Here is a 41,050-nt window from a genome sequence, read left to right as displayed (position 1 = left end):
TCACTTATATAATCAGAGTTGTTCATATTTATTTTGCTATTAAAAATTAAATTATTTATGGTACCTTTTATCTTTTCCACGATCATTTGCTTTCTGCTAACAATAAGCTGCATTTTATTATTTCTTAAAACAACCCTTATCCTCATCAACCGAAACTGACCAGGCTTATTGGTAAGAATGATCTTTCCCGGCACTATATTATTTACATGAACATGAATTTTTTCTAACTGTTCCTTTAGCTTCTGTATACAGTTATAGCTCTTGCATGTGAGATTTTTTACCTGTAAAGAATAATTTTTCATAGTAATGCTCATATTTTTTCACAATATAGGTGATTTTTGTACTAAAGTCAAGACTTTTTGCAACTTTTTTGATAAAACCAAAGAATTACCGGAAAGAACATTTAGATTTGGCGTTGAGATAAACTAAATTTCTTACTAAAAATACATGACTATCCGTAATCATACCTAATTTTTTTCACCCCCGAGTACTCGGGGCCAAGACGCAAAGTCTTTTTAAAAATTATCCTTTGCGTCTTTGCGGTTAGGTATAAAAGTGGATACTCATTAAAAAATAAATGATAAAATCAATTGATCATCTCAAAAACGGTCAAAAAGTTTACTTCGCCTCCGATTTCCATCTCGGTATGCCTAACCCGGCTGAAAGTCTTGAAAGGGAAAAAAAAATAGTAAGATGGCTTAACAGTATAGAAAATGATGCAAAAGCTGTATTTATATTAGGAGATATATTTGATTTTTGGTTTGAGTATAAGCACGCCATCCCTAAGGGTTTTATAAGGATCCAGGGCAAGTTTGCAGAGCTCACAGACAAAGGCATCACAGTTGTTTTTTTTACGGGCAACCACGATATGTGGATGTTTGATTATTTTACCAAAGAATTAAACATTGCTGTTTATAGAAAAGCCCAGGAAATTATCATTTCCGGCAAAAAATTTTTGACAGGCCACGGTGACGGACTTGGCCCACACGACAAACTGTACAAGCTTATAAAAAAGATCTTTGAAAGTAAAATTTGTCAATGGCTTTTTGCATGGATACATCCCAATGCAGGTATAGCAATTGGTCATTATGCCTCAAAAAGAAGCCGGCTTGCTAAAGATCAGAAAGAAAAATTCATGGGAGAAAAGGAGTGGCTGTTTAACTTTTGCAAACAAATAGAATCAAACTCCCATCACGATTATTATATTTTCGGTCACCGGCATTTGCCTATGGATATGGATGTTTCTGAAAACAGCCGGTATATAAACCTGGGAGAATGGGTTCATCACTGCGCTTATGCTGTTTTTGATGGTGAAAAGCTGGAGCTTAAATATTTTGAAACCTAAAACTAACCATATTATTTACGCCATCCGCTATGTGTTGCGCGCTCTACGTGCTGCGCTTTGTCTACTGCTGATTGTCAACTGTTCCCGATATTTATCGGGATCAACTCTCAACTGTTACAGCCAATCACTACAACTAATTAAAACCATACCGGTAAAGTCACCTGATAAAGTTTCCGTTGACAGGTATAACAATATCTTTGTTTGTGACGGAGACGGAAATGTAAATAAATATGATACAGCAGGAAATACTAAATTAACCTATTCTCCACAGAAAATAGGCAGCATTTCATTGATTGAAGCCTGGAACAGCGTAAAGATATTTTTATTCTATAAAGACTTTCAGGAGTACGTAATGCTTGACAGGTTTCTTGCACCGATATCCATTTATAATTTTGACCTTTCATCCATTGGATTTGCAAGAACAGCTACCCTTGCCGCGGATAATAACCTGTGGATCATTGATGATAGCGATTTTAGCTTAAAAAAGCATGACATTCAGCTTCAAACCATTACGATTGAAACGCCACTTGACCTGCTGCTTGATGCCCGGGACTACGATATCAACTTCATGCGGGAATACCAGAATATGCTCTTTATCAACGACTATAATTCCGGGATCTTAGTGTTTGATAACCTAGGTAACTATAAAAAGAAACTCCCTTTCACCCGGCTCGAAAGTTTCGGCTTTCTCAATGAAGAACTATATTACCTGGAAGACAATAAAATACACCTGTTTCATCTTTACAATTTTAATACCAGGACTATTCAATTACCTGAAGACAAAATTTTTATTAATACCATAGTTTTTAAAAACCAGGTCTGTTTGTTTTCGGAGGATTATTTTTTTATTTATAAACAAAGATAGATTTTCAGACTGCCCTGTTTCAAACCCACAAAAAAACCCTCCTTTTCTCATTAACCCCTGACTTAAGTCAGGGGTTAATGAGAAAAGGAGGGTTTGTATTAAATTGTTGGGATTACTTATGCTTCTTCTTTAGCAAAAATACCTGCATAAGTAAGCGCTCCGCCCATGAGTGCCATATCTTTTAGCAATGACATCATAGACATCTGCATAGTCATCTCATTCATTAAGCCCGGTATATGCATAGTAAGAATAAATAAAAGCAGCATAAGAGCCAATAACAGGCATGACAACTTTGCCATTTTTTGAATAATGATGCTAATACAGGCTGCTACCAAAGCAGCACCGGTTAGATAAATCCAAAAAACACCTCCTGGAATAAAAGAAGGAACCATGCCTCCCATATCCTTCGCCCCCATAAAATGCATAACGCCAAAGATACCAAATGGCAATGCGAAAATAATTCGTGCAACGGTAGTTGTTAGAATTTCCATAGTTTTTGAAGTGGCGCCAGGTGTTTCCACCTGGCACACATTTAGTTAGTGTAAAACCAGGGCGCGAAGGTAGATATATTTTTTAACTTGCAAACAATAATTTAACTTTTTTTAATGCGTAATAATAAAATAACACCAGCTCTATTCATTTTACTTGTTACCTTTCCTACTATACTAGCCGTATGTCAGGATCATGAAAATGACAAGAAATTAAAAGTAAAAATTGCAAAGATAAATCTATACTATTCCTTTCAAGATAAAGAAAAAGTAAATCTATACTATTCCTATTATATTAAAGAAGCAAACTTTGGAAATATTGCTCCCGAAATTGAGGTAGGCCGTACCTTTAAGTTTACACATGGATTTGAATTGAGTAAATTAAGTATCAATAAAAGAGACACAAAATCAACTGATAATCAAGGGAATATTATTAGTGGTGCAAAAATTAGACGTATTGATATCGGATTAAAATATCAATTTAATTATTATTTTTTAAAAAATGAGGAAACTGATTTCAAGCCTTACATAGGGAGTTCGATGAAATATTCTTTTTATGACCAAATTACAGTTCCATATTTATCATTTTCGTATAAATATCACTATTTGTATACAGGATTTTTATTGGGATTTATTCCAGGTGTAAAATATTTCATTACAGACAAACTTAATCTTGAATTATCATTTCCGGTTGATATTTTGTTTTTAGGCAGCAGATGGCAAAGAGTACACAATCCTGGTTTATCAATAAAACAACAAAGAACCGCAGGATTTGACTATGAAATGAAAGAATTTTATAAATTTAATGATCTAAGCATCAGTATAGGCGCTGGGTTAAAGTTTTAGTTTTTTCAAGACCAAAACTTTTCTTTACATAAAATATACTTTAAAATTTTGCAATTTCAATGATCTTTACTATTTTTGATTCAATTAATTATTAGAAAAAAATGAGCGAAGAATTAAAATGGTTTGCTAATGCCACCGATGAACTTGAGAGCTATAGAGGTAAGCATATCGCAATCATTAAAAACAAGGTGGTTGCCAGTGGAAATAATGCGATAAAAGTTTACCAAAAAGCTAAAAAAGAACATCCAGACAAAAACCCAGTATTGGCATTTGTTCGGAAAGAGGGCCTATTTATTTGATATGGAATTCAGATATAAAAAAGAAAGTACGCCTATATTTGGAGAAATTCTAATGCCGCTTATTGAATTCGGAATAAAAACAAATACAGGTTGGGTTTCTGCATTGGGTTGTGTGGATTCAGGAGCAGATATAACACTTTTACCTTTATCATTTATTAGATTTTTAGGAATTAGGATCGAAGATGAAGAAATTAAAGGATTAAGTGGAGTTGGGCGTGGTGGTATATCAGTAATAATAAAGGAAGTTGAACTTAAAATCGCAAATGTTGAAATAAAATCAAATGTAGCTATTGCTTTAACGGAACAAGTTCCATATTTATTAGGAAGAAAAGATATATTTAACAAGTTCAAAATTATATTTGAAGAATACAATCAAAAGATAATTTTTGAAAAAATACAGACACTCAATACAATGCAATAGAACAATAGAACAATAGAACAATGTATCACGACTCCATCATAGAAACCGTTGGAAACACGCCCCTGATAAAGCTCAGCCAGCTAACTAAAGGCATCAAGGGCGCCATCCTGGTCAAGGTTGAATATTTTAATCCCGGCCACTCCGTAAAAGACAGGATCGCTTTAAAAATGATTGAAGATGCTGAAAAAGAAGGAACACTCAAACCTGGCGGCACCATCATAGAAGGGACGTCAGGCAATACCGGTATGGGATTAGCTTTAACTGCTATTTCCAAAGGCTATAAATGTATTTTTACGGTCTCAGACAAGCAATCACAGGAAAAAATAAATATTCTCAGGGCTTTTGGAGCAGAGGTGGTCGTTTGCCCTACCAATGTGTCATCGGATGATCCGAGGTCTTATTATTCTGTTGCCAGGAAATTTCACAAAGAAATACCCAATTCCGTGTATGTGAATCAATACGATAATCTGTCCAATACAGCCGCTCATTATGAATCCACCGGGCCGGAGATCTGGAAGCAGACAGAGGGTAAGATCACCTGTTTTGCAGCAGGAGTAGGTACCGGAGGAACGATATGCGGGGTGGCTAAGTATTTGAGAGAACAAAACAAAGATATCAAAACTGTGGGAATAGATACTTATGGCTCGGTTTTCAAAAAGTATAAAGAAACAGGCATTTTTGATAAAAATGAGATATATCCTTACCTCACCGAGGGAATTGGCGAAGATATACTTCCTAAAAACGTAGATTTTGACCTGATTGACGAATTTGTAAAGGTTACTGATAAAGATGCAGCCCTGATGACGAGAAGGCTTGTAAGAGAAGAAGGCATATTTGCCGGCTGGTCTTCAGGTTCAGCGGTTCATGGAGCATTGGAATGGGCAAAGCAGCATTTGAATAAAGACGATCTTATGGTAATAATCCTGCCCGACCATGGAACACGCTATCTCAATAAAGTCTATAATGATGACTGGATGAATGATCATGGCTTCCTGGAAAAGAAAGGATTTGCTACGGCCCGGGAAATTATACTAAGTAAGAGAGAAAATGGAAAGCTTATAACCATTGAAAAAAATGAAACAGTAGGTGAAGCGATCAAAAAGATGAACAAAACGGCAATATCACAAATTGTCGTCTTTGAAAATGGTAATATAGTTGGAAGCCTGATGGATACTCACGTGGTGAGCGCCCTGATCGAAAATCCTAATATCATGGGTAAACCTGTTGGGGAGATAATGGATGAACCGTTTCCTTTTGTGGCGATGGATAACACGCTTGATGTACTTTCATCGCTGATCAACGAAGAAAACAAAGCCTTATTAGTTAGGGATAAAGACAACAAAGTTCATATAATTACCGAGCATGATATTTTGGTGGCGTTTATGAAATAAACTAATTTTGATTATTATTCGTTTAATATTATAAAACATACTAAACTATGGCAATTATTACAATACCAAAACCTTTAAGAGAGAAATTAGGAGATGAAGCTTCCGATTCTCTTGTTGACCTAATAAATGATGCTAATGGTAACAATAAGGGAGATATTATTGAACATGCAGAACAAAAATTTGAAAAAAGATTAGCAGAAGAAATAGGTGGGCTAAGAACAGAAATGCACTCATTACATACCCAAAATATTCGCTGGATGTTTGCCTTTTGGATAGGGCAGATAGCATTTATTTTAGGTTTCCTTTTTACATTTTTTAAATAATGAAAAAGATTTTAATCTTACTTATTATGGTAATAGTGGCTTCCTGCACAGAACGATCTGAACAGGAAGATACCACCGCCAAAGAGCTATCAGCGGTTTGTATCTGGGAGGGCAGCACATTGCGTGATGCACCTTCAAAACAGGCTAAATGGTTAGCCTCAATTTCGCTTGGTGAAACCCTCACCATGCTCGGAGATACCGCCATAGATTCTACTGATAAAAACAGGGAATTTTACAATATTAGGTTATCTGATGGAAAACAAGGGTGGGTTCATGCATATCTGCTTGCCATAGATGCAGTACCGGCAGCTTTTATCCAAAAGGCAGTTATTCATAAAAGGCCCGACCTGTTAACCGGTACAGATGATGCTTTTGAAACTATGGAGATGGTTGCTGTGGTAAATGAGCAGGACGATTGGCTTGAAGTGATTGGGAATAAGAGAAAAAAGAGTGGCTGGATAAAAAATGAAAATGTAACTTTTAATGATAAAGACGTAGCTGTTGCTATACTGGCAACAAAAGCCTTTTCTGAAAAAGACCAGGAACGGAAAGATGAAAAGATCAAAGAAATTTTAGATAACTCTGCTCTTTCCGGTTCTGTTTTCATAGAAGAGTTACAAAGGCTTTTATACCCTGAAGAAGCCGATATTGCTAAAGCTGTCAATGTTAATGAAATTTTGGGGTTAATTTACTCCAGGAATTATACGGAGATCAATCAATATATTCATCCTGAAAATGGCATTTATGTCCTTGGTAATCCGGGTGCATTTGCCATAGCAACAAAATATACATCTTTTGAAGAGATCATCGAATCTTACTCATGGATTGCCGGTCAAAAGATTGATTGTGCTATAAAATATGAAGCGCTGCCTACAGTAGATTGTGATAAATTGAATGGTTGGAGCAAGCAAGGTTGTTTTTCGGATGATGTAAAGAACTTTAATAAAATAAACGCTACCGCTAATTATTCGGCTATGGCAAAGGAATATAGAATTTCCGGACAGGACATTAAAGAAGCAAAAAATATTGAATCTACTGTAAGCCTGGGGGTTATCCTCACAGCGGATGGAATGAGCTTTTATTTCTCTTTGATTGGAGGGAAATGGTATATTACAGTATTAGACATGGTAACTCCTTGTGAAGCTTAGGGAAAGTGTTCGTGTGTTCATGTGTTCATGTAAAGATCGCCTGCTTATCATTTAAATTCAGTTCACCTGACACGTGACTAGAGGAAGCTACAAAAATACAGGAAAGAGCAGAGAGTGGTTAAAGGTAGAAAAATATAACCGCTGATTACATTGATTACGCTGATTATACAGATTTTTATTCGTATATTAGCATCAAATTAAAAAAACAACCATGAATAAAGAAAAGCAAGAACAATTAAAAATAGCTTTGTTGGGCATTATTGCCGTTGTCCTGATTATCCAGACCGGCGTGATAATGACTTCAAAGAAGAGTGCGGATATTGGTAGAGGCACAGGCATCAGCACACAGATGCAGGGAGGGCAAAAGCCCGTTACTCCTGGTGAGCAATCCGTTACTGTTCCCATTGATCTGGGTCAGCAGTCCGCTACTGTTCCTCTCAATGTCGGGCAGCAGCAAGCTTCAACCACTACTATGATATTTGAGCAAACTGATGTTGATCTTGGGACGTTGAATGCGGGTACAAAAAAAAGCCATACTTTTAAATTCACAAACACGGGAAATCTTCCTCTGATGTTGAGCAATGTAACCGCAGATGCAGGCGCATCCGTTGTTTCCTGGCCCACTGAACCAATACCACAGGGAGGAACGGGAGAAATAACGGTTGAGCTTGGCGGTGATAATCCTGCGGGATTCCAGCAAAAGATCATTCATGTGAGCGCAAATACAGAGCCGGCTCACAGGCATCTGACCATTAAGGCAAATGTTAAGTAATTCTTTTTTAAATAAATTTAAGTTCTTAAAAATGGCAGTAGAATTAACAGACACAAACTATGAATAAGTGACCACACAAATATAGCAACATATGAAAAAAAGAATTATTTTGTTTTTCCTCGTATTTTCTCTTTTAGCATGCGGTTTAAATGGCTGCAAGAGTAACAAAAAAATACCAAAAAAAGGCGGCCCCATACCCTGCCCGATGAAGGATTGTTGAATCCACTTAGATTTTTTATGGTAGTGTAGCAACAATTTAGTTTTGCAACATTAATTTGTAATAAATAGATTCTTTCGTTATTAATCAACAAATGGTTATATGGCTATATGGTTAAATGGTTTGTGATTAGCTGAAAGAGTTACTAATCTCATAGGTTTAAACTCGCTGCTTAATTGCTGGCAATTTAGTTGCCATAAAGCCATATAACCATATAACCATCTTAACAATTGAACAATGAAATAATGTATTTTATGATTACAATATTGCGTAATTAAATTGTTGCTACAATAGTTATTTATTATCGGTTAATTGTTAGTCATACAATCGTATGACAACTGAATGACAACCGTATGACAGCGAAGCGAATTATCATCGCCATTGACGGATACTCTTCCTGCGGCAAAAGCACTACCGCCAAAGCAGTAGCCGGCAATCTTGCCTACACTTATATTGACTCCGGAGCCATGTACAGGGCAGTTACCTTATATTTTCATCAAAATAACATTAGCGCCTCTGATCATAAAGCCATAACAAAAGCATTAGATGCTATTAATATTTCATTTCGGTATCAGGTGTTTGTAGAGACGTTGCATGCAACGTCTCTACAAACACCTGATACCACTAAAAAAGCAGCCAGCAAAGCTGATACTTATCTTAATGGGTTGAATGTAGAAGAGGAGATCAGGAAAATGTATATCTCTGAAAAGGTCAGTGAGGTAAGTGCAATAACCCAGGTTAGAAAAGCTATGGTTGCGCAGCAGCAGCAGTTGGGTAAAAAAAAGGGCGTGGTGATAGACGGCAGGGACATAGGAACAAAAGTCTTTCCCAACGCAGAATTAAAGATATTTATGCAAGCCGATCTGTATGTAAGGGCAGAAAGGATGCAAAAAGATTATTTAGCAAGAAACCAGAAAGAAGATTTTGACCAGATCGTTGAAAACATCAAAAACCGCGATTTCCTGGATACAACCCGCATTGACAGCCCGCTCGTAAAAGCTAATGACGCCTATCTCTTAGACGTTACTTCTATTACAGTAGAGGAGCAGGTGGGTTTTGTGATGAAGCTGGCGAAAGAAAAAATCAATGAATAAACAAATAACAGCCATAATCCCCTCCCGGTATCATTCAACCAGGTTCCCGGGAAAGCCGCTGGCAAATATCAAGGGTAAATCTATGATACAGCGCGTTTATGAACAAGCTGCAAAAGCCGGTTCAATCAACCAGGTATTGGTAGCCACAGACCACAAAAAGATATATGACCATGTGTTAGCTTTTGGCGGCCATGTTGTGATGACAAGCCATGACCATAAAAACGGTACGGAAAGATGCTTTGAAGCCTGGCGAATAAGTCGCAGCGGCAGTAGCAGTAAAGGAAAACCTGATGACTTTATTGTAAATATCCAGGGTGATGAACCTTTTATTAAACCCAAACAAATAGAAACCCTTATATCTACGCTGAATAAACCACCTATTGAAATTGCCACACTGATTAAAAAAATAGACAATACCCGGGAACTATTTGACCCACATATTGTAAAAGTAATATTTGACAAAGATTTTAATGCCATCTATTTCAGCCGCCAAACCATCCCATACCTGAAGGGAATACCTGAGTCTAAATGGCTTCATGAGCATTCCTTTTATAAACATATAGGCATCTATGCCTACCGCAGCGACATATTGGAAAAAATAACAAAACTACCTCCCTCCCCGCTCGAACAAAGTGAATCTTTGGAGCAGCTAAGGTGGATTGAAAATGGATATAAAATTAAGGTTGCGATTACCGGGATTGATAGTATTGGTATTGATACGAAAGAAGATCTGGGAAAAATTGACAGTTAAAGGCGCATAGCCCCGCCAATTTGGCGGGGATGAACCCCAGGCGCCATGCATTGGCAACAATAAAATAAAAAATTGTACTCCGTTGAAACGCTCGTAATAATTTCAAAAAGAAAAGAGTAACGATTTGACACTTTAGTTTCAACAGAAAATTTCGTAGTTCTTTGACACAAAAGGATTGAAAAGAAAAGGAAAGAGAACGTTTATTCAATAACTATCTTTTCATTAACTTCACCATAACCTGTTTTTATCTGCACCTGATAAACCCCCGGAGAAAACTCTTTTACATCAATTCGTTTGAGATAAGCACCCTTGAATTGTTGCAAATATTCATCATAAATCACCTGACCAGTTATATTTAGCAATTTAATTTCCAAATCCTGCACTTTTAAAACATCCATTTCTATTACAAATTCGCCCCTATTTGGATTCGGATAAATTCTAAATGTCTTGTCATCATAGATATTATTAATAATAGATACTACAGAATCAGTAAGAATTTCAATAGTATCTGTTTCCGTACACCCATTTACATCTGAAATAGTAACATAATAAATACCTTCAGATAAATTCGTTCTGATACTATCGGAATTCCCATCTGACCAGTTATATGTATATGGGGCATTTCCTGCACTTATTATAACTGATGCTGTCCCATCATTGGCTCCGGTATAGCTTGTATTAGAATAATCTGTTTGGTAGTCAAAACACAAGCTGTCAGGAGCAATACCGGCATTATAAAACGAATAAAAGGAACATGCTAAACATCCCCTAAGTTCAAAATAAAAATCGCCCATTACTCCAACAGAATTTCCGCTAAATTGTAAATAAATATCCTCAGAAATCGTAGCTAAAACATCAAAAAACGCAAGTGTATCTATTAATACCGTACTTATTGAGTCCATTGTATAGCATTTTAGTTGCTTTAATGATGAGCAATTATTACCTACCCAAATATTCAAATGCAATGTATCAATTGCAGATGGCGATTCTTTTTGCACATATATAGAAAATCCTGGCGTTTTAAACTTATACCATACGTCATTGGCAGGAGATGCAGTTGAATTAGTATATCCTGAACAATTAGACATGGAATAATAGGGAAAATTTGGAATGGAATTAGTATTTGAACCAAAAACACAAGTATCCATCTCATTCCCACTTGGACTGGGCACACAACCACCGGGAAACCAATCTAAATATCCTAAATTAGTTGCACTTAAACAACTGTCATTAGGAACTTGAGAATAAGAAAATTGAGCTAATACTGTAAATATAATTGTACAGAAAGCCAATTTTGTAATCCGCCAACTTAGCGGGTATAAATAGTTAATTGTTTTCATAATCTATGTTTTTAGTCATTAATTAATACCAACTTCTTATTATATGTTTCTGTATCAGTTACCAATCTATAGAAATATATGCCAGGCGATAAATCTATGGTATTAAATTCTACTGGATACAAGATATTCGCTTCTGCATAACCTTCAAACAACTTGACAACATCCAAACTATTTAAATAGAAAACTTCTAATATAACGTTCCCTGGTTCAGGCAAACTAAAAGTAATGATCGTCTTTTGTGAAAAAGGATTTGGATATGCTGTTAAGAACACATTTGAAAATTGCACTTGCAAATTTAAGCTGTCAAATAATGAAGAATCCACTACACATAGGCCCAAATAATCACCATGATTTGTCAAATGAGCAGGAACAGCGTTTGAACTTATACATAATGTTTGCGGATTATCAGGATTTCCCGGTGGAATATGGCAAATTTGCACCTTTTTATTATTATTGCCACAATGCACATCTACCACATTTACGGTTACAGTATCAGGAGCAGATAAACATCGGCTTGCATTTGCTATTACAGTATAATTAGTAGTTCCTTCAGGACATACTATAATAGTTTGGGTAGTTTCTCCCGTGCTCCATTCAAAGCTATATGGAGGTAAAGCGCCAGTAGCAGTAGCTGTAAGGGTAACACATGCTTCAGGATCATATCCAAAAAATACAATTTGATCCTGTCCTGCGTCCACTGTTACAACAGGATCATTTACTATGGTATTAATAACCGTATTGGTAATAACTGGCGGAAGTCCGTTAAAAAAGATACCTGTTGAGTTAGTAATGGTAGTTCCTTCCGGTAACCCCGGGAAAGGCATTATACTATATGCTACAAAACCATTACTTCCCGGTGAATCATCTTGTTCCGCAGGAAGCTCAATACCTTGAAAGGTGATTACGAATTCACGATCTGCCAGGTTTATTTGAGTATTTGTAATTGTATGGCTGCTTGCCAATATTTGTATTGAATTAAGGTCTAAATCATTATCTATTGTATCCCGCAAAACTATATCATGTGCGGGTCCAGTACCTAAATTCTGAAATAACAGTGTATAAGTAAGCTCTTGATTAGTAATAAACCCTAATTCACCACAACCTGCAGGGGAAACTTGTTTTTCATTAGGATCACAGGAACATGTATCTGGTCCTTCCTGTAGGGAGGTATTAAAAGATGGAGTAGAGCCATCAGCACAATTTATGTTCATTGTGGCAGTCGTATTCCATAATCCACTGCCGGGTATTGTGATATTCTGAGTTGTCATTCCTATCTGACAGAAAGTGCCCCCTGGTATAGGCGAATTAAGTACATACTGTACCGATGAACTGCCGGGTACGGTAGTAGTTGTAAAATTACAGGTGGAATATACAGTGTTTAAATAGAACATATTGTCTAATTGTATGTCTATTGTAGTATTAACATTCCATGTCTCACTGCCAGAAGGGTTATAAATAAAAATGACATAACCATAATTAGAACCTGGACAAGGCGATGCAATCCATACAGACGGGGGAGGAGGAGCCGGAGATACTCCATCACATGGAGGAATCAAGTTTACTACAGACGTACCATCTAGCCAGAATGAGACATTACAGTTAGAGACACATGGAATACCCGGATCGTTAATAGTAACACTTGCTGTCGCTTCACATAAATTGGCATCGGTAACTGTTACATTATAAATACCGGCACATAAATTAACGGCTGTAGATGTGTTTTGCAGCAATGGATCATCCCACGAATACACAAAAGGTGAAGTGCCTCCTGTAACCGTAACAGTTGCTTCACCATCACATGCACCGCTACAACTTTCATCTGTACTTGCACTAATTATTGCGTCCAATCCGCCAAGGGTAATGTCAAAACAATCATCAATTGTATTACATAATCCATTCCCGGAAACAACAGTTGCACAATTATTGATATTCGTACAATTCGGAACAGTTCCGTCAATGTCTGCAAAAATTTCTAAAGTTGTACATTGACCTCCGGCCAGATCAAAAGGATTTGAAGTTAAGGTTCCGCTTATGTCTGTAAAGTCAATGGTTAAGCCACTATTAAAAATTAACTCTGTTGGCAGAATATCTTCTACAATAATTCCTGTAACTGCCTGTGCTTGTGTATTACAAATTGTGATTTCATAAACAATCGGGTCTCCAGCGTTATAAATAATGTTTTGTGAAACATTCTTTGAAATTGTTAAAATACCATCAATTCCGGGAATTATATCATCAATTACCTGAATGCCATCTATACATGCCCCCGGCACGGTTGTTAGTTCAACAGGTATGGGAGAACCTGGAATAGCTCCAGGATCAACGTTTAATTCTAATATTCTGTCAACACAGTTACTTGGAGCTAATGTGCCTGCTGCAATTGTTGCCTCACCATTAATATTAAAATCGGCATTAGCGACAATATTCAAACCAGAAGGTACATTAGCTAATAAACCAATATCATCTATATTAGTTATGATTCCATTATTACATATCGTATAAGTAATTGTAATGTTATCATTCACACAGGGAGCATTATTAGAAACAACACTGGTAACTCCAAGTTCTAATTCTTCTTCAACTACACTAACATTATCAATAAAAACATAACTATCCAACGCCACTCCATCCATAGATAGTAATAAAAAATTCATGTCATTACCTGCATGTGTATAAATAAGGGAATGTTGTGTCCAAGTTTGAGTTGTTACAGCTTCGTCATCCCAGATTAATAGAGGAGCATAAGTATCACATGGTGGGGTTATATCACATGGACTTAAGTTAAATGTATGATTTGGAGGAACACATGGATATTGTTCACTCAAATTAATATCTAAATCCACAATGCAATTAGCATTATTTAAAACATAGGCAAAATAAGATATATTATATGTGTGATTCTGTTCTATTGGTCTACTTAGTGGGAAAAAGATAACAGGGTCAAAAGTAGCACCACCTACTTCTTCCCAAAAACCAACAACCAAATCTCCATCGACAGCATCTAACATAGTACCAGTCCCACATGAAACATTAAAAACTATATTAGGGCCTGCTGTACTCCAAAGATGAGCTTTATTATTTAATTCTTGAACAATGTCTGTACAAGTAAAATCAAAGAGAGGTGCTAAACCGGAGGCACCATTTATACCGGCAGGTGTAAGTTCTTCAAAACTACCGTAACATAATATATTCTCACCACAAAGTCCAGTACCTACACAAACAGCAAGAGGAGGAGCAGTAACATTAATGAAAATATATGTAATATTTCCTCTTTCATTATTTGCATTTACAGGTCTATATTTTATCAATGCCTGCCCAACAAATAAAATAGGCGGGGTATAAGTAAATGAAGTAGTGGTAGGTAAGGTAAAATTTGATAAATTATCTGCTGTTGTACCTCCAATAACAACTTCCAAACATGATATTGCAACAGCTCCATTATCATTATCTAATATTGAATTGTCATTGCATGCATTAGTATTAGTTGTAAAATCAATAAAATCTATTGGCTGTCCAGATTCTACCGTAAAGGCAGAACATGTATTATCAAGTTTGTACTGTTTAAAGTCATTTGTGCCAGAAACAATTCTGGAAATCGAGCAGGTAGTACCTCCATAAATGTGAGTTGATATTCCATAATCTCCATTTCCGTACGTTCCTGAAACATTATAACCCAATGCACATAATGCCTGTGCCTCAACAATATTTGGAAATCGTTGAGTAGAATTAGTGCTAATACCTGGGTTCAGCGCAAATCCCACTACGTTGCTGCAATTAAAGTGGCTTAAACTAGTTGCTGGATTAAAAGATGGTGTTGTAGTAATGGGGTGATTAGGAGTGTTTCCGGGTCCCACAAAATTTACTCCAGAGCATGTTGCTGTCAGAGAACCTAAAGTTGCAGTATTAAATTGTGGATCATAACAACCTGCATCAAGATCAAAATTAAGCAGAGAAACTCCTCCAGTTGTTTGTAGAAAATTATCCCAAAGATTATACCTACCAGCGGTTCCTATTCCTGCACCTGGTATATATGAAGATGTTCCATCAAACGATATTGCCGAGCCCATACCAAGCATATGCAATACTTCGTGCAATATACCAGAATATAAGTCAAGCTCCCCTACTCCAGCACCAGCATTTAAATTTGTATTCCAAGTAAAACCGGATACAAAATCAACTGTCATAAATCCATGATACGCAGGTGCAGGGGCAAGTGGCGGATTTGACAAGTTAAAGTAAGGGTCATATCCTGTATTTATATATTCCCACACATTTCCATACGTAATGCCCGTTCCAATATCAAGATGCCATTGATTGGCAGAGGCCCCAGCTCCTCCTAAAGCAGCAGATGCCCTCACATTAATTTCCACTACTCTGCATAGAGGAAATGGATCAGATGGACTAGCACATGGACTTGGTTCATTAGGGTAAGGATTTGGAAGAACTCCGCCTAAAAGAACAGATAAATCTTCAAATACCTGAATTACTACTTCCCTTCTGTCTTGACCAATCGTAGCAAAAAATGTACCTGCATTTTGATCGTCAAAACCTATTCCATTAGAAGTTTCCTCATCCTGAAAGTGAATTCTAAAAAACCCTGCCACGTATGAATTTTGAGAAACAGTAATTTCTTCGAGCAACTTCTTGTTACCAAATCTGTCATATACATACATTGGTGCAATAGAATCACAATTACCGGTAGAATCATAAATACAACCATTTAAAGAATAACCAATCGAAGTAGAAGGTACTGTTTGGGCAAATGCACTCGCATTAAACAAAAATGCTGTAACTGTTATCATTACCCAATTCGTAAGTAAATTTTTTGCTTTCATAATGTCAGATGTTTTAGATTTAAAATTCCGTTAATTAGTAAGAGGACGGCAATTTAAAAAATCAATATTTAATAAACAAGTAATTTTTGAAAAAGTTTTCAATAAAATGTCAATTGCGTTAATAATTTTCTATAATCATGCTTAATATGAGCTTTATTTCAAAGCAATATTATCCTGAATTCAAATACAAAAAACTAAAAAACTTGCCAAAACCACCAAAAATCAACCCCAAACCCGCATCTGCCTGTAATTAAAGCACTTTTGACCAACCGAAATTGGCTCTTGCCTGCCCGTTCCTCTGGCGGGTCTATCCCAAATTAGCTCTTGTCTACCCCAAATTGACTCTGGTTTATCCCAAATTCACTCTTGCCTGCCCGTTCCTCTGGCGGGTCTGACCCAAACCCATACCTGCCAATCCCAATTTAGCTGCTGCCTGTCCCATAGCATTGTCCGCTATGCGCCATGCGCAAAGATCATCAACCGGTCATCCAGCAAACTTGTTGCAGATCCCTCTCTGGCACTAAAAACCGGGGCGGGGATGCCTTTCCCAAATATCTTGCTTGCTTTAAACAGCCTGATCTCATCCCACAAGTTGCTGTCAATAAAGCTCTGCAAAAGCTTTCCGCCACCTTCTACCAACAATGATTGTATGTTGCGGTTATAGAGGTCTTTAAGAATTTCTTCGAGCAGATCATCCCAGTCAGTGATTTTGATAAAAAATAAATTTTTATTCTCATCATTAATTTTTGCATTATAACAAATAGTAAGATGCTTGTTATCAAAGATATTAAGATCATCGCTAAGCTTTCGTTCTCTGTCAATAACGATACGTACGGGGTTTTTACCATTCCAGTGTCTTGTATTTAACACTGGATCATCATATTTTGCAGTATTGGTGCCGATCATTATGGCGTCCTCTTCAGCTCTCCATTTATGTACCAACTTCCGGGAAAGCTCGTTGCTGATCCATTTAGATTTATCACTCTTTTCAGGGGAACGGAGGGGGGATCTCGCAATAAAGCCGTCCTGCGTTTCTGCCCATTTTAAGATAATGAATGGCCTTTTGTTATTATGAAAGGTAAAAAACCTTTTGTTAAGGTTGTATCCCTTATCTTCAAGCATGCCGGATTGCACCTTACATCCTGCTGTTTTAAGTTTCTCAACTCCCTTGCCTGCTACGAGGGGGTTGGGGTCTAAATTAGAAATAACCACTTTTTTTATATTTTTTTTTATGATCAGGTCAGCACAGGGAGGTGTTTTTCCAACATGGGCACAAGGTTCCAGGTTGACGTAGAGTGTTGACTGGGGCAGCAAGCTTTTATCTTTTACCGAATCAATGGCATTTACTTCGGCATGTGGGCTGCCAAAATTCCGGTGCCAACCTTCGCCTATTATTTTGTCGTTGTGTACGATCACACAACCTACCATTGGGTTAGGGCTTACTTTTCCTCTCCCAAGCTCAGCGAGTTCCAGGGCTCTTAGCATGTATATTTCGTCTTTTTTGTTATACATACATTCAAAATTTATTATTCATAATTGAGTCCACTCTAAAAAGTGTTTTTGGTTCTCGCAAAGGCGCAAAGAACGCAAAGTTATATAATTAACTAATTGATATTCAATTCTTTGCGAACTTTGCGTCTTTGCGAGAAATGATTTCTTTTCAATTTTTTGCTTTTTAGAGGGGACTCATAATTCAATATTTAATATTTTTATCGAATATTGCCTACCTTCAATTGGCCACTCGGGGCAAAATGTTAAATGTTGATGTTAATAATCAATTCAAATATATGAAATTCAATAATATCCACTCATCAAAGGCGCTTTTCGAAGAAATTGTGAAAAATATTAATGCTGTGTATGATCTTAATGAATCAAAAAGCATTACATTTATTATATTAGAGGATATTTTTCGTCTTTCAAAATCTGAAATAATAAGTGATAAAAGTTTAGAAGGTTTCAATGACGAATTAAAGAATACCCTGGAAACATATTTAGCCAGATTAAAGAATAAAGAGCCAATACAATACATACTCGGTGAAACATTATTCTATGGCAGAAAATTCAAAGTTAACCCATCTGTTTTAATTCCCAGGCCGGAAACAGAAGAATTGGTGGAATGGGTGATCAATAGCCCCCCTAAATCCCCCCAAAGGGGGGACTTTCCCACCACACTTCCCAAAGGGAAAGGGGATGGCAAAGTCTCCCCCCTTTGGGGGGACGGAAGGGGGGCTGTTAGGGGGGCCTCTCTATTAGACGTAGGTACGGGCAGTGGCTGTATTGCAGTTACTTTAGCTGCTGAACTTCCTCATACTAAAGTATATGCTTTAGATAATGATAAAAAAGCTTTGAATTTAGCCGGAGAGAATGCAAGAATAAATAATGTAAAAATACATTGTATAGAATCAGATATTGGCGCTTACAAAAAGGTGGCAGGGTTGTTACCACCCATTAATTTAATTGTGAGCAATCCCCCTTACGTAATCGAATCAGAGAAAAGGCTCATGGATGAAAATGTAACCGGGTTTGAACCCCATCAGGCGCTCTTTGTTAAGGATGAAAATCCTCTTATTTTTTACGAGCATATCCTGGAACTAAGCCAGGATATTTTACTACCGAATGGACAGGTATATTTTGAAACAAACGGGCAATTTGCAAAACAGGTAGCCCTGTTATTTGAAAGGTATCAATTCAAAAACATCACTATTAAAAAAGACATGCAGGGTAAAGAACGGTTTGTGAAGGGAGAATTATAAAGTAAATTGAATTTCATTAAAATAATTGTTTGAATGAATCTAACAATCAGAAAAGGCAAAAAAGAAGATCTCCCCGCAGTATTAGGCCTCATAAAGGAATTGGCGTTGTATGAAAAAGCACCCCAGGAAGTGATCGCCACCGTTGAAAGTATGGAAGAGGATGGTTTTGGCAAAAAACCTTTTTTTGAGTACTGCGTGGCTGAAGTTGATGGTGAGGTCGTAGGGATGGCGCTATATTTCTTTAGTTATTCCACATGGAAGGGGCGGGCAATTTACCTTGATGATATCATTATCACTGAAAAATACCGAAGAAAAGGAATCGGTAAAAAGTTGTTTGATTCAGTTGTTGCCCGGGCCAAAAAAACAGGTGCAAAAAGACTGGCATGGCAGGTGCTGGAATGGAATCAGCCCGCTATTGAATTTTATAAAAAGATCAATGCCGAACTTGACGGGGAGTGGGTCAATGGCAGGCTTAATGAGAAACAAATCAAAGAATACTAGACTATTGAAATTCATTTAAGCAACAGAGATCGCCTAAGTTTCATTATTCTTCAATAAAATAATTGTTTTGGTGAAGAATCTCTTAATTTCTCAGGTGGATCATCCAAAAATCTCCACTTCCCTTCTGCAACTTTAACCAGAACAATACCCAGCATGCCAACAAGCATGTCATTTAAAATAACTTCCACTTCATTTTCTGAAGTATTTAGTGTTGCAGTAACTACAGGAGATTTTGAATTATCTGTATTAACGCAAATACCTGCATTTTCAAATCTGTAAAATTCTACATCCTGTCTCCCTGCCGTTTGGTAAGTAATTTCCTTCCCCTGGCTTTCTTTAATCCCCAGTTGATTTGCGGCTAATGATAAGGGCATAAGAATTTCAGGCTCGTTTGTTTCATAACCAGTATTGGCAATAGCCGTAACTTTTACTGTTTTAGAACAAAAAGTTATTTCAATTGGTAACCTTACTGCCATTTTCTTTTCTTATTAATCTACCAACTTTCCTTAGAGGTGTGAGACGGCCAACCCTCCTAATGTTGACTGGTTTGCTTATCTTTACCGCTTTTTTTTGGGGCTCACTTGTTTTCATAATAAAGTCTTATAATAAATCAGTTAAAAAGTTATGTAAGTTCTCCATAATTTTTTGAATTAAGAATTTGTAAATATAAAGTGTATTTTTATAAACTGCAAGTTTTTTAGTAAAATAATTGAAATTTATTTTATATTTTTCAATTCACCTTGTCCCCTCTTAATTTCCTAAATCTTTTCCTTGCCTCAATAGTATAAATACTGCCGGGATAGTCTATCAAAAGGGATTTATAGAGTTCCATGGCCCTTTCCTTGTTATTTAATTTTTCTTCGTAGATCTTTGCCAAAAGGAAATGAGCATCATCGCTTAATATATCATATTTAAAAGCTAATGTAATCTGTTCAAGTGCGACTATCGCCTGTTCAAATTCGCCCATTTTTTCCCAGGTTTTGGCTTTCAGCCAATATATTTCGTCAGTTAAGCTGTGATCGGGATACTTTAGCAGCATTTGGTCGAGCAGATCAAACGCTTCTTTATTTTTATTCTGAAAGATCAATAATTCCGCATTGGCATAATCTTTCATCGCATGGGTGGAAGTATCTAAAGCCAGGTTGTCCTGGATCAGAAGGCTGAGGTCCATAGCGTCATTGGCAATTTCCCTTGAAGTAGCTAATTTTAAAATATCGAGCTGTGCCTGTGCCCATTCAAAATCTCCTTTATAGTAAGAAAGCTTTGCATTTCTCAGCTTTGCTTCATGTCCTAACGGGGTAGCTTTTTCAGCTTTTGCTACCTGTGCATAGATCAAGGTTGACTCCCAGTGTTCCCCTTTTAGCAGGTAGATATCTCCGAGGTCTAATTTGCACTTTGCAACAAAACTTGTACCGAACGAAGTGAGGTATCTCTGCCTTGGCAGCGAGATCGCTTCTTTAAGGATTATGACGGCTGTATCATTTCTATCAAGATAAAAAGCATACAAATGCGCCATGTTTCTGAGCGCTTCCAGCGTTTCAGGAGTTTCCAATTCGTTAAGCAAAGAGCGGTAATCATTGATCAATGACCTGATATGGATATTTTCGACAGGGTAGGTATTTTTAACAATTTCTTCCCTGGTATTTATCAAATACCTGCGGGCAAGAGCATAATTAGCCTGGTTTTTATATTCTTTGACTATGTATTGAAATATTAACTGTGCATTCTCAAAATCATTATTTTTAAAGCTGATCAACCCCACCTGCATTAATTTATTACCCGGAGTTTTGTTTCGCTTATCTATAGCTTTTGCCTGAAGAAACGCATTGTAAAAATCTTTTCGCTGGATGAGAAGCCAGACCAGCAATTCATTATATGCAACAACATCAGGGTGTTTCTGAATTCTGCTATATATTAAACTTTCAAGCGCTTCATAGTCCTCTTGCTTTTTCTCTTTATTAAAGGGAGAATCAGGGGACAGGATAGTGAGATTGTTTTGTAAAGTATTTTGCACATAATTGAGCTTTCCCGGATCATACTGAATAACATTGAGCAATTCATTTATCATCGTTTCTGTTTTTACCTGAAGGATATATAAAGCAACCAACTGCTGGTAAAACAAAATATCGCTTTTGCTTGCTTTTCTGAGCTTCAAATATGCGCTTTCTGCATACCCGTACAGGCCATATTTAATAAAGGTATTTGCTGCTGTATTTACATTAGTGTATTTTATGCCGTTAACAACTTTTTCAAAGGTCTTTTTTGCCTCCGAATCCCTTTGCTGTTTTTTTAAAACCAACCCATAATCAATTTTGTATGACAGATATTCGGGTAGGCGCTTCATTACATTTTTCAAATACTTTTCAGCATCTTTCCAGGCTTGCAATTCAAATAAGGCGTTCAAATAGTTTGCATGCAAAAGAGGAATATTTTCTGTTTTTTTTGAAAGCTTTTCATAAACGATCCTGGCTTTCTCAAATTCACCTTGCTGATAATATTGATTGGCGATCTCAATCTCTCTTTCCTGGGCAAAAGATTGAGAAATTGAAAAAATGAAAAATTGGAAGATCAACAATACGGGCATTAATTGTTTAACTATCATAATTAAGGAAATAAATATAAAGTCAGGGTTTTTGTAGTGGCTGCTCTATTTGATTATTCTAATAGATTCCTTTCAGGAAAGGGCCAAATCAGTTGGGAGCGCTAAAATGTCAATTCTTTTAATTTGGGCACCTTGCAAATTATAAATCAAGATAGATGCTTTATTTTTCTTATAATTGATTGATTGCTTTACATTAAAAAAGTGCTGATGAATGGTAATTATTTAGCAAGTGTTTTACGGTTAAAATAAAATTGAAGTTCTAATAATAAATTACTTTAAGTAATCAGGAACCACTAAAAAAGAAGTTACATCACTTTAATGACAAGGCATCAATATATAAGTAAGAACAGTACCCTGTGCCACCATTACAGAATTTGATGTCATTGACGCTTGATTTTAAGAAATTACCACTTGAAGAAAAGGCAATTACTATGGAATCGGGGGTGGCAGAAGGTTGCATATCTGTGATGCAAATTTGAAAGCTGGTATAAGTATTAACAGGCCCCAGGAGTTTTATTCCATAACCGATGGTATCTATTTTATTTTGAATAGTATCATATTTCTTTAATAATACTATAGCCACCGCAGAATCACCAGGGGCCACATCCGTATATTTATAGACTCCACGTAAAGAAGCTGGCTTAACAGAAGTTGGTGTGCCTGCTTTATGAATTTCATATGTGTTTGGAGGTAAATTCCCATTGACCAATAATTCACTTACATAAATATACCAAGTCCAGATTAAAGCAGCATAGCTGCCTGAATGGCTATCTGTAGATTGACTAATGTTACCAGATCTTACCGACCAGTTTTGAAGAACATTTGTAGTATCCCAATTCTCAAAACCCGCATTGGGAATTTCCTGTGGAATTGACCCGGAGGTAGCACATGAAGCCGGTTCTTCTGGTGCCGGTTTTTCTTTTTTACATGCAATAATTGCAGTTAATAAGAAGAAAACAAAAAAGTATTTGAGTAAACACATCATTATTTGGATAAAATTAACTAGCCAATTCTGAAAAATTTATTGAACGATTGCGCTAAACTCACTGCCTTCTTCTGCACCAAACCCCGGTAACATGGCAATTTCGTAATTTACATTTCCTTCAAGAGTGCAGTCAGCACCGTTTGGTACAATAAAGCCATTTTCTGCTTGAATTACTCCTGTGGTGTACTTGTAAATCTTTGGTGAGCCGGTAAAAACAGTATGTTTATCTAATATTACAAGATTGTTACTTGCATACCAGATATCAAGAGCCCTGGAGTCCCAAATAGTATTTGGATCTATAACATCTATACCCCCTGCATCGCATGGCATTGGATTTGTCCAACCAGTTGAATTAACCCAGGTTTGCATAACGCTATAATTACTATTAACCCAATCTTGCCATATTTTATCAAGAAAAGCATGACTGAAACTAAACGCTGGTTCTGCAGGTGCATTGGCAATAGAACACATTGCATCGGATATCCAACAATGAACCCGATCATGCAATGGAGTCTCTTCCAATCTCGATGTAAAGCTGGGGAAATCAGTTTCATTAAGAGCAACAGTCAGCTCAGCTTGAGTTGGCAGAGGGTCAGGCCCTGGTACCCTGTGTATAATATCAAAATAATAAAAAGAAAAGTCATCATAGGGACCTAACCATGAACTTCCCCATATCGCTGCTGAAGTACTTTGATCTTCTATCCAATTCCAATAGGGAATGGTAACATCAAGATCAACATTCTTCAAATATAGTTCGAATTGACGAAGAAATTCCCGGTGCCACGGTAAAAATGGATTCTGTGCGTCATCGCCACTATCGTGTATTGAATCAAAAAGATTACTGTGTACAATTCTATACAACTCTACAGTATTGGGAATATTTTGCTGCCACAATGTGTTGAATGCAGTAAGGAATGCCTGTCTTTCGGTAGTGGTAAATTCCCTGTAATCCTTCCTGATGACTTGCGAAAATGTATTGGCAGTAAGGCCAATCATCAACAGGGCTACAAAATATTTAGTACTTTTCATCTTATTGTGAGTTAGTTATTATTATTTTTTTGCTATCTAAAATCTCTCCATTATGTTGTATCTGTAAAATGTATTGACCTGTTCTAACGTCTGATACATCCATGAGGAAAATTCCGCTGCTAACATTCACTATTTTACTTTTAACAATTTTCCCGCTTATGTCGGTTATACTGAATATAATGTTGTTTGTTTTATTTACTGCATCAAAATGAATATTAATTGTTGATTGGGCAGGGTTGGGATATATGGAAAAGATTATCCCATTAGCTTCATTCAGGTAAGCATTAACAGTATCAGTATATTTTGCAACAAAGACAGCGTTTGTATAAATTCCAATGATATAACCGGCATTTTTGTTAAATCTCATTTTCGTAGCTCCGGATTTAGATATTGTTAATTCAAGTGTCCAGTTTTGTCCACCATCAACCGTACTAAAAATCCTTGTATTGTGGGTTAAATTATCTCCAGGCCCAACTAAAAATCCTTCCATTTTATTAAAGAAATGTATATTATTTGCATACATTGGCAGGTGGATTGTATCCCACGTTGTACCATTGTCAAAAGATGTGAATATTTTTGGTTCTCCCACAAGATACGGTGGATGCAAAGCTAAAACCTCCGGATAATTTAAGGCATACACAGTATTTTCATCTATTAACTCAATATCTTTAATGTACGCGCTATGATCATTTATGGTATGGGTTAACCATGTCCGGCCAAAGTCATTTGTAAAAGCTATAGCGCCTTTACCATGGAAATCCGAAGATATACCGGCGGCATAACCCTGTCCATTTTGGTCAAATGAAACATCATATAAATAAATTGGTAAGGGAGCCTGAGATTTCCAGCTTAGGCCTCCGTTTGTGGTTCTCCAGACTTTGGTGCCTCCATAATTAGCAAATGCCAGGCCTGTTAATTGATTAAAGAAATAGAAATAATTTATTCCCCTTAAGCCATCTTCTGGTATTTCAGGGGGACTGATATCTGACCAGGAGATTCCCCCATTCGTGGTTTTATAAATCCTTGGCGCTTCATACCCTCCCCCAAATACTCCTCCGTTAACCATGGTCATGCCTCCAACAAAGCCAATATTTGAATTGATGAACTGAATGGTATTATGGCTCGTCATAAAATTTGTACCAACATTTACAGTTACAGAACTCCATGTTTTTCCACCGTCAAATGTTCTGTACATTTTATTACTCGAGTGAATACCATAAGCAATATTTTCAGAAATCGTTGCTATATCCGTTAATACTGAACCAGGTGAGGTAACTTCTGTCCATTGAGCTTCTGCATTGATAGACATCAAGAAGAAAAAGACGGCATTTATTTTTAGCGTTTTCATTTTCTTATATTTTTATAAATGTAATGCTATTTTCTATTTATCTAACTCCAAACCCATGTGCTTTTTCAATAATTCAATTTCTTTTTTCAAATCATCAATCTGCTTTTGCTGTTCAATCGTGTACAACGTGAGCTCTTCTATTTTTACTATTTGTATAGCGTCCATCTCTCCAAGGTTTACTCCATTCTCTAAAATTTCTTTTTCTGAAGGCACCCCGATCAAATGTTTGTTATCTTTAATGTATGGTTCAACTTCGTTTAATAATGATGGTAATTTATAATCTTTATGCAGTACATAGTCGCCCCAGTTTTGAATCGTAACAAATGAAGATTTGCTTACAATTTTGCCATTAACAAATAATTTCCCATCAGTATGTGTTCCAGAAATGATGCTTTGGCTGCCGATTCGTACTTTACCACCTCCTTGTACTAAAGCAACATTATTACTGGAATTAGCATTCAGATATAAAGTTTGATTCGTCCCAATAGCATCAATTTCATTGCCATCAAGTAGCATCACTTGTGAGCCTGGCGAAACTAATTTCAATGCCGCAACCGAACCATTATTTTCTGCACCGGAAATCTGAAATACAGTTGATTGAGTGGTAGAACCTGTAAAAACATTGCCATCTTCGGTAAAAATAATAACCGGTATAGCATTACCAGGCGTTCTTATTTGCAGATTTCCGGAAGATGCTATCGGCTCTATATCCCAGGCAGCAGAGTTCAATTGGTTATTAAAATCATCAATTATTATATCTTCTAATCTCATTCCCTGATGTGATGCACATACCAACTGTCCATTAACATCTACACAACTACTTTCTAGATGCACAGATGTAATGTGGATCTTCTTTTTTGGATCAAGGTTACCAAAAGCAGTATTCCCCGCTATCGGACATTTATAAATATCATCGCCCGTATTTTGCCATATTTGTCCTCCTGTACAGGCGCCTGCATTTGGATTCCCACCTCCAACACCAGCAGGCTTTCCGCCAGGCAATCTTCTCTCCGGTCCCCTATAAAATTTCCCCTGATCATCCGCAAAAACCATATAATATTTCGGAGGATTACCATGTCCAACTCCAGAGGTATCAGGAATAAGTAAAACATTTACCTGTAAAGCGCCTCCAAGCTCCAAAATCTCATTGGCGCTCATTTTGCTGCCGTTCGTTGAGGGATATTTTACAGGCCCTTGGGCAAACAGGTAAGATGACCATAATAATGTGCTGATAAATGTAATTACAATATTTTTTGCACAATTGCTGTTGAATGTCTTTAATGTTTTCATAATAAGCTCTTTTTTGGTTAATAAAACGCTGCAAAGGTACTGTCTTGTTTTGGGATAATTTGTATATAATTCCCCGAAAAGGGTACATAATTTTTAGATTTTTAGGTATCGTTGTGTGGGCGTAAAGTTAAGCCTTTTAAAATACAAAACAAACTTTTTATATATTTTTATCTGGCTTTTTCAAAGCCTCCTAATAATTGGGGACGATTGAATACCCCATTACCTAAATTTCGCAACAAATATAAAAAAAATGTCTTTAAATACTATTTCACGAAGGAATTTTGTAATTTACAGAGCTAAGATACAGTTTACCCCGCACCCCGAGTACTCGGGGTGCGGGGTTTAACACGCTATATTAAACTAAAGCCATAATTTTTTATGTATAATGGGGGCTATAAAATATCCGGGAATGAATAAATATGATACAATAATAATCGGTGGCGGCCACAATGGCCTGACTACGGCAGCATTGCTTGCTAAAAAGGGAAAGAAAGTGGTCCTCCTTGAAAAAAGAAATATTTTGGGTGGCATGGCTGCAGGGGAAGAATTTCACCCTGGTTATAGAACTACAGGATTGCTCCACGATACAAGTGGTGTTAGACAAAGCGTGATAAAAACCCTTCAATTAGAAAAATACGGGCTTAAAACCAATAGTGAAAGAGCTGCTTTTGTCTTACTATCTAAAGAAGGCCAGGGCATCTCTATTTCATCAAATACTAAAGAAACAGCAGAAAGCATTGAGCGGTTCTCTAAAAAAGATGCGGCAGCTTACATAGAATACCGTGATTTTATAGATAAGATCAGTGGTTTCTTTGGCAATTTATTGCAGATGCCACCTGATATTGAAGATTTGGGGCCAAAACAGCTCTGGGTTTTGGCAAAAAAAGGGCTGGCTTTGAGACTTTTAGGCAAGAGAACGATGCTGGAATTATTGCGGGTTGCTCCTATGTGTGTTGCGGATTTTCTTAATGAAAGGTTTGAAACTGATTTTCTGAAAGCAGGAATAGCTGCGCCTGCGATCTATGGATCATTTACCGGGCCTTGGTCTGCAGGTAACACGCTAAATTTATTATTATGGGAATGTACCGCTAAAAATAATATTACTGGCGGCCCGCAAGCGCTTATCCTGGCGCTTGAAAAAGCTGCTAAAGATGCCGGGGTTGAGATGAGAACGGATGCCTGTGTTCAAAAGATATTACTCAATCAGGAGGGTAGGGTGGAGGGTGTGGAGATAAGTGGCAGTGGTAGTAGCAGTAAAGAGAAAGAAGTAATAAATGCTAAGGTCGTTGCGGCTTCATGTACCCCAAAAGAGACTTTTCTGAACTTACTCGCAAGCAATGAAATTGAATATAGATTGGAAAACAGTATTGCTCACATCCGCTCCCGTGGAACAACGGCTAAGGTTAACCTGGCATTAAATAAAATGATTAGATTTAAGTATGGTACAGCTCAGTATAAAAATATAGGAAAAGAGGAAAAACAGGGAATAAAGGAAATAGCTGAGATAAATGAATTTGAATTTATACGAACTTGCAACACTTTAGATGAAATGGAAAAAGCTTTCGATTGTGTCAAGTACAGAACTTTTTCAGATGAGTTGATTTTGGATATACATGTACCAATTGTTTCAAATCCACAATTAGCGCCTGAAGGCCATTGTGTAGTTTCTATATTAGTACATTTTGTTCCACTTAATTTAGACGGGGGTTGGACAGATGAGCAGAGAAAAAAATTAGGGGACAAGGTGATTAAATGCCTGGAGCAATATGCTCCAAACGTTTCTGAATCTATAGCAGGGCGTGAAATTCTTTCGCCTGTTGACCTGGAAGAACGGTATGGATTAACTGAAGGGCATATTTATCATGGAGAACACGCGGCAGATCAGTTGATCACCCGGCCGGTTCCTTCATGTGCCCGGTATGCAACGCCAATTCCGGGGCTATATTTGTGCGGCAGCGGCTCTCATCCGGGGGGCGGGATTACGTGTGCTCCGGGGGCATTGGCTGCTGAGGCTATTTTAAAAAAGTTATAAATTAATTTGGTTCTATTCTAAATACAGAGTGATTTTAAATATATTGCAACTTTGATAATATAGCTGGATTAAGTTCCGACTTAAATGTTCTTTTGACCGGACAGCTATAGGTTAAAGTCCCATCAGAGTCTCCCGCAATTCCTAAATTCAAATATACCACGATCTTAAAAAGGGGACTCTGATGGATCTGGAATAGAAAGGACATTAAATAGTATTTGATTTCGTGTGCATCAGAGTCCCCTAATTAAGTTTTGGGTATATCTGACTGCAATGTGTTGACTTTTCGAAAACAGGCAGATAGGAAGTTTGTAGTGGCGGGAGACTCTGATGAAACTGGAAAATTAATAACAATTCGGTTTCTTACCCACCTGCCTTCATGTGACTTTGCGCATGGCGTGTAGGCGCCAGATAGGGTTTGCTGAAAAAGTGTTATCTGTTAATGATAAGTTTTTTCCCTTATCATTTCACCCTTGAAATATGTATTTCTTTTCTTATCAGGATGACTAGCGTTGTATAATAGATCAGGACTTAATTCATAGGGATGTTCTGTTTCGACTTCATTTTTATCAATTAATTTTATTTTCAAATTATTCCATGATAAAGTATTATTCCGTAATTGTACTTTTTTAAACTCTTTTAAGTTTAATAGTGGAAATTCTATATCTCCCTTTTTTACCTTCCAGGTTTTAAATAACTTGTCGAAGTCGATTATTCTTGATTCTCTGTTGTTAAAAACACAAGATATTTTAAAACCATTTAATTCATTTATTTTTAATATGCGCGGTATAGCATTTGTTTTTCTCAAAATAGACTTAATTTAATGTCAAAGTTACAAAACTAAGTAACGTAAACCAAGCAAAATTGTTTAATATTAAATATTAACATTGGCTTTAAGGCTTTAAAGAAAAATATGTGTGGAATTACAGGAATATTCGCGTTTACCGAAACAGGTAAGTCAGGCTTTAAAAACCTGTCAGCTTCTATTGATGCGTTGAAAAGCCGCGGGCCTGATGCAAAGGGTAAATTTATTAATGACCAGGTTGCATTGGGACATACCAGGCTTTCTATTATTGATGTTTCGGAAAATGCAAACCAACCGATGTGTGATGAAACCAACAGGTACATCATCATTTATAACGGGGAAATATATAACTTCCGTGAATTGAGAAAAGAATTAGAAAATAAAGGAGTAGGATTTAAGACCAATTCAGATACAGAAGTTCTTTTAAAACTTTACATTCATTTTGGTACAAATTGTTTGGACATGCTCAACGGCTTTTTTGTTTTCGCTGTCTACGATAAGGCAGAGAATGTGCTGTTTATTGCCAGGGATAGAATTGGTATCAAACCATTATTAATTTATCAGGATAAAGATAAATTGATATTTGCTTCGGAGATGAAAGCTTTGATGGCGTTTGGAATTCCACAGGAGATGGATACGGTCTCGTTGTACCAATATTTGCAATTGAATTATATTCCTGCCCCTGCCACCATTTTTGTAGGAGTCAGGAAGTTAATGCCGGGGCATTGCCTGCTGATAAAAAACGACCAGGTTGAAGAAAAACAATATTACAAGATTCCCTGGACAGGGAAAGATGGGCAGGAGACGAGGGATGAGTATACCTATTCCAAACAGAATTATGAACAGCAGCAAAAAGAGCTGGTAGCGCTCCTGGAAGAATCTGTTAAAAAAAGACTCATAGCAGATGTGCCATTAGGCGCTTTTTTAAGTGGGGGCATAGATTCTTCTGTGATCGTTGCCCTTGCCTCAAGACACACGGATAAATTAAATACTTTCTCTATAGGCTATAAAGATGAACCCTTTTTTGATGAGACACATTATGCCAATTTAGTTGCAAAAAAATTTAATACCAACCATACGGTTTTTTCCCTTACAAATGATGATCTTTTTGAGCATCTTTTTGATACGCTAAACTATATTGACGAACCTTTCGCTGACTCATCTGCACTCGCAGTGAACATTTTGAGTTATCATACCCGCAAACATGTAAAAGTAGCTTTATCAGGAGATGGCGCTGATGAGCTTTTCGCGGGTTATAATAAATATCTAGGTGAATACAAGGCGAGAAATGGTGGATTTGGAGCAACTGTGTTAAAATATTTACATCCATTGTGGGAGGCGCTGCCAAAGTCACGAAATTCATATTTTGAAAATAAGATCAGGCAGTTTCATCGATTTTCGCAGGGAATGAAATTAAGTGAAGTGGAAAGATACTGGTTATGGTGTGGATTTGTTAATGAAAACGAAGCATTAAAGCTCCTTTGTAGAGACGTTGTATGCAACGTCTCTACAAAGGCTCCACTTATTGAGGGAGGAAATGGCAAAATTAATTTGAGTGAATATCAACAAAGGAAAGATTCAATTACGCAAAAAATTACCGGTAAAAATGGTATTAATGAGGTCCTTTATTGCGACATGAATCTCGCATTACAAAATGACATGCTTGTGAAGGTAGATATGATGTCAATGGCAAACAGCCTGGAAGTAAGGGTACCGTTTTTGGATCATGAATTGGTTGATTTTGCATTTTCATTACCGGAGAGCTCAAAAATAGACCACAGATCAAACAGAAAAAAAATAGTTCAGGATGCCTTCAGACAAATTTTGCCCGAACAGTTATATAACAGGCCAAAGCATGGTTTTGAGGTGCCATTATTAAAATGGTTTAGAAACGAACTAAAATCTACGATAACGGATGAACTGTTAAATGATGATCTTATAAAGGAACAAGGGATTTTTGATGAAGTTGAGGTGAAGCGTTTAAAGCAAAAGTTATTTTCTAAAGATCCGGGAGATGTCCATGCCAGGATCTGGGGATTGGTTGTTTTTCAATATTGGTGGAGGAGATGGAAAAAGTGACAGGCATTTTGTTTTTCTGACACTATCTTTTAATATTTCGCTCGTAGAAAGTAAAAAGGAAATACCTTTTTTCATCAATCGTATGGGCAAACCGCTTTACCACCTTTCTGTAATAAGCCACAGGATAATGACCCGGCTCTACCGCAGCACCGAGATCTTCAGCGGCAGGTAGAAAGACCTGAAGCCCGCCCGCAAGGTGGTGGTGAGCACAACGGACATGGCTATGTGCAGTTGCGATTTAATTGCTTCGTACTTTTCCCCCACTGCAAAGGTAAATAAAAAGCACAAACGCTTGATGTTATTACGTCCACCGCAATGGATTATATGCGCTGTTAGCTTCTGTTGCCGCATCACTCCTACGTTTGAATTTATGATAATAGTCATTTGTCAGAACGTTAAAGTCAATCGTAAAATTTGATTGAAGTACGTACTTTTCCACATAGTAAATGTTAAAGAATGTAAAAGAGCTCACCGTTAATAATATTCCTGCCTAAGCAGGGAAACAAAAAATTTTAAAAAAAGGGAGAGAGATTTTTATTTGATTTTTTATTTGTCTTTGTGGAGGCGCAGGCACATGATTAAGCAAATTTTGGTTAGTGGGATGAGTGTTGAGCGATTTGCTTAATGATGTGACTGCGAAGTGGTGGATTTTTTCCGAAACGGTGTCGGAGGAAACGATAACTTATTCTTGAAATTTATTTTATTCCACTTTGTTCTACCAAAAATATGATATTCGTCCCCGTTAGGTTAAGTGCATATCTGGTCATTTCGTCATTAACTTTTTGTGGAACTTGACCTTGTCCGTGTCCACTGAGTTTATTTCTAATAGTCGGTATTCCACTCTCAAGTAAATTTTGTAATGATGTAAACTGATTTTGCGTAAAAGAAGGCACAAGTCCATTTTGAAAACATATTTGAATAAGTTTTTTTGCTGTATCGGTCTCGTTATATTGCCATCCTTTTTCTTTACAAATTATTTTCATTGCACTTTCAAATGCTTTTAAACATTCAGTCAAGCATTCTTTATTTCTTCCGTGTCTGTAATGTTCGTGTGCTTTAAGGTACTCTTCGTTTGCACCTTTAAATTTTTTATTCCAAAGAAGAGTTATTGTCGGTATTACAATTTCCGAATGAGTATATGTTGAGTCAACTCTGATAATTTCGCTACCTTCGAACTGATATCCAACACCATGTTCTTTAAATCTATCGTTTAATTCTGCAATTGCATCTTTAGGCGATATCTTTATTTCCGTGTGATATATGTATTCCTGTAAATTATCATTGATGATTCTATCTATATATTCGAATGACAACTCTATTGTGTCAATAACTCTTTCGTAGTCATTAGTCTGCAATAGATGATTTAGAACGCACTCTTCATCAGATTCACGATGACCCTTGCCTAATGTAAATACTCCGTATTCTCTGCATAAAGATTCATGGATGAACTTAAATGCTGCTTGGGGTTTATTTTTATAGTGGCCTTTATTATTTCCCAAAGCATCTCTGATTATGTGTACAATTTGAACTCTTAACTGTTCTGGAATTTTTTCATAAGTATAAATTTCCGGAACTTCACCGCGAAGTTTTTTTTGTCTTTTTGAGAAAAGGTCAAATATTGCCATTGTTGTCAGTCTTTACTATTGTGCCTAAATGATGGTTCTGTTTTATTATGGTTGAGCAACTTGTATATTAGTGCAGTTTATGTTTTTAACAATAGACTGGGCTGTTATCTTTCTTTCATTGTTACTCTTTCTTTCACAGCAGAAACAAGAGTTTCATACAGGCTTTCTAAAATTGAATCATCAATCCCGAATGAATGTAAAACAGTCCTATCAAAATTTATTCTATCCTCCTTTTCAATTTCTTCAAAAATTGTTTCAATTGGCCGTTTTTTAATTGATTCAAAAGCAGTCTTGATAGCATTAACTTGATCATCTGAGAGTAAATCTGGATTGAGTACTTTTAATCTTTTGAAATAATTTGCATTTAAGTCCAAGGCCCCAAGATTTCTTGATGTTCCCCTCATTTCAATTGTTAGGAATGTAACAATCGAATTAAGTAATGCAGCAATCAGTTCAACGTCATATCCGTCTTTTACATTAATAATCGCTAATCTCTGGTCGGGAACAAACCTTTCTTCTGAAAAACAAAAGAAGTTTCTTTCATAAGGATTTATTGCAGTAACAATATTTGCAGATTTAGGCCTTAATGAATACCAAAAAGGCCTATGTCCGGCACAGGCTTCCTGTATTGTCTTAGTGCGATTTTTATTCATCGCATTTTCAAACCGTCTTATCCAGTTATATGCTCCCGGATAGTTATTTCTAAGATCGTCAAGCGGTCGAGTGCAAACAAAAAGATAGTAATTATACTCCCCTGAAAATTCAAGAATATCTAATTCAGTTGGACTTTTTACATAAGGAACCAAAAATTCTTCCTCAATTCCTGTTTCTTCTACTTCATTCGCAGGTATTACAAACATTTCATTCCACCCTGTTCTCTCTCCCCTGAAAGCATCAATAATGTCAGGGTATAACTGAATCAAATCGTCATCAAATTTTTCAAACAGATTAGCCGAAATAAAATATTTAGACCAGTTTTCTTCTGTCTGTAATGATTCTATCAACTTGTTCTTTGGAACAATACTAACCGATACAGAGTCATCTGTTTTATGAAATAATTCTTTAAAGGTGATGTCTTGCTTCCAGTTCCTGTTTCGGGTGTCATTGCAATTTTCTATCTCGGAATATAAAGCCTCAATTTGTGTTAGTTGGTCTGATACATTGTCTTGGTTAAAATCATTTTCAAGTTTAAAATGCAGAGTAATAAATTTTGTTGGCTGGTCATTGGTTACCTTTTGAAGAACTGTATAAATGGTTGATACTTTTGAATATGAGAACCAGTGTTCGGCACTGCTTCTTACTACGTACTTTATATGAAAGTTATCAAGCAGAAATCTTTTGAACTGTACACCGTATTCTTTACCAAGCCAAGCATTTGAGGTTATTGCAGATAAGAAACCTTCTTCTTTAAGGAATCGGATTGAGTTATAAATGCAATAAGTGAAATAATCTGACCTCTCGTTTATTTTGAATGTCCTGTCCTGTAAGAATGCTTGTTGTCTGGCTTCAAATTTCTCTCTGAAAAACGCTGTTAAAACGTCATTCGGAATATCTTCTTGTTGTATGAACGGGAAATTGCTGGTAATAACATCAAATTCCGGTATCGGCTGTTCTATTTGCTTTTTGTAATCCCTTGAATCAGGAAATGCTATCAAATCTCCTGCATTTAGATTGAAAAAATCATCTCTCGTTATTCTTGGAAAATTATCTGTTTTAGTTACGTCTTGCTTGTAAAGGTTGATTACTGAAAGTATTGCAGGAAAATGAGAAATGTCATTACCCCAAATTTGATTTAATAGTTCTGCATGATTGTTCTTTCCGTGATATTTCAGTATTTGGTAAAAAGAGTTCAAAAATGTTCCTGTTCCTGATGTTGGGTCAAATACATAGTCGTTTGCTGTTTGAACGGCAGGGTATGCAACGAGGTTTGCCAATGTTTCAGAAGTAAAATATTGTCCGAATTTTTGCTTTTCGGACTTTGGAACAAGGTTTTCAAGTATTGTCCCGATAACACCAGTAGGTAGTATCCTGAAATCAAACTCCGTAAATTTTTGAATCAACTGAAATACTGTTTCACCGGTAACTTTTGAAAAGGGTAGCTTGTCTGTAAAATAGGGTTTGAAAATCGCTTGGTAATCTATTTTCTGCGCTTCTGCAAAATAGCTTTCAAGAGATTGTTTTAAGTTTCTTGCATTCGCAATGTTGATTCTATCTATTGCACCCATGAGATTTTCTGATAAGGTAAGATAGAACAAGATTTTGCCAATCAAATTGTAAAATGTGAACTTGGCAAGAACCTCCTCTTCAATAACATTTTCAGGTCTGCGGGATGAAGAATCAAGAATTTTCAAAGTAGAACTTTCATAGATTTTCCAGTGATTATATTCCCTCCTGAATGATGCGCTCTTTCCCTTTTCTGTAACTATTGCTTGTTGAAATTGAGGCAAAATTATTACCGAAGCTTCAAGTACGGCTTCTATAATATTTCCTGTAATATTGATAGCTTGTTTTAGCTCGCCCCTTTCATAAAGTTGTCCAAGGTCATGGAGTATTTCGTTCGCTCTTGCCTTTAATATAGATTCGTTCCGGTTGAATTTTACAGGGTCGGAAAGGTCATTCCGGGTGCTAATCGTACGTTCTTTCGGATATTCCTTAAGTTTTGTAAGTGCATCAATGGAAAAATTTCTATCTTCAATTTTCCAAATGATTGCCTCTGTTCCATTCCAAGTAACAAATGATTCCGACTTTAATCTCTCCGCTTTTTCCAGCGCATTTTTAATCATTTCCCCGTCATCAACGGTAGTGTCAGGAAATTTAAGTTCCCAACCGTTGAAAACTATACCGGAAACTTTGTCGGTAAAAAGTAGAACATCAGGAAATTTCGTTCTTCCCGAATCAAGTTTTATTCCAGTATCATTTGTTGCATCCTCAAAAACAGTTTGACCTTCACGAATTGTTTCCTGAATCCAACTAATAAGCTGTCCCGCCCAATCTCTCTCGTTTCTTTTCATAATTTAATGTGTGGTATTTTACGATTGGCTCACTGAACAACTTTAATGTGGCTTGCTCAATTTCTTTTCTTTTAAGGGTATTTTCTATTCTGTCGGTACATATTTTTATGTAATCAACTGGTTTAACCTTGTGAAGCATAACATCTTCGTTTTTTTCAATTCCTATAAATTGCCGGTTTTCAAGTATTGCAGAAAGCAAGAAACTTCCACTTCCACAAGCGTTATCGAGAATAACATCTCCGGGTTTAGTGAAGGTTTTAACTAAATATCTTCCTAATTCAATGGGTTTTTGTGTCGGGTGCAAAACGGGTCCTTCCGATTCTGCTGTTTTAACATAGACAAAATCGTCAATGGGCTGTTCCTCATAACAAACGATGTCATTCGGATACCTTTCACCGTTGCTCTTTACGTGTCTCGGTTTAAAGTCTCCGTAGCTACCAGTATATTGGTCTTTTCTTATGCCTTTGTCATAAGCTTCACCATTAGTCATTTGAGCGTTATACGTTGGCTGCTTTTTGTAGAAAACACAAATGTCTTCATGTTTTCTAAGCGGTTGCTTTTTGGCGTTCAGGAAATTCGTGGATTTTGATTTTATCCAAACAATTTTATACTTAAACAACTTTTCGTTACTCATGATAAGTTTCGCAGTAAACAGACCTTGTGCCGTGAGGGCAATCACTCCATCATCTTTAATCACTCTCTCATAATGTTGCCATAGCAAGTCCAAGTCAATTACAGAGTCCCATTTATTTTGGGTCGTTCCATAAGGTAAATCACAAAGTATCATATCAATACTTTTGTCCGGAATACCCTTCATTACCTCAAGGCAGTCACCTTGTATTACTTTGTTTAAATATTTCTCTATTCCGTTTTTCATTTTCTAAAATTTTAAATTTCCCTGTTTCGCTTTCTTGGATTTGAAATATTTTGCTTTTTCTTCCGCAAGCATTAAAAGTTGTTCAGAATCTGGTGCTTGATATATGATTTCTGCAATTTTTTCACTGTAAAATTCTCTTTCAAGCGTCTTAATATCTAATTTGAAAACCTTCGCCAATTTTGGTAATATGACTTCATGAACATTCCTTTTTTGGTTTTCAATTTTTGAAAGGGTGGATTGGTCAATATCAAGTGCAGCAGCAAGTTTTGTCAGAGTTAGTCCGTGCTCAACTCGTAACTTGTGAATGTATTCTCCAAAGGTTTCTTTCATCTTCTTGATTATTTTGCCTTGACAAATTTGGCAAAAATATACAAAGTTTCCAAATTTTCATCTTTTTCTGCAAACATTTTATCAACATTCCTAATTGTGGGGCGGCAAGATTGGCTCTTTTGGTTTTGCGAAGGGTTGGCTTGTGTGTCAGGCAAAACCAAATGTGCCAATGCGGGTAGGCGTAAAATTGTTTTAAAAAAAGTGCGGTGGGAAAAATTTTAAAAACATTCGTGTCGGATTGCGTGTCGGATTGTCTTACCGTGTCAGTTTGTTAAAGAACGCTTCAAGTCAGTCTGCTTAAATTGTCAAGTTGCAAAGTCTCCGTTTTTCAGTCGTCACTGTCAGGGTTGCACTGTCTTTTTTACGCTTGCCTGTAACTACCATATAGGCACAGGTTTGTTGTTGTTATCTTGAAAAATTTGCAAGATTGAAACATTTTTTATGTTTTTATTTTCCACAGCCAAATATATTACATTTTTTATTCAATTCTCTTTAATTAGTCAGATTTTGCAGAATGGGTAATATATATTAACTTTGGTTGTATTTGTATAATTACTATTCATAATGCCTGCACAAAAAATCTTCCTCCTCGATGCCATGGCGCTCATATACCGTGCTCATTTTGCATTCAGTAAAAACCCGCGCATCAATTCAAAGGGCCTCAATACCAGTGCCGTGTTAGGGTTTGCCAATGCTTTGCTTGAAATCATCAATAAAGAAAAACCTACCCACATTGCTGTCGCTTTTGATACATCTGCACCTACATTCAGGCACAAAGCATACAAAGAATATAAGGCAGAAAGACAGGAAACCCCCGAAGATATTGTCACTGCCATTCCCTACATAAAGAGATTCATTGACGCGTTCAATATTCCTGTCCTGGAAAAAGATGGTTATGAAGCGGATGATATCATAGGAACATTTGCAAAAAAAGCTGCTGAAGCTGACCTCCAGGTTTATATGATGAGCACTGATAAGGATTTCTGCCAGCTTGTCAGTGATAACATTTACCTTTATAAGCCGGCCTACATGGGAAATGGGGTAGACATCCTCGACAAAAAAAAAGTATTGGAAAAATGGGAGATCAGGTCAATTGACCAGGTTATAGACATCCTGGGATTGCAGGGAGATAAGGTGGATAATATTCCGGGGATACCGGGTGTTGGAGAAAAAACTGCCAAAAAACTTATTGAAGAATTCGGCTCTGTTGAAAACCTGATTGAAAATGCTGACCAATTAGAAGGCAAGCTAAAGGAGAGGGTCGTTGAGTTTTCAGAACAAGGTTTGCTTTCCAAACAATTAGCAACGATCGATACCGGGGTACCCCTTGATTTTGATGAAGAAAAGCTCCTCTATAAAGGCCCAGATAATGACGCTCTTATAGCCTTGCTTGACGAACTGGAGTTTCGGACCATAAAGAAAAGACTATTTGGAGATGGAGAAGAAAAAACCACCTCTGCTTCTTCTGACCAAATGAGTTTGTTTGGTGAAACTGCAGCACGAAATTTGTCTCGTGAAAATGATCAAAAGAAGAACAAAATTCCTGAAAATCAACAATCAATCACTAAAGTTAATATTGATACAACTACTCATCATTATCACCTTGCAGACACGCCTGAATTGAGGAAAAAGCTTATCAAAGACCTTGAAAAACAAAAAGAATTTTGCTTTGATACGGAAACTACAGCTATTGATACAATGGATGCCAAACTGGTAGGATTGGCATTTTCTTACAAAAAGGGGGAAGCTTATTATGTGCCTGTTCCAAAAAATGACAAAGAAGCCAAAAACATTGCGAATGAATTTAAAGGTGTCCTGGAAAATGAGCAAATCGTTAAAATAGGCCAGAACATAAAATACGATATCCTGGTTTTGAAAAATTATGACATTGAGGTAAAGAGCCCTTTGTTTGACACCATGCTTGCTCATTACCTGCTTGAGCCAGACATGCGTCATAATATGAATGCCCTTGCCGAAAGTTACTTAGATTATACGCCCGTTTCTATCGACACACTTATTGGCAAAAAAGGAAAGGAGCAGGGCAATATGCGAGATATCCCGGTTGAAAAAGTGGTGGAATATGCCGGTGAAGATGCTGATATTACGCTTAAACTTAAAAATATTTTTGCACCTTTAATAAAAGAAAAAAAACTACAAAAGTTATTCAATGAAGTGGAGCTTCCCCTTATCCATGTATTAGCCGATATAGAAAGGGCAGGTGTGAATATTGACCCTGGCGCTCTAAGTAAATATTCCAGGCTGCTTGCAAAGGAAAGCAGTGTTTTAAAACAAAGCATACTTGATGACGCTGGTACAGAATTTAACATTGATTCTCCAAAACAATTAGGCACGATCTTATTTGAAAAGCTTAAAATAGATGAAAAACCAAAAAAGACCAAAACCGGCCAGTATGCTACGGCTGAAGATGTACTCTCCAAATTGGCTGATAAACATGAGATCGTAAGAAAGATACTGGATTACCGTGAAGTACAGAAACTCAAATCTACTTACGTTGACGCTTTGCCGGAGTTGATAAGCAAAAAAGATAACAGGGTGCACACCTCTTTTAACCAGGCAGTAGCCTCTACGGGACGATTAAGCTCTCAAAACCCAAATCTGCAGAATATCCCAATAAGAACGGCAAAGGGCAGGGAGATAAGAAAAGCATTTATATCTAAAAATGACAAATACGTTTTATTATCGGCAGATTATTCCCAAATAGAGCTTCGCATTATGGCTTCCTTTAGCAAAGATGAAAGCATGATAGAAGCATTCAGGGATGGAGTTGATATCCACGCTACAACTGCCAGCAAGGTCTTTGGAGTAGGAACGGATGATGTCAATGATGAGATGCGCAGGAAAGCCAAAATGGTGAATTTCGGGATCATTTATGGTATATCTCCTTTTGGATTATCGCAAAGGCTTCATATTCAGCGTAAGGAAGCTGCTGAAATTATTGATTCCTATTTTGCAGAATTCCCGGCTATTAAAAGGTATATGGATGATATCATTAACAAAGCCCGGGAAAATGAATTTGTAGAGACCATACTTGGCAGAAGAAGGTATTTGCGCGACATCAATTCAAGAAACATGACCCTGCGAGGCTATGCCGAGCGAAATGCCATCAATGCTCCCATACAGGGCAGCGCTGCCGATATGATCAAGGTAGCAATGATCAATATTCATAACTGGCTGAAAAAAGAAAAGCTTGAAACAAAAATGATCCTGCAGGTGCATGACGAACTTGTTTTTGATGTGCGTAAGGATGAACTGGATGCAGTAAAGGAAAAAGTGCCGGATTTTATGAAAAATGCTATTGCTATTAAAGTGCCGGTAGTCGTAGATGTTGGTGTTGGGGAGAATTGGCTGGAAGCGCATTGAATTTAATAGTAAACCATAAAAACAAAACGCACAAAAATAAGGGGGATTGGTAGAGACGTTGCATTGCAACGTCTCTACCAATCCCCCTTTTTACTCAACATAACTGTTGAGATACAATGAATATTATTTTTAACTGACAGGTTGATCTTTTGGTGTCAGCATCAAAAATTCATTCACTAATATTTCAGTGACATAGCGCTTAATGCCTTCCTTATCTTCATAATTCCGGTTAATAAGCTTGCCATCTACAGCTACTTTATTGCCTTTTTT

General features: G+C 36.8%; 34 protein-coding genes. 17 read left to right on the top strand and 17 right to left on the bottom strand.

All coding sequences use genetic code 11. The features are described from left to right. Positions 1-302 (bottom strand): hypothetical protein (locus FVQ77_09230; GenBank protein ID MBW8050505.1); only part of this gene is annotated, 302 nt, incomplete at its 3' end. Positions 303-577: 275 nt separating this feature from the next. On the opposite strand from FVQ77_09230, the gene FVQ77_09225 reads away from it, so the two are divergent. Next, on the top strand, positions 578-1,345 hold the full coding sequence (locus FVQ77_09225; GenBank protein ID MBW8050504.1) for a UDP-2,3-diacylglucosamine diphosphatase: 768 nt from the start codon (positions 578-580) through the stop codon (positions 1,343-1,345). After that, complete coding sequence (locus FVQ77_09220; GenBank protein MBW8050503.1) at positions 1,335-2,210, top strand: hypothetical protein; 876 nt, start codon at positions 1,335-1,337, stop codon at positions 2,208-2,210. Before FVQ77_09225 ends, FVQ77_09220 begins: the two co-directional genes overlap by 11 nt. Before the next feature lie 116 nt (positions 2,211-2,326). Here the strand turns inward: FVQ77_09220 and FVQ77_09215 are convergent, their stop codons facing one another. Continuing rightward, a complete protein-coding gene (locus FVQ77_09215; protein ID MBW8050502.1) occupies positions 2,327-2,701 on the bottom strand; it encodes a DoxX family protein in 375 nt (124 codons plus the stop codon). 114 nt (positions 2,702-2,815) lie between these two features. Here FVQ77_09215 and FVQ77_09210 point away from each other — a divergent pair, with 114 nt between their 5' ends. From FVQ77_09210 to kdsB, 9 genes are all read left to right on the top strand, one after another. Beyond that, the gene (locus tag FVQ77_09210; GenBank protein ID MBW8050501.1) at positions 2,816-3,544 is read left to right on the top strand and encodes a hypothetical protein; all 729 of its coding nucleotides are present in this window, start codon (positions 2,816-2,818) and stop codon (positions 3,542-3,544) included. Positions 3,545-3,645: 101 nt separating this feature from the next. Next, positions 3,646-3,843, top strand: a complete 198-nt coding sequence (locus FVQ77_09205; GenBank protein ID MBW8050500.1) for a succinyl-CoA synthetase subunit alpha — start codon at positions 3,646-3,648, stop codon at positions 3,841-3,843. A 1-nt stretch (position 3,844) separates the two neighbouring features. Then, positions 3,845-4,264, top strand: a complete 420-nt coding sequence (locus tag FVQ77_09200; GenBank protein ID MBW8050499.1) for a hypothetical protein — start codon at positions 3,845-3,847, stop codon at positions 4,262-4,264. 20 nt (positions 4,265-4,284) lie between these two features. Further along, a complete protein-coding gene (locus tag FVQ77_09195; protein MBW8050498.1) occupies positions 4,285-5,655 on the top strand; it encodes a pyridoxal-phosphate dependent enzyme in 1,371 nt (456 codons plus the stop codon). A 47-nt stretch (positions 5,656-5,702) separates the two neighbouring features. Continuing rightward, the gene (locus FVQ77_09190) at positions 5,703-5,978 is read left to right on the top strand and encodes a hypothetical protein (protein ID MBW8050497.1); all 276 of its coding nucleotides are present in this window, start codon (positions 5,703-5,705) and stop codon (positions 5,976-5,978) included. Next, on the top strand, positions 5,978-7,126 hold the full coding sequence (locus FVQ77_09185) for an SH3 domain-containing protein (GenBank protein MBW8050496.1): 1,149 nt from the start codon (positions 5,978-5,980) through the stop codon (positions 7,124-7,126). The genes FVQ77_09190 and FVQ77_09185 overlap by 1 nt, the downstream gene beginning before the upstream one ends. Positions 7,127-7,337: 211 nt before the next feature. Next, positions 7,338-7,898, top strand: coding sequence for a DUF1573 domain-containing protein (locus FVQ77_09180; GenBank protein MBW8050495.1), 561 nt, complete (start codon positions 7,338-7,340; stop codon positions 7,896-7,898). 570 nt (positions 7,899-8,468) lie between these two features. After that, positions 8,469-9,209: a (d)CMP kinase gene (locus FVQ77_09175; protein MBW8050494.1), complete on the top strand. Its 741-nt coding sequence runs from the start codon at positions 8,469-8,471 to the stop codon at positions 9,207-9,209. Further along, positions 9,202-9,960: a 3-deoxy-manno-octulosonate cytidylyltransferase gene (kdsB, locus tag FVQ77_09170; protein MBW8050493.1), complete on the top strand. Its 759-nt coding sequence runs from the start codon at positions 9,202-9,204 to the stop codon at positions 9,958-9,960. The genes FVQ77_09175 and kdsB overlap by 8 nt, the downstream gene beginning before the upstream one ends. A 200-nt stretch (positions 9,961-10,160) precedes the next feature. Here the strand turns inward: kdsB and FVQ77_09165 are convergent, their stop codons facing one another. From FVQ77_09165 to ribD, 3 genes are all read right to left on the bottom strand, one after another. Next, positions 10,161-11,300 (bottom strand): T9SS type A sorting domain-containing protein, encoded by a 1,140-nt coding sequence (locus FVQ77_09165; protein MBW8050492.1) that lies wholly within the window; start codon positions 11,298-11,300, stop codon positions 10,161-10,163. Between the two features lie 11 nt (positions 11,301-11,311). Continuing rightward, positions 11,312-16,135 (bottom strand): T9SS type A sorting domain-containing protein, encoded by a 4,824-nt coding sequence (locus FVQ77_09160; GenBank protein ID MBW8050491.1) that lies wholly within the window; start codon positions 16,133-16,135, stop codon positions 11,312-11,314. 453 nt (positions 16,136-16,588) lie between these two features. Further along, positions 16,589-17,647, bottom strand: coding sequence for a bifunctional diaminohydroxyphosphoribosylaminopyrimidine deaminase/5-amino-6-(5-phosphoribosylamino)uracil reductase RibD (gene ribD / locus FVQ77_09155; protein ID MBW8050490.1), 1,059 nt, complete (start codon positions 17,645-17,647; stop codon positions 16,589-16,591). A 239-nt stretch (positions 17,648-17,886) separates the two neighbouring features. Between ribD and prmC the strand changes: the two genes are divergently transcribed. Both prmC and FVQ77_09145 read left to right on the top strand, forming a co-directional pair. Continuing rightward, complete coding sequence (gene prmC / locus FVQ77_09150; protein ID MBW8050489.1) at positions 17,887-18,888, top strand: peptide chain release factor N(5)-glutamine methyltransferase; 1,002 nt, start codon at positions 17,887-17,889, stop codon at positions 18,886-18,888. 33 nt (positions 18,889-18,921) lie between these two features. Then, the gene (locus FVQ77_09145; GenBank protein MBW8050488.1) at positions 18,922-19,389 is read left to right on the top strand and encodes a GNAT family N-acetyltransferase; all 468 of its coding nucleotides are present in this window, start codon (positions 18,922-18,924) and stop codon (positions 19,387-19,389) included. Positions 19,390-19,439: 50 nt separating this feature from the next. On the opposite strand, the gene FVQ77_09140 is transcribed toward FVQ77_09145, so the two are convergent. The 6 genes from FVQ77_09140 to FVQ77_09115 form a co-directional block, all read right to left on the bottom strand. Next, positions 19,440-19,865, bottom strand: a complete 426-nt coding sequence (locus tag FVQ77_09140; GenBank protein ID MBW8050487.1) for a hypothetical protein — start codon at positions 19,863-19,865, stop codon at positions 19,440-19,442. A 254-nt stretch (positions 19,866-20,119) separates the two neighbouring features. Next, positions 20,120-21,991, bottom strand: a complete 1,872-nt coding sequence (locus tag FVQ77_09135) for a tetratricopeptide repeat protein (protein MBW8050486.1) — start codon at positions 21,989-21,991, stop codon at positions 20,120-20,122. Positions 21,992-22,301: 310 nt separating this feature from the next. Then, the gene (locus FVQ77_09130; GenBank protein ID MBW8050485.1) at positions 22,302-22,976 is read right to left on the bottom strand and encodes a hypothetical protein; all 675 of its coding nucleotides are present in this window, start codon (positions 22,974-22,976) and stop codon (positions 22,302-22,304) included. Positions 22,977-23,012: 36 nt separating this feature from the next. After that, positions 23,013-24,005: a tyrosinase family protein gene (locus FVQ77_09125; protein ID MBW8050484.1), complete on the bottom strand. Its 993-nt coding sequence runs from the start codon at positions 24,003-24,005 to the stop codon at positions 23,013-23,015. Position 24,006: 1 nt separating this feature from the next. After that, the gene (locus FVQ77_09120) at positions 24,007-25,353 is read right to left on the bottom strand and encodes a T9SS type A sorting domain-containing protein (protein MBW8050483.1); all 1,347 of its coding nucleotides are present in this window, start codon (positions 25,351-25,353) and stop codon (positions 24,007-24,009) included. Positions 25,354-25,386: 33 nt separating this feature from the next. Further along, positions 25,387-26,643, bottom strand: a complete 1,257-nt coding sequence (locus FVQ77_09115) for a SlyX family protein (protein MBW8050482.1) — start codon at positions 26,641-26,643, stop codon at positions 25,387-25,389. A 385-nt stretch (positions 26,644-27,028) separates the two neighbouring features. Between FVQ77_09115 and FVQ77_09110 the strand changes: the two genes are divergently transcribed. Beyond that, complete coding sequence (locus FVQ77_09110; protein MBW8050481.1) at positions 27,029-28,675, top strand: NAD(P)/FAD-dependent oxidoreductase; 1,647 nt, start codon at positions 27,029-27,031, stop codon at positions 28,673-28,675. Positions 28,676-29,111: 436 nt separating this feature from the next. Here FVQ77_09110 and FVQ77_09105 read toward each other — a convergent pair whose 3' ends face one another. Beyond that, positions 29,112-29,480 carry a hypothetical protein gene (locus tag FVQ77_09105; protein MBW8050480.1) on the bottom strand — a complete coding sequence of 123 codons (369 nt, stop codon included), beginning with the start codon at positions 29,478-29,480 and terminating at the stop codon, positions 29,112-29,114. Between the two features lie 105 nt (positions 29,481-29,585). Between FVQ77_09105 and asnB the strand changes: the two genes are divergently transcribed. Together asnB and FVQ77_09095 are read left to right on the top strand one after the other, a co-directional pair. Next, positions 29,586-31,556 carry an asparagine synthase (glutamine-hydrolyzing) gene (gene asnB / locus FVQ77_09100; GenBank protein MBW8050479.1) on the top strand — a complete coding sequence of 657 codons (1,971 nt, stop codon included), beginning with the start codon at positions 29,586-29,588 and terminating at the stop codon, positions 31,554-31,556. Further along, complete coding sequence (locus FVQ77_09095; GenBank protein ID MBW8050478.1) at positions 31,498-31,728, top strand: hypothetical protein; 231 nt, start codon at positions 31,498-31,500, stop codon at positions 31,726-31,728. Before asnB ends, FVQ77_09095 begins: the two co-directional genes overlap by 59 nt. Before the next feature lie 523 nt (positions 31,729-32,251). On the opposite strand, the gene FVQ77_09090 is transcribed toward FVQ77_09095, so the two are convergent. From FVQ77_09090 to FVQ77_09075, 4 genes are all read right to left on the bottom strand, one after another. Continuing rightward, positions 32,252-33,181, bottom strand: a complete 930-nt coding sequence (locus FVQ77_09090) for a hypothetical protein (GenBank protein MBW8050477.1) — start codon at positions 33,179-33,181, stop codon at positions 32,252-32,254. Positions 33,182-33,285: 104 nt separating this feature from the next. Next, positions 33,286-36,192, bottom strand: a complete 2,907-nt coding sequence (locus tag FVQ77_09085; protein MBW8050476.1) for an SAM-dependent DNA methyltransferase — start codon at positions 36,190-36,192, stop codon at positions 33,286-33,288. Continuing rightward, on the bottom strand, positions 36,152-37,069 hold the full coding sequence (locus FVQ77_09080) for a site-specific DNA-methyltransferase (protein ID MBW8050475.1): 918 nt from the start codon (positions 37,067-37,069) through the stop codon (positions 36,152-36,154). Before FVQ77_09080 ends, FVQ77_09085 begins: the two co-directional genes overlap by 41 nt. A 3-nt stretch (positions 37,070-37,072) precedes the next feature. Further along, complete coding sequence (locus tag FVQ77_09075; GenBank protein ID MBW8050474.1) at positions 37,073-37,399, bottom strand: helix-turn-helix transcriptional regulator; 327 nt, start codon at positions 37,397-37,399, stop codon at positions 37,073-37,075. Between the two features lie 564 nt (positions 37,400-37,963). On the opposite strand from FVQ77_09075, the gene polA reads away from it, so the two are divergent. Continuing rightward, positions 37,964-40,780 (top strand): DNA polymerase I, encoded by a 2,817-nt coding sequence (gene polA / locus FVQ77_09070; protein ID MBW8050473.1) that lies wholly within the window; start codon positions 37,964-37,966, stop codon positions 40,778-40,780. A 129-nt stretch (positions 40,781-40,909) separates the two neighbouring features. Here polA and FVQ77_09065 read toward each other — a convergent pair. Beyond that, a partial coding sequence (locus FVQ77_09065) for a single-stranded DNA-binding protein (protein ID MBW8050472.1) occupies positions 40,910-41,050 on the bottom strand: 141 nt, incomplete at its 5' end.

This window comes from Cytophagales bacterium (assembly GCA_019456305.1).
In the GTDB taxonomy this organism is placed as follows: domain Bacteria; phylum Bacteroidota; class Bacteroidia; order Cytophagales; family VRUD01; genus VRUD01.
The sequence above is the reverse complement of the archived record's forward strand: the minus strand, read 5'-3'. Positions and strand labels throughout refer to the sequence as shown.

Coding starts and splice junctions, on each gene's coding strand:
- FVQ77_09225 (MBW8050504.1), top strand. CDS start 578: ATGATAAAATCAATTGATCATCTCAAAAACGGTCAAAAAGTTTACTTC.
- FVQ77_09215 (MBW8050502.1), bottom strand. CDS start 2,701: ATGGAAATTCTAACAACTACCGTTGCACGAATTATTTTCGCATTGCCA.
- FVQ77_09210 (MBW8050501.1), top strand. CDS start 2,816: ATGCGTAATAATAAAATAACACCAGCTCTATTCATTTTACTTGTTACC.
- FVQ77_09205 (MBW8050500.1), top strand. CDS start 3,646: ATGAGCGAAGAATTAAAATGGTTTGCTAATGCCACCGATGAACTTGAG.
- FVQ77_09200 (MBW8050499.1), top strand. CDS start 3,845: ATGGAATTCAGATATAAAAAAGAAAGTACGCCTATATTTGGAGAAATT.
- FVQ77_09195 (MBW8050498.1), top strand. CDS start 4,285: ATGTATCACGACTCCATCATAGAAACCGTTGGAAACACGCCCCTGATA.
- FVQ77_09190 (MBW8050497.1), top strand. CDS start 5,703: ATGGCAATTATTACAATACCAAAACCTTTAAGAGAGAAATTAGGAGAT.
- FVQ77_09185 (MBW8050496.1), top strand. CDS start 5,978: ATGAAAAAGATTTTAATCTTACTTATTATGGTAATAGTGGCTTCCTGC.
- FVQ77_09180 (MBW8050495.1), top strand. CDS start 7,338: ATGAATAAAGAAAAGCAAGAACAATTAAAAATAGCTTTGTTGGGCATT.
- FVQ77_09175 (MBW8050494.1), top strand. CDS start 8,469: ATGACAGCGAAGCGAATTATCATCGCCATTGACGGATACTCTTCCTGC.
- kdsB (MBW8050493.1), top strand. CDS start 9,202: ATGAATAAACAAATAACAGCCATAATCCCCTCCCGGTATCATTCAACC.
- FVQ77_09165 (MBW8050492.1), bottom strand. CDS start 11,300: ATGAAAACAATTAACTATTTATACCCGCTAAGTTGGCGGATTACAAAA.
- FVQ77_09160 (MBW8050491.1), bottom strand. CDS start 16,135: ATGAAAGCAAAAAATTTACTTACGAATTGGGTAATGATAACAGTTACA.
- ribD (MBW8050490.1), bottom strand. CDS start 17,647: ATGTATAACAAAAAAGACGAAATATACATGCTAAGAGCCCTGGAACTC.
- prmC (MBW8050489.1), top strand. CDS start 17,887: ATGTTAAATGTTGATGTTAATAATCAATTCAAATATATGAAATTCAAT.
- FVQ77_09145 (MBW8050488.1), top strand. CDS start 18,922: ATGAATCTAACAATCAGAAAAGGCAAAAAAGAAGATCTCCCCGCAGTA.
- FVQ77_09140 (MBW8050487.1), bottom strand. CDS start 19,865: ATGGCAGTAAGGTTACCAATTGAAATAACTTTTTGTTCTAAAACAGTA.
- FVQ77_09135 (MBW8050486.1), bottom strand. CDS start 21,991: ATGATAGTTAAACAATTAATGCCCGTATTGTTGATCTTCCAATTTTTC.
- FVQ77_09130 (MBW8050485.1), bottom strand. CDS start 22,976: ATGATGTGTTTACTCAAATACTTTTTTGTTTTCTTCTTATTAACTGCA.
- FVQ77_09125 (MBW8050484.1), bottom strand. CDS start 24,005: ATGAAAAGTACTAAATATTTTGTAGCCCTGTTGATGATTGGCCTTACT.
- FVQ77_09120 (MBW8050483.1), bottom strand. CDS start 25,353: ATGAAAACGCTAAAAATAAATGCCGTCTTTTTCTTCTTGATGTCTATC.
- FVQ77_09115 (MBW8050482.1), bottom strand. CDS start 26,643: ATGAAAACATTAAAGACATTCAACAGCAATTGTGCAAAAAATATTGTA.
- FVQ77_09110 (MBW8050481.1), top strand. CDS start 27,029: ATGGGGGCTATAAAATATCCGGGAATGAATAAATATGATACAATAATA.
- asnB (MBW8050479.1), top strand. CDS start 29,586: ATGTGTGGAATTACAGGAATATTCGCGTTTACCGAAACAGGTAAGTCA.
- FVQ77_09095 (MBW8050478.1), top strand. CDS start 31,498: ATGCCAGGATCTGGGGATTGGTTGTTTTTCAATATTGGTGGAGGAGAT.
- FVQ77_09090 (MBW8050477.1), bottom strand. CDS start 33,181: ATGGCAATATTTGACCTTTTCTCAAAAAGACAAAAAAAACTTCGCGGT.
- FVQ77_09085 (MBW8050476.1), bottom strand. CDS start 36,192: ATGAAAAGAAACGAGAGAGATTGGGCGGGACAGCTTATTAGTTGGATT.
- FVQ77_09080 (MBW8050475.1), bottom strand. CDS start 37,069: ATGAAAAACGGAATAGAGAAATATTTAAACAAAGTAATACAAGGTGAC.
- FVQ77_09075 (MBW8050474.1), bottom strand. CDS start 37,399: ATGAAAGAAACCTTTGGAGAATACATTCACAAGTTACGAGTTGAGCAC.
- polA (MBW8050473.1), top strand. CDS start 37,964: ATGCCTGCACAAAAAATCTTCCTCCTCGATGCCATGGCGCTCATATAC.